56 protein-coding genes (1 of these 56 running past the window's edge) are annotated in these 57,671 nt (G+C 38.9%); 44 read left to right on the top strand and 12 right to left on the bottom strand.

The features are described 5' to 3' along the window. Positions 1–429, top strand: partial view of an NAD-dependent epimerase/dehydratase family protein gene (locus tag EVJ47_00280; protein RZD14760.1) — the 3' end only. 600 nt of this gene lie to the left of the window's left edge; only the last 429 of its 1,029 coding nucleotides appear in the window; its start codon lies beyond the left edge, outside the window; its stop codon occupies positions 427–429. Between the two features lie 123 nt (positions 430–552). Continuing rightward, positions 553–1,506, top strand: a complete 954-nt coding sequence (locus tag EVJ47_00275; protein RZD15522.1) for an alcohol dehydrogenase — start codon at positions 553–555, stop codon at positions 1,504–1,506. 33 nt (positions 1,507–1,539) lie between these two features. Here the strand turns inward: EVJ47_00275 and glgP are convergent, their stop codons facing one another. The 3 genes from glgP to EVJ47_00260 form a co-directional block, all read right to left on the bottom strand. After that, entirely contained in the window at positions 1,540–3,264 is a 1,725-nt protein-coding gene (gene glgP, locus EVJ47_00270) for an alpha-glucan family phosphorylase (protein RZD14759.1), read from the bottom strand. 276 nt (positions 3,265–3,540) lie between these two features. Continuing rightward, complete coding sequence (locus EVJ47_00265) at positions 3,541–5,133, bottom strand: DHA2 family efflux MFS transporter permease subunit (GenBank protein RZD14758.1); 1,593 nt, start codon at positions 5,131–5,133, stop codon at positions 3,541–3,543. A gap of 16 nt (positions 5,134–5,149) precedes the next feature. Continuing rightward, positions 5,150–5,929 (bottom strand): DUF2437 domain-containing protein, encoded by a 780-nt coding sequence (locus tag EVJ47_00260; GenBank protein ID RZD14757.1) that lies wholly within the window; start codon positions 5,927–5,929, stop codon positions 5,150–5,152. 371 nt (positions 5,930–6,300) lie between these two features. Between EVJ47_00260 and EVJ47_00255 the strand changes: the two genes are divergently transcribed. The 30 genes from EVJ47_00255 (at position 6,301) to EVJ47_00110 (ending at position 37,501) form a co-directional block, all read left to right on the top strand. Beyond that, positions 6,301–7,146 (top strand): undecaprenyl-diphosphate phosphatase, encoded by an 846-nt coding sequence (locus tag EVJ47_00255; protein RZD14756.1) that lies wholly within the window; start codon positions 6,301–6,303, stop codon positions 7,144–7,146. Between the two features lie 149 nt (positions 7,147–7,295). Next, a complete protein-coding gene (locus EVJ47_00250) occupies positions 7,296–8,222 on the top strand; it encodes a site-specific tyrosine recombinase XerD (GenBank protein ID RZD14755.1) in 927 nt (308 codons plus the stop codon). Between the two features lie 39 nt (positions 8,223–8,261). Beyond that, positions 8,262–8,819 carry an ATP-dependent protease subunit HslV gene (hslV, locus tag EVJ47_00245; protein RZD14754.1) on the top strand — a complete coding sequence of 186 codons (558 nt, stop codon included), beginning with the start codon at positions 8,262–8,264 and terminating at the stop codon, positions 8,817–8,819. 6 nt (positions 8,820–8,825) lie between these two features. Beyond that, positions 8,826–10,232 carry an ATP-dependent protease ATPase subunit HslU gene (hslU, locus tag EVJ47_00240; GenBank protein RZD14753.1) on the top strand — a complete coding sequence of 469 codons (1,407 nt, stop codon included), beginning with the start codon at positions 8,826–8,828 and terminating at the stop codon, positions 10,230–10,232. Further along, positions 10,232–11,080 carry an acetylglutamate kinase gene (gene argB, locus EVJ47_00235; protein ID RZD14752.1) on the top strand — a complete coding sequence of 283 codons (849 nt, stop codon included), beginning with the start codon at positions 10,232–10,234 and terminating at the stop codon, positions 11,078–11,080. Before hslU ends, argB begins: the two co-directional genes overlap by 1 nt. A 175-nt stretch (positions 11,081–11,255) precedes the next feature. Beyond that, the gene (locus EVJ47_00230; protein ID RZD14751.1) at positions 11,256–12,458 is read left to right on the top strand and encodes an aspartate aminotransferase family protein; all 1,203 of its coding nucleotides are present in this window, start codon (positions 11,256–11,258) and stop codon (positions 12,456–12,458) included. A 4-nt stretch (positions 12,459–12,462) separates the two neighbouring features. Beyond that, positions 12,463–13,422, top strand: a complete 960-nt coding sequence (gene argF, locus EVJ47_00225; GenBank protein RZD14750.1) for an ornithine carbamoyltransferase — start codon at positions 12,463–12,465, stop codon at positions 13,420–13,422. A 31-nt stretch (positions 13,423–13,453) separates the two neighbouring features. Further along, positions 13,454–14,644 carry an argininosuccinate synthase gene (locus tag EVJ47_00220; protein ID RZD15521.1) on the top strand — a complete coding sequence of 397 codons (1,191 nt, stop codon included), beginning with the start codon at positions 13,454–13,456 and terminating at the stop codon, positions 14,642–14,644. Between the two features lie 261 nt (positions 14,645–14,905). Further along, positions 14,906–16,372 (top strand): argininosuccinate lyase, encoded by a 1,467-nt coding sequence (gene argH / locus EVJ47_00215; GenBank protein RZD14749.1) that lies wholly within the window; start codon positions 14,906–14,908, stop codon positions 16,370–16,372. Further along, positions 16,320–16,826: a hypothetical protein gene (locus tag EVJ47_00210; GenBank protein ID RZD14748.1), complete on the top strand. Its 507-nt coding sequence runs from the start codon at positions 16,320–16,322 to the stop codon at positions 16,824–16,826. Before argH ends, EVJ47_00210 begins: the two co-directional genes overlap by 53 nt. A gap of 144 nt (positions 16,827–16,970) precedes the next feature. After that, the gene (locus tag EVJ47_00205; protein RZD14747.1) at positions 16,971–18,014 is read left to right on the top strand and encodes a hypothetical protein; all 1,044 of its coding nucleotides are present in this window, start codon (positions 16,971–16,973) and stop codon (positions 18,012–18,014) included. A 7-nt stretch (positions 18,015–18,021) separates the two neighbouring features. Beyond that, a complete protein-coding gene (locus EVJ47_00200) occupies positions 18,022–19,104 on the top strand; it encodes an NAD(P)/FAD-dependent oxidoreductase (GenBank protein ID RZD14746.1) in 1,083 nt (360 codons plus the stop codon). 156 nt (positions 19,105–19,260) lie between these two features. After that, positions 19,261–19,773: a hypothetical protein gene (locus EVJ47_00195; protein RZD14745.1), complete on the top strand. Its 513-nt coding sequence runs from the start codon at positions 19,261–19,263 to the stop codon at positions 19,771–19,773. After that, positions 19,766–21,121, top strand: a complete 1,356-nt coding sequence (gene radA, locus EVJ47_00190) for a DNA repair protein RadA (GenBank protein RZD14744.1) — start codon at positions 19,766–19,768, stop codon at positions 21,119–21,121. Before EVJ47_00195 ends, radA begins: the two co-directional genes overlap by 8 nt. 119 nt (positions 21,122–21,240) lie before the next feature. After that, the gene (locus EVJ47_00185) at positions 21,241–22,167 is read left to right on the top strand and encodes a polyprenyl synthetase family protein (GenBank protein ID RZD15520.1); all 927 of its coding nucleotides are present in this window, start codon (positions 21,241–21,243) and stop codon (positions 22,165–22,167) included. A 121-nt stretch (positions 22,168–22,288) separates the two neighbouring features. Beyond that, positions 22,289–23,539 (top strand): diaminopimelate decarboxylase, encoded by a 1,251-nt coding sequence (gene lysA / locus EVJ47_00180; protein RZD14743.1) that lies wholly within the window; start codon positions 22,289–22,291, stop codon positions 23,537–23,539. Between the two features lie 45 nt (positions 23,540–23,584). After that, positions 23,585–24,460, top strand: coding sequence for a 4-hydroxy-tetrahydrodipicolinate synthase (locus tag EVJ47_00175; protein ID RZD14742.1), 876 nt, complete (start codon positions 23,585–23,587; stop codon positions 24,458–24,460). Between the two features lie 33 nt (positions 24,461–24,493). Continuing rightward, entirely contained in the window at positions 24,494–25,339 is an 846-nt protein-coding gene (locus tag EVJ47_00170) for a 4-hydroxy-tetrahydrodipicolinate reductase (GenBank protein ID RZD14741.1), read from the top strand. Then, positions 25,332–27,125, top strand: coding sequence for a CTP synthase (locus tag EVJ47_00165; GenBank protein RZD14740.1), 1,794 nt, complete (start codon positions 25,332–25,334; stop codon positions 27,123–27,125). Before EVJ47_00170 ends, EVJ47_00165 begins: the two co-directional genes overlap by 8 nt. A gap of 12 nt (positions 27,126–27,137) precedes the next feature. Further along, positions 27,138–27,977, top strand: a complete 840-nt coding sequence (locus tag EVJ47_00160; protein ID RZD14739.1) for a 3-deoxy-8-phosphooctulonate synthase — start codon at positions 27,138–27,140, stop codon at positions 27,975–27,977. Positions 27,978–28,251: 274 nt separating this feature from the next. Further along, complete coding sequence (locus tag EVJ47_00155; GenBank protein RZD14738.1) at positions 28,252–29,235, top strand: KpsF/GutQ family sugar-phosphate isomerase; 984 nt, start codon at positions 28,252–28,254, stop codon at positions 29,233–29,235. A gap of 21 nt (positions 29,236–29,256) precedes the next feature. Beyond that, positions 29,257–29,781, top strand: a complete 525-nt coding sequence (locus EVJ47_00150) for an HAD-IIIA family hydrolase (protein RZD14737.1) — start codon at positions 29,257–29,259, stop codon at positions 29,779–29,781. Next, positions 29,771–30,352: an LPS export ABC transporter periplasmic protein LptC gene (gene lptC / locus EVJ47_00145; GenBank protein RZD14736.1), complete on the top strand. Its 582-nt coding sequence runs from the start codon at positions 29,771–29,773 to the stop codon at positions 30,350–30,352. Before EVJ47_00150 ends, lptC begins: the two co-directional genes overlap by 11 nt. Continuing rightward, complete coding sequence (locus EVJ47_00140; protein RZD14735.1) at positions 30,352–30,951, top strand: hypothetical protein; 600 nt, start codon at positions 30,352–30,354, stop codon at positions 30,949–30,951. The genes lptC and EVJ47_00140 overlap by 1 nt, the downstream gene beginning before the upstream one ends. A gap of 16 nt (positions 30,952–30,967) precedes the next feature. Then, a complete protein-coding gene (lptB, locus tag EVJ47_00135) occupies positions 30,968–31,690 on the top strand; it encodes an LPS export ABC transporter ATP-binding protein (GenBank protein RZD14734.1) in 723 nt (240 codons plus the stop codon). A gap of 59 nt (positions 31,691–31,749) precedes the next feature. Then, positions 31,750–33,426: an RNA polymerase sigma-54 factor gene (rpoN, locus tag EVJ47_00130; GenBank protein ID RZD14733.1), complete on the top strand. Its 1,677-nt coding sequence runs from the start codon at positions 31,750–31,752 to the stop codon at positions 33,424–33,426. 22 nt (positions 33,427–33,448) lie between these two features. After that, entirely contained in the window at positions 33,449–33,982 is a 534-nt protein-coding gene (gene raiA, locus EVJ47_00125; protein RZD14732.1) for a ribosome-associated translation inhibitor RaiA, read from the top strand. A 4-nt stretch (positions 33,983–33,986) separates the two neighbouring features. Then, on the top strand, positions 33,987–34,904 hold the full coding sequence (rapZ, locus tag EVJ47_00120) for an RNase adapter RapZ (protein RZD14731.1): 918 nt from the start codon (positions 33,987–33,989) through the stop codon (positions 34,902–34,904). A 120-nt stretch (positions 34,905–35,024) separates the two neighbouring features. Further along, positions 35,025–36,218 carry a methionine adenosyltransferase gene (locus tag EVJ47_00115; protein ID RZD14730.1) on the top strand — a complete coding sequence of 398 codons (1,194 nt, stop codon included), beginning with the start codon at positions 35,025–35,027 and terminating at the stop codon, positions 36,216–36,218. A gap of 29 nt (positions 36,219–36,247) precedes the next feature. Beyond that, entirely contained in the window at positions 36,248–37,501 is a 1,254-nt protein-coding gene (locus tag EVJ47_00110; protein ID RZD14729.1) for an adenosylhomocysteinase, read from the top strand. 101 nt (positions 37,502–37,602) lie between these two features. Here EVJ47_00110 and EVJ47_00105 read toward each other — a convergent pair whose 3' ends face one another. The 4 genes from EVJ47_00105 to EVJ47_00090 all read right to left on the bottom strand — a co-directional run bounded on the left by EVJ47_00105 (position 37,603) and on the right by EVJ47_00090 (position 41,293). Continuing rightward, complete coding sequence (locus EVJ47_00105) at positions 37,603–38,391, bottom strand: type III pantothenate kinase (protein ID RZD14728.1); 789 nt, start codon at positions 38,389–38,391, stop codon at positions 37,603–37,605. A 9-nt stretch (positions 38,392–38,400) separates the two neighbouring features. Further along, the gene (locus tag EVJ47_00100; protein RZD14727.1) at positions 38,401–39,228 is read right to left on the bottom strand and encodes a biotin--[acetyl-CoA-carboxylase] ligase; all 828 of its coding nucleotides are present in this window, start codon (positions 39,226–39,228) and stop codon (positions 38,401–38,403) included. A 130-nt stretch (positions 39,229–39,358) separates the two neighbouring features. Next, positions 39,359–40,210 (bottom strand): carboxylating nicotinate-nucleotide diphosphorylase, encoded by an 852-nt coding sequence (gene nadC, locus EVJ47_00095; protein ID RZD14726.1) that lies wholly within the window; start codon positions 40,208–40,210, stop codon positions 39,359–39,361. Between the two features lie 24 nt (positions 40,211–40,234). Continuing rightward, positions 40,235–41,293: a hypothetical protein gene (locus EVJ47_00090; protein RZD14725.1), complete on the bottom strand. Its 1,059-nt coding sequence runs from the start codon at positions 41,291–41,293 to the stop codon at positions 40,235–40,237. 224 nt (positions 41,294–41,517) lie between these two features. Here EVJ47_00090 and EVJ47_00085 point away from each other — a divergent pair, with 224 nt between their 5' ends. Both EVJ47_00085 and EVJ47_00080 read left to right on the top strand, forming a co-directional pair. Next, positions 41,518–42,606, top strand: coding sequence for a YjgP/YjgQ family permease (locus EVJ47_00085; protein ID RZD14724.1), 1,089 nt, complete (start codon positions 41,518–41,520; stop codon positions 42,604–42,606). A gap of 86 nt (positions 42,607–42,692) precedes the next feature. After that, positions 42,693–43,796: a YjgP/YjgQ family permease gene (locus EVJ47_00080; protein ID RZD14723.1), complete on the top strand. Its 1,104-nt coding sequence runs from the start codon at positions 42,693–42,695 to the stop codon at positions 43,794–43,796. A gap of 223 nt (positions 43,797–44,019) precedes the next feature. On the opposite strand, the gene EVJ47_00075 is transcribed toward EVJ47_00080, so the two are convergent. Next, positions 44,020–44,778, bottom strand: coding sequence for an MBL fold metallo-hydrolase (locus EVJ47_00075; protein ID RZD14722.1), 759 nt, complete (start codon positions 44,776–44,778; stop codon positions 44,020–44,022). A gap of 36 nt (positions 44,779–44,814) precedes the next feature. Between EVJ47_00075 and EVJ47_00070 the strand changes: the two genes are divergently transcribed. From EVJ47_00070 to EVJ47_00040, 7 genes are all read left to right on the top strand, one after another. Continuing rightward, the gene (locus EVJ47_00070; protein ID RZD14721.1) at positions 44,815–45,423 is read left to right on the top strand and encodes a DUF4390 domain-containing protein; all 609 of its coding nucleotides are present in this window, start codon (positions 44,815–44,817) and stop codon (positions 45,421–45,423) included. Positions 45,424–45,447: 24 nt separating this feature from the next. Beyond that, on the top strand, positions 45,448–47,364 hold the full coding sequence (locus EVJ47_00065; protein RZD14720.1) for a HAMP domain-containing protein: 1,917 nt from the start codon (positions 45,448–45,450) through the stop codon (positions 47,362–47,364). After that, a complete protein-coding gene (locus EVJ47_00060) occupies positions 47,361–48,755 on the top strand; it encodes a sigma-54-dependent Fis family transcriptional regulator (GenBank protein RZD14719.1) in 1,395 nt (464 codons plus the stop codon). Before EVJ47_00065 ends, EVJ47_00060 begins: the two co-directional genes overlap by 4 nt. 421 nt (positions 48,756–49,176) lie before the next feature. Next, entirely contained in the window at positions 49,177–50,460 is a 1,284-nt protein-coding gene (locus EVJ47_00055; protein RZD14718.1) for a hypothetical protein, read from the top strand. A 17-nt stretch (positions 50,461–50,477) separates the two neighbouring features. After that, positions 50,478–50,816 (top strand): P-II family nitrogen regulator, encoded by a 339-nt coding sequence (locus EVJ47_00050; GenBank protein ID RZD14717.1) that lies wholly within the window; start codon positions 50,478–50,480, stop codon positions 50,814–50,816. A gap of 142 nt (positions 50,817–50,958) precedes the next feature. Further along, entirely contained in the window at positions 50,959–52,332 is a 1,374-nt protein-coding gene (locus EVJ47_00045) for an ammonium transporter (GenBank protein ID RZD14716.1), read from the top strand. A 134-nt stretch (positions 52,333–52,466) separates the two neighbouring features. Beyond that, the gene (locus EVJ47_00040; protein RZD14715.1) at positions 52,467–53,567 is read left to right on the top strand and encodes a PAS domain-containing protein; all 1,101 of its coding nucleotides are present in this window, start codon (positions 52,467–52,469) and stop codon (positions 53,565–53,567) included. On the opposite strand, the gene EVJ47_00035 is transcribed toward EVJ47_00040, so the two are convergent. Beyond that, positions 53,564–54,046 carry a hypothetical protein gene (locus EVJ47_00035; protein ID RZD14714.1) on the bottom strand — a complete coding sequence of 161 codons (483 nt, stop codon included), beginning with the start codon at positions 54,044–54,046 and terminating at the stop codon, positions 53,564–53,566. The genes EVJ47_00040 and EVJ47_00035 overlap by 4 nt on opposite strands. Before the next feature lie 86 nt (positions 54,047–54,132). On the opposite strand from EVJ47_00035, the gene EVJ47_00030 reads away from it, so the two are divergent. From EVJ47_00030 to EVJ47_00020, 3 genes are all read left to right on the top strand, one after another. Further along, positions 54,133–54,462: a DUF721 domain-containing protein gene (locus tag EVJ47_00030; GenBank protein ID RZD14713.1), complete on the top strand. Its 330-nt coding sequence runs from the start codon at positions 54,133–54,135 to the stop codon at positions 54,460–54,462. A gap of 400 nt (positions 54,463–54,862) precedes the next feature. Then, positions 54,863–55,285 carry a hypothetical protein gene (locus EVJ47_00025; GenBank protein RZD14712.1) on the top strand — a complete coding sequence of 141 codons (423 nt, stop codon included), beginning with the start codon at positions 54,863–54,865 and terminating at the stop codon, positions 55,283–55,285. 92 nt (positions 55,286–55,377) lie between these two features. Continuing rightward, entirely contained in the window at positions 55,378–55,509 is a 132-nt protein-coding gene (locus EVJ47_00020) for a prepilin-type N-terminal cleavage/methylation domain-containing protein (GenBank protein RZD14711.1), read from the top strand. Between the two features lie 33 nt (positions 55,510–55,542). Here the strand turns inward: EVJ47_00020 and EVJ47_00015 are convergent, their stop codons facing one another. The 3 genes from EVJ47_00015 to EVJ47_00005 are packed head-to-tail and all read right to left on the bottom strand — an operon-like array spanning position 55,543 to position 57,309. Continuing rightward, positions 55,543–56,604, bottom strand: coding sequence for a site-specific integrase (locus EVJ47_00015; GenBank protein RZD14710.1), 1,062 nt, complete (start codon positions 56,602–56,604; stop codon positions 55,543–55,545). A 2-nt stretch (positions 56,605–56,606) separates the two neighbouring features. Continuing rightward, positions 56,607–56,834 carry a DNA-binding protein gene (locus EVJ47_00010; GenBank protein ID RZD14709.1) on the bottom strand — a complete coding sequence of 76 codons (228 nt, stop codon included), beginning with the start codon at positions 56,832–56,834 and terminating at the stop codon, positions 56,607–56,609. Positions 56,835–56,868: 34 nt separating this feature from the next. Continuing rightward, positions 56,869–57,309, bottom strand: coding sequence for a hypothetical protein (locus tag EVJ47_00005; GenBank protein ID RZD14708.1), 441 nt, complete (start codon positions 57,307–57,309; stop codon positions 56,869–56,871). Between the last annotated feature and the right edge of the window lie 362 nt (positions 57,310–57,671).

The following is a 57,671-nucleotide window of genomic DNA, read 5'->3' as shown; positions in this document are numbered from 1 at the left end:
CCTTATTCCCCTTATGCAGCTGTTATCCCTATATGGGTAAAAAAGATTTTGAGCAATGAAAGGTTTATTATTAATGGGGACGGAACGACTACAAGAGATTTTTGCTATGTTGACGATATTGTCGATATAAATCTTCTGGCAGTAATGTACGGGGGAGAGAAAAAGCCGGGTGTTTATAACGCCGGAATCGGAAAATCGGTTAGTTTAAATGAACTGGTTCAGATGCTTAAGGAATTTTTCGGCAACGACATACAATATGAGCACGGACCTTTCAGGGGCGGGGATATAAAGTATTCGGAAGCCGATATAACAAGAGCCGAAAGAGAGCTGGGATTTAATCCGAAGTTTTCGTTAAGGGAAGGATTGGAACAAACATTAGAATATTACAGGGGTTTGTTTACGCTCGGAAATGCGGGCGGGAATTATTAAAATATTTATCAAATTTATTAATGCGGAGGCATTGCCATTATGAGATGCGCTCTTTATTACAGCAATAAAGACATAAGAATAATCGAAAAAGATATTCCAAAGATAAACGGCGATGAAATTCTTATGAAGGTTATGGCAAGCGGAATTTGCGGAAGCGATGTAATAGAATGGTATAGGAGGGATAAGGTGCCTCTTGTTTTAGGGCATGAGGTTACAGGTGTAATTGCGGAGGTTGGGAAAAATGTTAACGGATATAAGGTTGGGGACAGAATTTGCGCCGCCCACCATGTTCCGTGCAATACCTGCAAATATTGCCTGAGCGGACACCATACCGTTTGCGATACCCTGAGGTCGACTAACTTTGACCCGGGCGGGTTTTCCGAGTTTTTAAGGCTTCCCGGAATAAATGTCAAAAACGGTATATATATTCTGCCGGATTCCGTTAGTTTCGAAGAGGGAACATTTATCGAGCCGCTTGCCTGCGTTGTCAGGGGCCAAAGGCTCGCGGGCGTGAAACCCGCGGATACTGCTCTCGTCATCGGAAGCGGGCTTGCGGGGCTTCTTCATATCAACCTTTTAAGGACGACCGGCGCGACAAGGATCATAGCAACGGATATAAATGACAAAAGGCTTGAATATGCTAAAAAATTTGGGGCGGATTATGTTTTTAACGCCGGCGATAAAAACATAGATTTACCTGAAGCGGTTAAAAAAATAAATGACGGATTTTTGGCGGATATAGTGATTTTATCGACGGGGGCTATCAGCGCCGCCTTGCAGGGACTTAAATCCATCAGGAGAGGCGGAACCGTTTTATTTTTTGGAGCGGCGGACGAAGGGGCAAAGCTCCCCCTGCCTATAAACGAAATATTCTGGAGAACCGAGGTTGCGCTTTTGAGCTCCTATGCCGGTTCGATGCTTGACCACAGGACGGCGCTTGAGCTTATAAGGTCTAAAAGGATTAATGTTAAGGATATGATAACCGGCAGGCTTCCTTTAAAAGATATTGCTAAAGGATTCGAGCTTACGGCTAAAGCTCAGGATTCCTTAAAAATTATAATAAATCCAAACGGATAGGCGAGCAGGTGGATAGGCAATTCAGGGTTAGAATTACATATCGCAAACGCCTGTCTTTTCATGCTCTAAATAGCACATGATTATACCGGTCAGATACAAATCCGTAACATATTCCGAAACCATTCTATGAGTATTAAAATATGGAGCTATGGTGGAAACCGCCATCTTCATTATTTTAAGATAGTCCGAAAAATTTTTATAATATAAATCCAGTATGTTAAATTCGAGTTTTCCGTAAATATCGTTTAAATCCTGTATATCATCGGAGTAACTGAGGTCCGTCCACGCCGGCCTGGGTCCTATCCCCCATCCGTTTATTCCTTCCATGCAGGCTTCAAGCCACCATCCGTCAAGAACGCTAAAATTTGGAACGCCGTTAAGCGATGCTTTCATGCCGCTTGTGCCTGATGCTTCTAACGGCCTTACCGGATTGTTAAGCCATAAATCAACTCCGGCTAATATTATGTTAGCTTTATGAATATTGTAATTTTCCAAAAACGCAATTTTAATCTTTTTTGTTTTCGAGGCGATATACTGGGATGCGTTATGAATCGATTTTATCATGGCTAAACCGTCCGGGTCGGCGGGGTGGGCTTTTCCCGCAAAGATAATCTGGATATTTCCTTTTCTTTCCGCTATTTCGATTAATTTATTGGGATTCGAAAGTATTAGATTGTTTCGTTTATAATGGGTTATTCTTTTTGCCATTGCTATCGTAAAATCTTCGGGAATAAACGAAGCGTCGCTTTCGGAGTTCACCATTTCTACAAGAGCCTCCTTGGATAATATATGCGCCTGAGCGAACTCGTTATCGGGTATGCAGGCGACATCCCTCAGTAAATCGGGATCATCCTCCCAACCCTTAATATATTTTGTATATAGCATTTTGTGATGAGCGGAAGCCCATTTTATATGGTGAATGCCGTTGGTGACATATTTAAGCCTGTATCCTTCGAATATCTGTTCCGAAACGAACTTATGCTTTCTTGAGACGGCTACGACATTTTTTGCATTTTTGATGGCAAGCCACGAAAGGTTCAGTTCATCGTTATCCTCAAGTTTTTCTTGATATATATCGTAAAGCACCTGTTTGTCGCAATATCTGCCGAGCATGCCCGCTACATCTTTCATTGCGAATTTATCGAAAGCGGCAGGGATAGGGGTATGGGTCGTAAAAACCACCCTTGATTTTACCCTGTTTAAATCGTTCATATCTTTCATAAGGCTTGCGATTAAAAAGGCTGAATGGCTTTCATTTATATGGTATAAAAACGGTTTGTATTTTATCGCCTTTAACATTTCGTATCCGCCTACGCCTAAAATTATTTCCTGCTTAAGGCGGGTTAAACCCCCTTCGATATACAGCCTGTCGCATATCTTCCTTGTTTCGGGGTCGTTTTCGGGAACATCGGGGGTTAAAAAATAAGCGTCGATTTCGTTATCCCCCTTTGTCGATTCTATGGTGTATTTATAAGCGGCAATCGTAATATCTTTGTCGCCGAGAGGTATTTTAATTTTTATATTTGTGAACTGCATATACTTTTCGACATCCCACTCCTGAACGGAATCAAGCTGCGTCCCGTCGCTTGCCAGCTTTTGTCTGGTGAAGCCGTTTTTCCATAGAAGAGTTATGCAAACGGCAGGAACTTCAAGGTCGGCAAAACTTTGCAATGTATCTCCTGCAAGAATTCCAAGTCCTCCGCTGTATGTCGGAATTCTGCTATCGACGGCGCATTCCATAACGAAATAGGCTATCATAAGTTAATGCCCTCCTAATAAATAGTCAATTAAATAGTCAATCGGGTAAATTGCGCGAATTTGATTATTTTACTACGGCTGTAAAATGAAATCAAGGAACCCGCTCATCCCAAATTTGCCGATAGAAAATTTCTTTTCTGGATTCCTGCCTACGCAGGAATGACTAAAATATAATTTAAATATTCACACAACTGGTGTCATTCCTGCGTAGGCAGGAATCCAGAATTTTATAATATGCCGAAACAGTTTTAAATATTTCTATCGGCAATTTTGGGCTCATTTTTTAATATTTTTTACGAATAAGGCGGCTATTCCCCCAAAAATACAGAGATAACCTAATATAAAAAATACATCTCCGTAAGCGCCGATTAAAGAAAATTCGTTAAGCAAAAAATCAAAGACTTTAGCGGCATTAGATGGATAGAGGGTTGCTTTGACAAAGGAGTTGCCGTTTTTTATTAAGTCTTCCCGCAAGAAATTTATTACATTTTTAAATTCATAAAAATTATAGTTAATATCCCCTGCATACTGGTTTAAATGATAAACTTGCCTAATCGCAAGTTCATTTCCCGACCAGGCTATTCCAAAAGATGCCCCTATCTGAAATAGAACATTATAGAGCGCCGATGCATCGGGTATCTGTTCAAATTTAGCCGAGTTAATAACGGTCATCATAACGGGAGCGTTTATAAGCCCTACGCCCATTCCCCTTAAAAATTGGTTATACACGATAAACGGGATAGATGTTTGAAGGGACATGCTTCCCAACGAAAAATTTGCTATGGCAAATATCAGCATGCCTGCTACAAGCAGGTATTTCGGGCCGTATTTATCGGAAATTTTGCCTGCAACGGGGGAAATAACCGCAACCGCCGCGGCAAACGGCGCCATTAAATATCCCGCATGCATTGCATTATAACTCAGTATGTCTTCGATAAATATCGGCAGCAGGAATAATGAGCTGAAAATAGCCCCCGCCCTTATCATGCTCACTAAGTTTCCCGTTAAGAAATTTCTATTTTTAAACAGCGAATAATCCATTAAGTGCCTTTTAGAAAAGATTTCCACGATAAGAAAGAGTATGAAAGAAGCGGCGCAGATCAGCTCGTTTAACCTGATTGCGTATGAATTCCACTCTAATGTCTGCCCTTCGTTCAGAACATACAGCAATGTTCCGAGGCATACCGCGATTAAAATAAAACCCGCAAAGTCGAATTTTTTTGCAAACGGCTTTAACGGAATATCGTTTTCTAATAAAATAAAAGTGCCTAAAAGCAGAATTATACCTATAGGGACATTAAAATAAAATATCATTCGCCAATCGACATAATCGACAAAATATCCTCCGATTATAGGACCTAAAGCCGGGGCTACCATTATCCCGATGGTCCAGACGCCCATTGCGGTTCCCCTTTCCTGCGCTTTAAAGTATTTTGCGATAAGGTTAACGGATATAGGGATAAGTCCCGCCCCTCCGACAGCCTGAATAATTCTAAAGATAATCATTATTCTATAAGACGGGGCAAATCCGCAGAAGGCGGAACCTATCAGAAAGAATATAATCGAAATTACAAACGGTATTTTTAGGCCGTATTTTTTACTTACAAAACTTGTAAGAAGTATGATAATCGAATATGTAATAGTATAGGCAATAATAACCCAGTCTATCGTTATAACATTCACCCCGAAGTGAGACATCATCTTGGGAAGCGCTACTATAACGATATTTATATCCAGTATTGCCATAAAAGAAGCGGTAACGGATATGGCAAGGATGAGCCATTTGTACAGCCTGTGTTCGGAAATTTTTGGCTGGCTCACGGGCGTTTTCGCAGGACTTTCGGGGTTGCCGGAATTTTTGTTTTCCATTATTTTCACCCCTTTTTTATTCGACGAAGTTTTTTAATTTCCCGATATTTTCAATTTCGATTTCAAATACATCCCCGCGGTTTAAACTGCCGACTCCCGAAGGGGTGCCCGTCGAAATAATATCGCCGGGGAAAAGCGTCATAATGCCGGAAATAAATTCGACTAACTCGCAGGGATTAAAAATAAGGTTGGAAGTGTTCGACGACTGTTTTAATTCGCCGTTAAGATATCCCTTGATTTGAAGACCTGACGGGTTTTCTATTTCGGTTTCTATAAAAGGGCCTACCGGAGCGAAGGTGTCAAACCCCTTTGCCCTTGTATATTGAATATCTTTGATTTGCAAATCCCTTGCGGTCACATCGTTTAAACAAGTATAACCGAATATATAACCCTCTGCATCGCTTTTTTTCACATTTTTTGCCGTTTTGCCTATAACGATTGCCAGTTCGGATTCATAATCCACTCTTTTAGAAGCCGCAGGTCTTAAAATAGTTCCAAGATGGGCGATAATGCTTGAGGACGGTTTAATAAAAAGCAAAGGTTCTTCGGGCAATTTTTTTTGCATTTCCAGGGCGTGGTCTTTATAATTCAGCCCTACGGCAACAATTTTGGTCGGGACGCTGGGAGGCAAAAATTCGAGTTCCGAAAGCTCATACTGCCTTCCGGTATAATTAAAATTAGTAAAATCGAAATCTTCTTCTATAGTATTAATAAAAGTGTTCCCGGCATCGGTAGATAATGTTCCGTAATATGTTCTCATTTCCCCGGTCTTATGCCTGAATCTTCCAAATTTCATTTAGGCCTCTTTTTATTGTGCAGCAGGTATACATTGGAATATAATAACAAATTTATTGAATCGGTTCAACAAATTTAGCTGCCCGCAGGAGATTGTAACAAAAACTTAACAAAACCTTAACACTATTGTAACATTTCTCGTGTTATTATAAATTCATACTGTAAGCAAAGAATCACCCTCCATTGTAGGTTTAATACCCTGCGGCCGCTATAAATATCGGCCAAAGGGTATTTTCTTATTGTCGGGAACGATGCCATTTACAAATTATTCCACAAATTATTCCAATGTTGACTTTTTGGCCTAACCGTATTAAATTAAATCAAATTAAATTAATAAAAAAATAAAATACATGTTTTAATAAGGGGTGCTTTATGATTCATCTTTCCTTGCTCCATGCTTTAATTTTAGCCGTTCTTCAGGGCATTACGGAGCTGTTTCCCGTTTCAAGCCTTGCCCACGGGGTTATAATTCCAAAACTTTTGGGATGGCATATAAACAGGCAGTCGGAGGGTTTTTTGCCGTTTCTTGTCGTGCTTCATCTGGGTACCGCGTTTGCCCTGCTCATATATTTTTATAAAGATTGGATTAATTTATTTAAAGGATTTTTTACCGGCTTAAAAAACAAAAATCTTAATATAAACGAAGGCTCTAAAACCCTTTATCTTCTCGCTCTTGCCACTATTCCTGCCGGACTTATGGGACTGCTGTTTGTTCATAAACTAAAAAGGCTTTTCGGTTTTACGGATATAGCGGCTGTTTTTCTTATGGTAAACGGCGTAATACTTTATCTGGGCGAAAAGAAACGGAGGAAGCAGGGCATCGCTAAAATATCCGATATGACTATTGCCGCCGCCCTCATTATCGGCGCGTTTCAGTCGTTTGCTCTAATACCCGGCATATCCCGTTCCGCGATTACTATGGTTGCCGCGCTTTATTTAGGTTTTAAACACGAATACGCCGCCAGATTTTCATTCCTTCTGGCAACGCCCATAATTCTTGCCGCAGGACTTCTGGAGGTTCCAAAGATGATTAAACTGCATATGCTTCATTTTACCGCAGTATCCTTGGCGAGCGGCGCGGTTGCCGGAGTTGCGGCATATTTGAGCGTATATGCCCTTATGAAATATTTTCATAAATACGAGGTAAACGCCCTTTACCCGTTTGCCTTTTATTGCATAATATTCGGCGCCTTTGTTCTAACTTACAGATTTATTTGAGCCGGCTTTTTTGTCTGCCCATTCTATCAAGGGGGTTAAATTTGTATTTAATTTCCATTCCGATTTATGATATAATCTAAATTTTAAATTATTTTATTTATTCACTTGATAGGCAATTTACAATAAATGTAAATTAATGTGAATGTTAAATGGAAGATTTTTTAAAAGAATTTTCGGAAAATATTGAGCTCGAGAAAAATTACTCTTTAAATACGGTTTCGGCTTACAGGACGGATGTTAAACTTTTTATCGACTATCTAAAAAAAGACATATCCGTCTGCTCGCTGGAAGAGGTAACCGAAATAGAAATAAAGGGTTATTTAAGCAAGATTTACGAAACCGTTAAAAAGACGAGTCTGGCAAGAAAGGTCGAGTCGATAAAATCATTTTTTGGCTTTTTGGAAAAAAAACATTTAATCAGCCATAACCCTGCTTTTTTACTGGAACTTCCAAAAGTAGAAAAAAAATTGCCGTTCTTTTTAACATCGAAGGAGGCAGATTTTTTATTAAATAACTATTTCGATGCGGCGTTAAAATGGCATAAAAGGAGGTCAAATAAGCATTTCGAAATAATAAGGAATGACTTAATTTTGGAATTTTTATACGGGAGCGGTCTGCGGGTCAGCGAGTTAATTGCCGTGAAAAAGACGGATCTGGAATTAAGCGGAGGCTATGTTAGAATTTTAGGAAAGGGGTCAAAACAGAGAATTGTTCCGCTTACGCAAATAACCGTTAAAAAGATTAAAACATGGTTTGATTATTTGGACAGGATTCGCTTAACGCCTCAAGCGGGCTATTTGATTATTAATAAGAAGGGTTCGCATCTTACAAGAAGGACTATCCACAGGGTGGTAAAAGAGTCTATGGCGATTACGGGGCAGTTTAAAAATATTTCACCACATAGTTTGCGGCATTCTTTTGCCACAAATCTTTTGGATAACGGCGCCGATTTAAGGTCTATTCAGGATATGCTCGGACATTCAAACTTATCTACAACCGAAAAATATACGCATTTAAGCCTTAAGAAACTTCTGGATGTTTATAATAAGTCCCATCCGCTTTCGGGGCATAAATAACCTTATTATAATTTAAATTTAAACGGGAGAAATAAATTAATGGATAATAATAACGCTAATGAGGCGGTAAAACTTATCGGAACCACAATAATCGGGGTCAGGCGAAACGGCCGTGTCGCCGTTGCGGGGGACGGGCAGGTTACGCTTGGAAATACTATTATGAAACACAAGGCGAGAAAGGTCAGGCGGCTGTATAACGATAAGGTAATAGCGGGATTTGCGGGGGCAACCGCCGATGCCTTTACGCTTTTCGAAAAAATGGAAGAGAAACTTTCAAAATATAACGGGAGCGTAAAAAGGGCAAGCGTAGAACTCGCAAAAGACTGGCGGACGGATAAAATACTCAGGCGGCTTGAGGCCATGCTTATCGTGGTCGATAAGACGGACTCTTTTATAATATCGGGAGCAGGCGATGTTATAGAACCTGACGAGGATATTTTATCCATCGGTTCGGGCGCCCCTTATGCGCTTGCCTGCGCGCTCGGTTTAATGGAAAAAACGGATTTAAGCGCAAAAGAAATTGCCGAATACGCAATGAAGACGGCTTCCCGCATCTGCATTTACACGAATGATAACATTATTTTAGAGGAGATATAAAACAGCATGGCTAATAATAAGAACAATAAGAATAATAAGAATAATAAGAAAATAGACTTTTTAACGCCGAAAGAAATCGTAAAAGAACTCGATAAATATGTCATAGGGCAGGACAGGGCAAAAAAATCGGTAGCCATAGCCTTAAGGACCCGTTTTAGAAGAAACAATGTGCCGCCTTCAATCATAGACGATATTGTTCCTAAAAATATCCTTTTAATCGGGCCGACTGGGGTCGGCAAAACCGAGATTGCCCGGCGTATCGCAAAATTATCCGATTCCCCTTTCATAAAGGTCGAAGCATCAAAATTTACGGAGGTCGGTTATATGGGAAGGGATGTAGAATCCATGATCAGGGATATTGTCGAAACGGCTTACATAAGCGAAAGGGCAAAAGAAACCGATTATGTTATCGAAAAGGCAAAGCAAAATGCCGAGGAACTTCTTTTGGACTTATTAGTTTCCCCGCCCCCGAGAATGCCAAAAAAAAACGGCGCAAACAATGAAGCTAACGGTAAAAGCAGTTATATAAATACAAGGGAAAAATTCAGGATTATGTTTAAAGAAGGCAAACTAAACGATAGGTTTGTGGAAATGGAGGTTAAGTCGTTAAACAGGTCTCCCGTCCCCGTCATAGAAATATTTTCTCAATCTGGGATGGACGATATCGGACAGGATTTTAAAGACATGTTTTCCAATATGTTTCCCAAACAAAAAAAATTGGAAAAGATAAGGGTCCCCGAGGCTTACGATATACTAGTCCGCGAAGAGAGCGAAAGGCTTGTCGATACGGATAAGGTTATCAAGAGCGCTATTCAAAGCGTGGAAAATTCCGGTTTGATATTTATCGATGAAATAGATAAAATTGCTTCCAGAGAAAAATCTTACGGCCCCGATGTATCGAGGGAAGGCGTTCAAAGGGATTTGCTTCCCATAATAGAAGGCTCTAATGTCATGACAAAATACGGGGTAGTTAAAACAGACCATATTTTATTTATCGCGGCGGGGGCATTTCATGTGTCTAAGCCGTCTGATTTAATTCCTGAGCTTCAGGGAAGATTTCCGATAAGGGTCGAGATGGACTCGCTGTCTAAAAAGGATTTCATAAGAATATTGAAAGAGCCTAAAGGCGCTTTAATAAAACAGTACTTTGAACTGCTTAAAACCGAAAATGTGGTATTGGATTTTACGGATGACGGGATAGAAAGAATTGCCGAAATCGCCGAGGAGGTCAACCTGAAAACCGAGAATATCGGCGCAAGGCGGCTTCATACGATTTTAGAAAAGGTTATGGAGGGCATATCCTTCGATGCCCCGTTCAAAGCTTCTAAAAAGGTCGTTATAGATAAGGCTTATGTCGATGACAGATTAATAGACATAGTTAAAGACGAAGACCTTTCAAGGTATATACTGTAATGGAAGAATATATAAAAAAAGCGGGGGTTTTACTCGAGGCGTTGCCGTATATTCAACAATTTGCTTCAAAAACCTTCGTAATAAAATTTGGCGGCTCTATTGCTTTGGATAACGATTTAAAGGAAGGTTTCATTAAAGACATTATACTTTTAAAACTCATCGGCATTAATATAATAATAGTCCACGGCGGCGGAAAAGACATCGATATTCTTTTAAAGAAGCTCGGCATGAAAATTAATTTTCACGACGGATATCGTTTGACCGATGAAAGCACAATGGAAGTCGTCGAAATGGTTTTGTCGGGTAAAATCAACAAAAACCTTGTTGCTTTAATAAATAAATTTGGGGGGAAGGCCTGTGGTTTATCGGGGAAAGACGGCAATCTTATCGTGGCGGAAAAAATAAAAACGGGTAAAATAGACCTCGGGAATGTCGGGGTCGTAAAGAGGATTAACAAAGAGGTCTTATTGACGCTCGATGCGGCCTTTATTCCGGTGATTGCTCCGGTCAGCATGGATGAAACGGGAAATACCCTTAATATCAACGCGGATTTAGCGGCTGGAGCGATTGCAGCCGAACTTGCCGCCGAAAAACTTATTATTTTGTCTGATCAGGACGGCCTTTTAGATTCAAAAAACGAATTAATATCTTCGGCAAAAGAAAACGAGATAAAAAAGATGATAAAAGAAGGGATTATCCACGGCGGAATGATACCGAAAGCTAATTCTTGCATAAGCGCTTTAAATTTGGGCGTTAAGAAGGTGCATATAATAAATGGAAGCATCCCCCATGCAGTTTTATTAGAAATATTTACAAAAAAGGGCATAGGAACCCAGATAACGCATTAATGACAAATTAAGGACGGATGCGAAGGAAATTTATAATTTATATATCATGGATTCCCGCTTTCGCGGGAATGACAACTTACTAAGGGCGCGAAGCGACAAATCCCATACAATGTCATTCCCGCGAAAGCGGGAATCCATAAAATAAATTTATACCGCATTATTAAAGGTAAAATAAATGACCATAAAAGAGCTTACGAATAAGTATATAATGAATACATACGGCAGGTTTGACCTTGCTTTAGTAAAAGGCGACGGGGTAACCCTTTTTGATGAAAACGGCAAAAGTTATATCGATTTTGCATCGGGAATAGCCGTAAATAACCTTGGGTATAATAATAAAGCTATAAATTCGTCGATAATAGAACAGCTGGGGAAGTTAATTCATGTATCCAACTATTTTTACACAGAACCGCAGGCTTTGCTTGCGGAAAAACTCTGTAAAAATTCGTTTGCCGATAAAGTTTTTTTCTGCAATAGCGGGGCGGAAAGCATCGAGGGCGCCATTAAGCTTGCAAGAATTTTTGCGAAGAAATTTTCAAAAAGGGGATATAAGATAATAACCATGCAAAATTCCTTTCACGGGAGGACTTTCGGGGCGCTTTCGGCAACAGGACAGGAAAAGTATCATAACGGATTCGAACCGCTTTTAGGCGGCTTCACTTATGTAAAATTTAACGATTTAACGGATATCGAAAGCCTGGTTGGAAACCCGGAATATTGCGCCGTTATCGTGGAACCCGTGCAGGGAGAGGGCGGGGTTAATATAGCGGATAGAGGCTACTTAAAGAAGCTGAGAGATTTAACCCTTAAAAACGACATTCTTTTAATTTTCGACGAGGTTCAGGTCGGGCTTGGAAGAACAGGAAAACTTTTTGCCTATATGAATTTTGATGTGGAACCGGATATTATGACCCTTGCAAAACCGCTGGCCGGCGGGCTTCCTATCGGCGCAGTGCTGGCAAAAGACGAAGCGGCAAGGGCTTTCGAACCGGGCAATCACGCGTCGACATTCGGGGGCGGACCGCTTGTTTTATCGGCGGCCAACGCTTTTTTTGACGAAATAACGAAAGACGGATTTTTGGACGATGTTTTTAAAAAAGGGGATTATATCGGCATCAAATTAAACGATTTGAAAGATAAATTTCCAAAATTAATCAAAGAAGTCAGGACTATCGGGCTTATAAGCGCCATTGAGTTTTATGATTTAAAGGCAAAAGATATCGCAATCAAATTAATCGAAAAAGGATTTTTAACCACAGCCGTTCAGGACAGGGTTCTCAGGCTCACTCCGCCGTTAATTATCAAAAAAGACGAAATCGATTTGTTTATGGGAAAGGCGGCAGAAGTCCTTAATGACTGTAAAACAATTACAAAATAAAATTATGAATTCCGTACGAAATTTTTTGTCCGTTTATGATTTAACCGCGGGTGAAATGTATGATATTCTTTCGAGGGCCGCTCTTTTAAAAGCGGATAGAACCCTTGGCGGCGGTTATCTTAAAGGCAAAAAAATAGGGCTTATATTCGAAAAGTCTTCCACAAGAACGAGGGTATCTTTTGAGGTTGGAGTGGCGGAGCTGGGCGGGTATCCGATTTTTATGTCGCCCAGAGACATGCAGTTGGGCAGGGGCGAGCCTATAAAAGATACGGCGCGCGTCTTAAGCAGGTATATAGACGGAGCTGTTATAAGAACATTCGAGCAGGCAAGAATAGAGGAATTTGCCGTGTATTTCAAAAAGCCCGTGATTAACGGTCTTACCGATTTATATCACCCCGCCCAGATTTTAGCCGATATATTCACCGTTTATGAGGCGAAAAGCAAAATGCGGAATAATACGAAGAAAGCGGCGGATGCCGTTGCGGGAGATGCCGGAGACATTATTAAAAATCTTAAAATAGCGTACTTCGGCGATGCAAACAATATGGCAAATTCGTGGATCAGCCTTCAGGCCGTTATGGGTTTCGAGCTTGTTTTGGCAATGCCTGACGGATTTAAGGCGGATGAAAGGGTTGCAAGAGAATCCGGAAAAAGGGGCGGAAGGTTTTCCGTTTCACATGATAAAATCAGCGCGGCTGAGGATGCCGATGTTATTACTACCGATGTTTTTATCAGTATGGGACAGGAAGATAACAAAGAAAAAATCGATAAGCTTAAGCCGTTCATTATCGATGACGGGGTTATCGGGAGCGCTAAAAAGGATGTTATATTTCTTCATTGCCTGCCTGTCCATAGAAACGAAGAGGTTACCGAAGCCGTATTCGAAAGGTTTTCGCCGTATGTATTCGAAGAGGCGGAAAACAGGCTTCATGTGCAAAAGGCAATAATGGAGATGCTTTTTTAAATTTAACGGGAGAAAAATATTTATTATGGCTATGGCAAAAGATAAGATTGTTTTGGCTTACTCGGGAGGACTCGATACCTCGGTTATACTTAAATGGCTTATCAATACTTATAAAGCCGATGTTATCGCCTATTGCTGCGATGTGGGACAAAAAGAAGACCTGAATGCCGTAAAAGAAAAGGCTTTGAAGACCGGCGCCGCCGGAGCGATAGTTGAAGATATGAAAGAGGAATTTGCAGGGAACTACATTTTTCCGGCGCTAAGAGGCAACGCTCTTTATGAGGGCGCGTACCTGCTGGGAACCGCCATTGCAAGACCGCTGATAGCAAAGAGGCAGATAGAAATTGCCTCTGAAGCCGGCGCAAACTATGTGGCTCACGGGGCCACGGGAAAGGGAAACGACCAGGTCAGATTCGAGCTTGCCTATAGCGCAATCAATCCGGGCATTAAGGTAATTGCCCCGTGGAGGACATGGGAAATATCGTCAAGGGCGGAACTTGTCAGATATGCGGAAGATAACGGTATTGCGGTTCCCGTTACAAAAGAAAAACCTTATTCGAGCGATAAAAATCTTTTTCATATAAGTTATGAAGGGGGCATACTCGAAGATTTGGAAAACGCCCCCGATGAATCTATGTTTGAAATTACAGTTTCTCCTCAAAAGGCTCAGGATGTTCCCGAAGCGGTGGATATTGCCTATGAGGATGGCAATCCCGTATCGTTAAACGGAAAAGATTTAACGCCGGCAGGGATTATCGAAGGGCTGAATTTAATCGCCGGCAGAAATGGCATAGGAAGAGCGGATATTGTCGAGACGAGGATTACGGGTATGAAGTCGAGGGGCGTTTATGAAACGCCTGCCGGAACCGTCTTGAGTTTTGCCCACAGGCTTTTAGAATCTATTACTTTAACGGGCGAGGAGATCGAACTTAAAGACAGCCTTGTTCCCAAATACTCAAAGTTAATATACGAAGGCAGCTGGTTCAGCCCCGAATTTAACGCCGTTCAGGCGTTGATAGACCGCACCCAGAAATCGGTTTCCGGGCATATCGGGATAGAATTATACAAAGGAAATATGAAGGTTTTATACAGAAAATCGGGTAAAAGCCTCTATTCAAAAAATATCGTTACATTCGAAGACGACAAAGGTGCGTATTCGCAAAGCGATGCGACGGGGTTTATTAATTTGAAATCATTGCGGTATAAACTCAGGTCAAGATAAGTGGAAAAGGGGACAGATTTAAATCTGTCCCCAAAACTGGATTACCGCTTTCGCGGTAATGACAATATGGTAATTTAACTTTAAACTGGATTACCGCTTTCGCGGTAATGACAATATGGTAATTTAACTTTAAACTGGATTACCGCTTTCGCGGTAATGACACCCTTTGGGTTAAAACCTCAATCCCCATATAGTCATTCCCGCGTAGGCGGGAATCCAGAAAATAAATTTATAATGCAGTATTAATGTTAATAAAAAAATATGGTTTCAAAGAAAAAACAGGCGCGGGTAAAACGGGTAAAAGAAAAAGAAAGCGCCGCCGCCGATAATTTTATCAGAGGGCGCTTTAAGGATGATATTTCGGGGATTACGGCAGATTTTACCTCTTCATTGGACATCGATAAAAGGCTTGCAGATTTTGACATAGCAGGAAGCATTGCCCATCTTTACGCATTAAGAAAGGCGGGAGTCGTGAGCGAAAAAGAAAAGAAAGAGATAGAAAAATCCCTGTTAAAAATAAAAGAAGACATTAAAACCGGCGCTTTTAAATTTGACAAAAGATACGAAGATATACATATGAACATAGAAAAACGATTAACCCTGCTTGCTCCCGTTTCGGGAGCCAAACTCCATACCGCAAGGTCAAGAAACGATCAGGTTTCGATTGATTTCAGGCTGTATGTAAAAAATGAAATTAAAAAAGTTGCCCTGCTATCGTTAGATTTAAGATTGGAACTTGTAAATATTGCCAAGAATCATATAGATACTATTCTTCCCGGATATACGCATCTTCAGCATGCCCAGCCCGTGTCGTTAGCCCATCATATTCTGGCTTACTATGAGATGTTTGCTAAAGATTTCGAGAGATTAATAAATTGTTATGCCGCGGCAGATGTTCTTACGCTCGGCAGCGGCGCCCTTGCAGGCGTCGATTTTGAAATAGACAGACAGTTAGAGGCAAAGATGCTAGGGTTTGCAAAGATTTCAAGAAACAGCATGGACAGCGTTTCTGACAGGGATTTTGCCCTTGAGTTTAATTTTGCCCTTTCAATGATTATGATGCATCTTTCGAGGTTTTGCGAAGAGTTGATAATATGGAACAGCGAAGAATTTGGATTTATAGAGTTAAAGGACGAATTTACGACAGGTTCAAGCATTATGCCCCAGAAGAAAAATCCCGATGTTCTGGAACTTATAAGAGGAAAGACCGGGGGCGTCATATCGAACCTTTTATCCCTGTTTATAATGATGAAGGCTTTGCCGTTAACATACAACAGGGATATGCAGGAGGATAAAAAGCCCGTTATGGAAAGCGCGGATACCGTTTATAATTCCATTTTAATTTTTAAGGAGATTATAAAAACGGTTAAATTTAATGCAAAAAATATGCGCTCAAAGTTGGACGATGATTTTATTTATGCTACCGATATTGCGACATACCTTGTAAAAAAGGGCATCCCTTTTAGAAAATCCCATGAAATAGTCGGGCGGATAGTAAATTATGCCAAAGAAAATAAAAAAACATTATCAAAACTCAAGGTCGAGGAATACAAGAAAATATGCGGCGGCATTGAGAATGATATATTTGAGGTATTTAATCCGTTAGCCTCCGTCAATTTAAAAAAATCTTACGGCGGAACTGCTTTAAACAGGGTTAAATCTATTATAAACGATTATGAAGAAGAAATCGAAAGAAATAAAAAATCACTGGAGAGGCTTGAGCAGTAAAATAATTTTATTCATCCCTTTATTAATTCTAATCTTTGCCGCTTTCTCCCTTTCCCTTTTTTTATCCGGATGCGCCAAAACTGCCTATCCTAATCCCCCGATTATAACGCCTCCCCCGCTTCCGAAAGTTTTATCGGCAGGGAAGCTCAAAAACAGCATTAGTATTATATATGAATACAGCCATAGTTTAAACGGGATAAAGGGATTTTTAATTTATGAAAAATGGTATAAAAACAAAAAGAAGGTAAAGTTTTCATGTAATTCGTCCACGCTTATCGCTTTTCAAAATTTGCTTTTTGCAAAAAAATTTAGCTTGCAATATAATAAGTTTTTTTATAATGTAAATAAAAAAGATTTGAAAACCGGCTATTATATTTTTTGCGTCCGCAGCGAAGATAATTTTGGAATAAAGTCGGGATTTTCAAATTATATAGCCGTTCATATAGTAATATAAAAATGGTAAATTGTTCCAATCCGCTTCAGCGATATTATTGTCCAAGAGTTTATCAAAGCATGTCTTCGATACGGATAGAAATGATGCAGGATAAAGTATTAATTAATTCTAATTTCAGATAGTAATCGTTTTGGAGGCGCTTATATGGCTTTATTCAAAGAAAAACTTAATAAAATATTCTTTTTATTAAGCATAATCATAATTGTAATACTTGCCGTTTTGCTGTTTCAAAAAAGGTTCGGGCTTTATTTTAAAAAGGTTCCCTATTCTATAAAATTGGTTCGCGTTATAGGGGGGAAGTCCAACCTTAAGGGTCCTGCCGGTGTTTTTTTCGGAGCTAAGAATAACCTGTATGTCGTCGATTCAGGCAATTCAAGAATAATAAAATTTAATCTGGGCGGAAATTATCTGCGCCAATGGGGCATCGAGGGTAAGACGACGGGCGAGTTTATGGTTCCTTTATACGGATGCTCTTACGGGAATCCCGAAAGAATTTTTATAGTCGATTCGGGAAATTCAAGAATTCAGATTTTTAAGCCGAATGGAAGTTTTATTTCGGAATTCGGAAAAACCTCAAATTCCAAAAGATTATTAATAGAACCGACATTTTTGGGTTTTGCGTATAATAGAATTTATGTCGCAAACTCCGGGGCTAACGATATACTTATTTATTTAAAAAACGGTCAGTTTTACGAAAGGAAAAAAAATCTAAAATTAACTAATGCCGGCGGTTCGGCAAAAACCGGAAAGCAAAACAGCGGGAAAGGCAAAATAAACCTTGGCAATGTAGCATTTAAAAAACCTGTAAGCATGGCTTTTTCCCGGAAATATATTTATGTATCGGATTACAGCCTGTCTAAAATACTTGTTTTTAACAGGCAGTTTGATTATATAGGCTCAATCGGCACGCCGGGGGATAACGGTTACAAGCTTTATCATCCCGTGGGCATTGTTTATAAAAACGGGTATCTTTATGTAGCAAATTACGGAAGAAGCATCATAACGGTTTTTAAGTTAGTTAACGGCTATAATGTCGTAAAATCTTACAATTTCGGCACCCCCGGGGCGGGGAGCAGGAACTTTAACCACGAATCGAATATTTCCATATCTAAAAACGGCAAGTATATGGCGGTAGCCGACACCAACAACGATAACATATTAATATATCGGATATTCGGGGCAGATTGATTCATATATGCGAACGGCGGCCGCGATAATAGGCGCGGGTCCAGCGGGGGCCTCGTGCGCGTATTCCCTGTCCCTTAAGGGGATAGAAAATGTTTTAATCGATAAAAGAAAAATCATCGGTTTCCCCGTTCAATGCGCGGAGCTTGTCAGCCGCAATATAAATCAATTCGTTAATTTAGCCGAAATTCCTTCCGCTGTAAACCAAAAAGTTAGCTTTATGGACATCGATACGGGCAAAAATATTTACAGGTCCGAAGGGAAGGGCTATATATTAAATCGGGAAGTTTTTGACGGCTATATTGTCAAATCGGCGGTCAAGGCGGGAACTAACTTAGTTAAACAGACAAACATCCTGAAAATTAACGCTGATGAAAATAAGATAACCGGCTTGCGCATCGCGGATAATAAGCCTATAGAAATTAATTACGATTATTTGATTATAGCAGCCGGTCCCAAAAATAGCTTTGATTTACGCGGTAATTTTAAACAGAGGCTTAAAAATAAGTCTTATATTTTCGCGACGCAGGTAAGGGCGGATATTTTAAAAGAGGAAGGACTTGATTCTACTATTTGTTATTTCAGGTCATATATACCTTACGGTTACGGCTGGGTTTTTCCGAAAGGCAGATTTGCAAATGTCGGCATAGGTATCGAAAAGCCAAGGGTCGATATGCCCCTTTCAAGTTCTCTTAATAATTTTCTTAACGAAATAAGAAATAAAGGACTTATCGGTTCCAATATTTATGGAAAAACATCCGGTCTTGTTCCCGTATCCGGCTTAAATGATTTATATTCCGGCAATATCGCGTTGTGCGGCGATGCCGCAGGCTTGACGCATCCAATTACCGGAGCGGGTATCGTAAGCGCAGTAATTTCAGGGAATTTATTGGGGGGTTATGTAGCGGAAAGTTTAAAAACATCAAAAAATTTATTAGAGGAATACAAGGAAGAGATAGAATCCATTTTTAAAACCCCCCTGTCAACCGCTTCAAAAAAGCGGTCGGAATTTTATCCCCGAATGACAGACGCGGATAATATAGACAAATTAATTAAGCGCCTGTGGCCTTCGTTCGAGGAGTATTACGAATAAAAACCCGCGATTTTTATTAAAAACTTGTTTTATGCTTATTAATAGGATAAAATAGACTAATGAATTCCTTGAGATACACCGGGTATTTCTTAATATCCGTCCGCAAATAATTTTAAAAGTTAAATTAAAAAGTAAAAAGGAAAGGTACCGTTTATAATGACGATGCAGCTCAGGGATTGGGTGAATACTTCGGACAGGCAGCATAAAAAAGCATTGAAAATCGGCATATTTTCCGACAAGGATAGCTTTTTCTTTAAAGAAAAGGTCGGGATTTACCTCGATACAAAATGGACAAGCCTTTACGACTTAGGGCCTTCAAGGATAGAACAGCATAAAGACATATTCAGGATGGCTTTTAAACTGGGGGAAGCGATAAAAACGGGGAAGCTGGAGTTTGGAATTGCCTTGCTTAAAAACAATCATGCCGCCGTTACGGTTTTGCTGAATAAATTCAAAAATGTAAGAGCCGTCTTTGCCGTAGATGACGAAACTATCGTCAACTCGAGAAAAGAATTTAACGCTAATGTGATAGTGGTCAAAAATAATGATGTTACCATAGACACAAAAAACTGCGAAAGAGAGATTAATATTTTTCTTTCAACCGATTTTACAGAACAGAATCAAACCGTGCTGGATTTTATTGCTAACGCAGAAAACATAAATGTATAAGTGTAAGAATTGCGGCGCCGCTTCTATAAAATGGGTCGGAAAATGCCCCGAGTGCCAGAGCTATAACACGATGGAGATCGCCCTCCCCGAGGCAAAATCAACCAAAACCGTCAGGTTATACGATAAGCCCCCGGAAAATTCTCCCGTAACTCCGATAGAGGCAGAAAGTTCAAAGGCTTTATCCCGAATTAAAACAGGAATAAACGAGTTCGATGTTTCCGTCGGCTCAGGTTTGGTTAACGGTCAAAGCGTACTGATAGGCGGCGATCCAGGAATAGGCAAATCCACCCTTATGCTTCAGATTTCAAACAGGCTTGCTTCTCCCGGTTCAGGTTTAAAGATATTATATATTTCCACCGAAGAATCATTAAACCAGCTTCTTTTGAGGGCAAAAAGGCTCGGGCTTACTTCGGGCAATCTGTTTTTATTATCCCTTAACGATATAAACGAGATATTATATACCGTTAATAACGGGGATTACGATTTTATAATTATAGATTCCATTCAAAGGGTTACGATGCCGGACTCCGAAACCGCCTACGGAAGCCCTAATTCTTTAAGAGAAATCGCCCACGAGATAACATCCGCTTGTCTTAAAAAAAATTGCGGGGTATTTTTTGTGGGACATGTTACCAAAGAGGGTAATTTTGCCGGACCAAAAACTCTGGAACATATAGTAGATACCGTTTTATACTTTGATTCGAGCAAAAAGGATTCTTACCGCATATTAAGGTGTTATAAGAATAGATTTGGTTCCACCGATGAAATCGGCGTTTACGAAATGTCCGAAAACGGCCTGGCAGGAGTAAAAAATCCATCGGCATATTTTATAGAGGAAAGGCAGGCCGGTTCCCCGGGTTCCGTCGTAACGGCATGTATGGAGGGGACGCGGTCTTTGCTTGTGGAGGTTCAGGCCCTTGTCGTTCAATCGTATATGCCTGTTCCAAAAAGGGTCTGTCTGGGAATAGACGGCGGAAGGGTTTCTATTATAGCGGCGGTTTTAGAAAAAAAAGAAGGAATTAAGCTTTCATCCAAAGAAATTTATGTTAAAATATTTGGAGGGATAACTATTCAAGAGCCGGGGATAGATTTGCCGATCGCGGTTTCCGTTATTTCAAGCTACTTAGAAAAGCCTATACCCCCTGATTTTATAGCATTTGGAGAGATCGGTCTTACCGGCGAGGTCAGGGGGGTTATGAATCCGTCTGCCCGCGTTAAAGAGGCCGTTAATTTAGGTTTTTCTAATATCATACTTCCCGAATCCAATTTAAAAGATATAAAAGGTATTAAGGGAATAAATTTTCACCCTGTTTCGAAACTAAAAAAAATCATTGAATATTTAAGTTAACTGACATAAAATAATACAATTTAGGTAATAAAAAAATAAAGGGCATAATTAATTAAAAACTTTAACAGAGATTTAAATTGCAGAATATTTCCTTTGATTATATAGAAGATGAACTAAAAATGGTCGAAAGCCAGTTCGAAACTCATCTTGCTACCGAAACGCCGCTGATTCAAAGGGTTGCAAAATATGTGATTTCAAGCGGCGGAAAGAGGATACGCCCTATACTCCTCCTTGTATCTTCAAAAATTTGCGGATATAAAGGCGATGACCATATTCCTTTAGCCGCAGTTATCGAATTTATCCATACGGCTACGCTTCTTCACGACGATGTTGTCGATAACGCCCCGTTAAGACGGGGAAAGTCATCCGCAAATACGGTTTTTGGAAATGAAGCTTCGGTGCTTGTAGGCGATTATTTATTCGCAAAGTCTTTTAAGGTACTTTCAAGCTTAGATAATATGGATGTTATAAAGGCTTATTCTATTGCCGTTACGCTTATGGCCGAGGGCGAAGTGAAAGAGCTTGTTAAAACCGCCGATATTAAAACGACGGAGGATGATTATCTCGATATAATTATAAAGAAAACAGCCGTGCTTTTTGCCTGCGCATCGCAAATAGGCGCAATAATTTCCCTGAAAACCGATGAATACGGTCAAAATCTTTACGATTACGGTTTAAACATCGGCATTGCGTTCCAGCTTATGGACGATGCCCTTGATTATACTTCAAACGAAGAATTCGGCAAGTTTATAGGCAATGATTTAAAGGAGGGCAAGCTCACCCTTCCGCTCATCCATACCATGGAAAGATGCCTTAATAGCGAGAAAGATATCGTTTCCGAAATTATTTATAAGAAAAAACTTACGAACGCAGACCTTCAAGCTGTTTTAAAACTTGTAAAAAGCTATGACTCGATAGATTACACTATATCAAAAGCAAAGGCGGCCGTTTTGAAAGCAAAAGAAAATTTAAATGTTTTTCCAGATTCGGAACACAAAAGAAATTTAACGGATATAGCAAATTACATAATAGAAAGGAAATTATAACTTATGTGTCATTCCCGCGCAGGCGGGAATCCAGATAAAGAATAGAAAGGAAATTATAACTTATGTGTCATTCCCGCGCAGGCGGGAATCCAGATAAAGAATAGAAAGGAAATTATAACTTATGAACGATTTTATCTTTAAAGAAAACGAATTATACTGCGAAGATGTTCCCGTCAAGCATATTTCGGCCGAGGTCGGGACCCCTTTTTATTTATATTCGCTTGCAACATTAAAAAGGCACATAAGCGCCTTTGACGAAAGTTCAAAAGTATTAAATTCTATTGTTTGTTATAGCGTAAAGGCAAATTCGAACATTGCTATTCTTAATTTTTTATTTAAAATGGGTTGGGGAGCGGATATTGTTTCTGGTGGAGAGCTTTTCAGGGCAATTCAAGCAGGGGTCGATAAACAAAAAGTGGTATATTCGGGCGTCGGTAAAACGGAAAGCGAGATTGAATTTGCTCTTAAGTCGGATATATTAATGTTTAATGTCGAATCCTTGCCCGAATTATTTTTGATAGATAAAATTGCGGGGGATTTGGGCAAAAAAGCGCGGATTTCTTTTAGAATTAATCCTAATGTCGATCCAAAAACCCATCCCTATATTTCTACGGGGCTTAAAAAAAATAAGTTTGGAATAAGCATAAAACATGCCGTTTCCATCTATGAACAATCTAAAGAATTAAAAAATGTGGATGTGGTCGGACTTGATTGTCATATCGGGTCGCAATTAACGGAAATTTCCCCGTTTAATGACGCCGTGCTAATAATTAAGAATTTACTTTTACAGCTTACCGCAATCGGCTTTGACATAAAATATTTAGATTTAGGCGGCGGACTCGGCATTACATATGAAAATGAAATGCCCCCGCATCCTTCTACCTATATGAATTCCATAAAAAATATTTTGGGAGATTATAAAGGAAAGGTTATATTTGAGCCAGGAAGAGTGGTTGCGGGAAATAGCGGCATATTTGTTACAAAAGTTATATATAATAAAGACACGGGCAGTAAAAATTTTGTTATAGTTGATGGCGGCATGAATGATTTGATAAGACCCGCATTGTATGAGGCATATCACGAGATTGTTCCTGTAGTTAAAAGAAGCGGGGCAAGGATAAGAGCCGATGTAGTCGGTCCTATTTGCGAGTCTGCCGATTTTCTCGGCAAAGACAGGCTTCTAAGCCATGTTCAGGAAGGAGATTTGCTTGCGGTGTACAGCGCGGGCGCTTACGGATTTTCGATGTCTTCCAATTATAATTCAAGACCCAGAGTACCCGAGATTCTGGTAGATAAAGATAAATATTGCATTATAAGAAAAAGGGAAACATACGACGATTTAATTGCAGGGGAATTTATACCTGAATGGTGAAAAAGGTGTTATATAATTTTATAATTAATTATTACGGGAGTTTGTATGTTTAAGGGTGTGTTTACGGCCATTGTTACGCCTTTTAACGGCGGCAATATCGATGAAAAAGCTCTTGAAAAATTGATAGAATTTCAGATAGAAAACGGAGTTTCAGGCATTGTTGCATGTGGAAGCACGGGCGAATCCGCGACCCTTTCTTTCGAGGAGCATATCGCCGTTATAAGATTGACATCGGAAATTGTCAACAAAAGGGTTAAGGTTATTGCAGGAACAGGTTCCAATAACACTGCCGAAGCAATCCATCTTGCTAAAGAAGCCGAAAAGTTTAAAATAGACGGGCATTTGCAAATTACCCCGTACTATAACAAGCCTACGCAGGACGGATTATATTTTCATTTTAGAGCCGTAGCGCAAAACTGTTCGCTGCCGGTAATCCTTTACAATGTTCCATCAAGGACTGCGGTTAATTTGCTTCCCGAAACCGTGATAAGGCTTTTTGAGATAGATAACATAAAAGGCATTAAAGAGGCAAGCGGTTCTTTAGACCAGGTTGCAGCTATTTTAAGAAAGGCTCCAGAGGATTTTTGCGTATTGTCGGGAGATGATGCCCTTACATTGCCGGTAATCGCCGTCGGGGGACACGGGGTTATTTCCACGGTTTCAAATGTTGCGCCGAAGGATATGGCTTCTATGACCGAATACGCTTTAAAAGGGGATTATAAACCTGCAAGGAAAATTAACTTTAAACTCCTCCCGTTAATTCACGCCATGTTTATCGAAACAAATCCGATTCCCGTTAAAAAGGCTTTAAATATTATGGGCTTTATCGAAAACGAAATAAGGCTTCCTTTATCGGAAGCCTCAGGGTCCGCCATAGAAAAGATTAGGGTTGCTTTAAAAGAATATGGTATATTAAGATAAGGATTAAGGAAAAATAACAGGTTTTTAAAAAAAATGGAAAAAATAGGCATAATAGTATGCGGGAGCAACGGCAGAATGGGCCGCTCCATAACCCTTCTCTTAAATGATTACAGCCGGTTAGTATTTATAGGAGGGGTCGATTCGGGTTATTCGGGTGAAGAGGTTACATCCCTCGCTTTTTCAGACATGGAAGATTTAGAGTTTAAGAGGACTTCCGCGGGAAAGTTCCCTACCTTAAAGGAAGCCCTTCATCTTACGGCAAAGATTAAAAACAAGGTTATAATCGATTTTACATCCAAAAGCGCGTCGCTTGTCCATGCCGAGGAAGCTATGCTTTATAATACTCCGATAGTTATAGGCTCGACCGGTTTTTCGGATGAAGACGCCAATATAATAAAGGGGTACGGCAGGCATATTCCCGTGGTTTTATCGGGAAATATGAGCCTCGGCATCAATGTTTTGCTTAATATAGTCTATGACGCATCAAAATATTTGGGCGAAGGTTACGATTGCGAGATAGTAGAAACGCATCATAGGAAGAAAAAGGATGCCCCGAGCGGAACGGCCAAAATGCTTGCCGAATCCGTTGCCAAACAAAGAAATATCGATTTAAACGAAAGGGGCGTGTACGGCAGGTGCGGCGATGTGGGAGAAAGGGAGAAAGACGAAATCGGCATTTTATCGGTCAGGGCTGGGGATATAATCGGGGAACATAAGGTTATATTTGCCGGGAACGAAGAGGTTATAGAGATTACGCATAAGGCTGTTTCAAGGGATAATTTTGCGAGAGGGGCGATAAAAGCGGCCGTTTGGCTTAGCGAAAAAAATAAGGGATTTTATGATATGAGAGATGTGCTGGGGCTGAATAAACATGAATAAAACAAAGTATATTTTTATCACGGGCGGCGTTGTTTCAAGTTTGGGAAAGGGCATTGCCGCCGCATCCATAGGCGCGCTTCTCGAAGCAAGGGGACTTAATATTACCATGCAGAAACTTGACCCTTATATCAATGTTGACCCCGGAACCATGAATCCTTTTCAGCACGGAGAGGTTTTTGTGACGGATGACGGCGCCGAAACTGACCTTGATTTAGGGCATTACGAAAGATTTACATCGCTTTCGCTCACAAAAAAGAATAATTTAACAAGCGGCCAAGTTTACGATGCGGTAATAAACAATGAAAGAAAAGGGATATATCTGGGCAAAACGGTTCAGGTGATACCCCATATAACCGACGAAATAAAAAAGAAAATAATAGAGGTTTCCGAAAACAAAGATGTGGCCATTATAGAAATCGGCGGAACCGTCGGCGACATCGAAAGCCTTCCATTTTTGGAGGCTATCAGGCAGTTTAAGCTTGACAGGGGGAAAGACAATGTTTTGTACATTCATTTAACGCTTGTGCCGTATATTAAAACGGCCGATGAGCTGAAAACAAAGCCGACCCAGCATTCCGTGAAAGAACTCAGGGCTATCGGCATAGAGCCTTCCATTATAATTTGCAGGGCGGACAGGGTTCTTCCTCAGGATATCAGGGCAAAAATCGCCCTGTTTTGCAATGTAGAAGAAGGCGCCGTTATTACTGCAAAAGATGAAGAAAGTATTTATAATGTTCCGTTATCGCTCCATAACGAAGGATTGGATTCTAAAATAATAGAATATCTTAATATTTGGGCTAAATCTCCGGACTTAACCGAATGGAATAAAATATCGAAGATATTAAAGAATTTGAAAAGTTCCGTTACTATCGGAGTAGTCGGAAAATATGTAAATTTAAAAGAGTCTTATAAAAGCTTAAATGAAAGCCTTATACACGGGGGGCTGGCAAATAATGTCAATGTCGATATAAAATATATTAATTCCGAAGATTTTGAAGCGGACGATTACGGAGAAAAACTCAAAGAACTTGCAGATTGTTCGGGCATACTGGTTCCGGGCGGCTTCGGTTCCCGCGGAATCAATGGAATGATAAGGGTAATTAATTATGCCAGGATTAATAAAATTCCTTATTTCGGAATATGTCTGGGTATGCAGCTTTTGACCGTTGAATATGCCAGGAATGTTTTAATGCTTGACGATGCAAATTCCGTCGAATTTAACGATGCCGCCCGAAACCCGGTAATCCACCTTATGGAAGGGCAAAAGAGCCTCGGTAAAATGGGCGGGACTATGAGGCTCGGGGCATATCCATGCATAATATCCAAAAATACCCTTGCTTATCATATTTATATTAAAAATAATAAAAAACAGATGTTAAACCAAAAGAACTATGCTAAATTATATCAGAACGGCAGCCTTTTAATCAGCGAAAGACACAGGCACAGGTTTGAATTTAATAACGATTACAGGGAAATATTCAAATCTTCGGGTTTTATTTTCTCGGGCGTTTCACCCGACGATAGGCTTGTGGAAATTTGCGAGTTAAAAGACCACCCGTGGTTTATCGGATGCCAGTTCCATCCCGAATTTAAATCATCGCCGTTATCGCCGCACCCCTTATTTAAAGACTTTGTTTTAGCTTCCGTTAAATATTTAAACCTGCACGGCAAGTTAAAGGCGCAGTCTAAAATAGAAAAAGTTTCCGCCATTAAAAAAGGCAAAATACGCAAATCCGGGTCTAAATCCAGAGTTATTCCGGCGGCTAAAAAAGGGGCAAAGGTTTAATCTCCGAAATATATGGAAAATTTAAATGTCTTCACTAAAGATGATTTAAAGTCGCTGTTGGACTTTAAATTCGATAATGTTTATCCCTTTATTATCGCGGGACCGTGCGTTATCGAGGATTTTAAAACCCTTGACGGGATTGCTTCCGTTTTGAAGGATTATTCGGAAGAACTTAAATTTAATTTGATATTTAAGGCATCTTACGATAAAGCTAACAGGACATCGGTTCATTCTTTCCGCGGCCCCGGCATAGATAAGGGGCTTGAAATGCTTTTAGAGATTAAAAGGATATACGATATACCCGTATTGAGCGATGTTCACAGCGTCAGCGACATCGAAAAAGCTAAAGATGTTCTCGATGTAATTCAGATACCCGCTTTTTTGTCAAGACAAACGGATATTTTGCTCGAGGCGGCAAAAACGGGCAAGATAGTAAATGTTAAGAAGGGGCAGTTTTTGGCTCCGGGGGATACAAAACATATTGTCGAAAAGATTAGGTCTGCCGGAAACGATAAAATTATTTTAACGGAAAGAGGCGTCAGTTTCGGCTATAATAATCTTGTCGTAGATTTCAGGGCATTGCAGATAATGAAAGAATTTGGAGCGCTTGTCGTTTTCGACGCGACTCACAGCGTGCAGCTTCCCGGCGGTTCCGGTTCCAGCTCTTCCGGCGAAAGAAAATATGTTATGCCGCTTGCGAGGGCGGCTTCCGCGGTGGGGGTTGACGGTATTTTTTTTGAGGTTCACCCGGACCCGCCGCGGGCTTTAAGCGATTCGGCAAATTCCGTGTATCTATCGTCTTTTAAAAATGATTTAAAAAATGTTCTCGAAATATCTAAATACGGCATATAATATAATAATAATTAAAAATATTAAAGGGGTCTATTAACCCAAATCCCGATTTAGAAACTACTTTAGGTATTCCAAAGCGAAGCAATACTGGATTCCTGCCTGCGCAGGAATGACACCCGACGGGTGAAACGCTGAATCCTCTCAAAGTCATTCCCGCGTGGGCGGGAAAGTTTCTTTGAAACTTCACGAGTGCCGTAAGGCACGAGAGCGAAGCGATAATCCAGAAAATAAATTTCTAAATCCCGATTTGGGTTAATAGACAAAGCAGGAAAAAATGGAAGAGTTAAATATTCTGGAAGCGGCCCGCGATGTTTTAAAGATAGAGGCCGACTCGATAACGGCGCTGATAGACAGGCTTGACGATAATTTTGCGGAGATGGTCGATTTGCTCATTGGCATTAAGGGGAAGGTAATTCTCACAGGCATAGGCAAATCGGGGATTATAGCCAGAAAAATATCTTCGACTCTGGCAAGCACGGGCACCCCGTCCTTTTTTATGCACCCAGCGGAGGCTTCCCACGGCGATTTAGGAATGATTGGCAGGGATGACGCCATTATCGTATTATCCAACAGCGGCAACACGAAAGAAATTATATCCATACTTCCAAGCATAAAACTTATAGGAGCCAAGATTATCGGGTTTTCTGGAAACAAAAACTCTCAGCTTTATGAGCTGTCGGACTATTTTTTTGATGTTTCCGTAGAAAAAGAGGCTTGCCCGTTCAATATTGCCCCGACCGCAAGCACAACGGCTCAGCTTGCCATAGGCGACGCCCTTGCAGTCTCATTGTTAAAAAGGAGAAATTTTCTCGAAGAGGATTTTGCGAGGCTTCACCCCGGAGGTTCGATAGGAAAGAAATTTTTAAAAGTTTCGGACATAATGCATAAGGAAAAGGAAATTCCGGTTATAAAAGAATCGGCTTTGTTAAACGAAGCGATTATAGAAATGAACTCAAAAAGGCTGGGGTTAACAGGGGTTGTCGATGAAAATTATTGCCTTTGCGGAATTATAGTGGACGGGGATTTAAGAAGAGCCCTGCTCGCTTCCGCGGAAAATATATTTAATAAACCCGTTAAGGATATTATGACGGCAAATCCTAAGACGGTGGTCGGAGACACTCTTGCGGTCAGCGCTTTAAAGAAAATGGAGGATTTAAAGATTACATCGCTTTTTGTCGTAGAATCTTTAGATAATCCTAAGCCCGTAGGGGTTATACATATACACGATATAGTAAAGGCCGGCGTATCCGGTTATTAACTGCGGCAAAACGGCGGGGGTATGAATTTAGATTTCAGCGAGATTAAAATTCTTGTTTTCGATGTGGACGGCGTATTGACGGACGGAAAGATACACATATCGGAGTCCGGGGTTGAAACCAAAACATTTTTTGCCCATGACGGAGCGGGAATAAGGCTTGCAAAAAAAATGGGGCTTAAAGTGGGCTTTATCTCAGCGAGGACAAGCAATGCCGCCGTTATCAGGGTGAAAGAACTGGGCGTAGATTTCTATATAGAAGGATGCAAGGATAAGTTAAACTCTTTAAAAAAGGTTCTAAAAGACTATAATCTTGATTTTAAAAATTTGTTTTATATGGGCGACGATATAGTCGATATTGAACTTTTAAATATAGCGGGCATTTCGGCATCGGTTCCGGATGCCCCTAAATATGTGCGGGATTATGCCGATTTTGTTACGGAAAAAAGCGGCGGTTGCGGCGCGGTAAGAGAAGTTTGCGACATTATTCTTGAAAAAAAAGGGCTTTTATTTAATTTTTTAAACGATTTAAATAAAAATGGGTCTTAAGGCAATTAATCAGCAAATTTTAAAAAAAATAGCCCTTGTTCTCGGCGTCATGTTTCTTTTAGTGCTTGCTTTTTTTTTAATTCTTCACTATATAAATATTAAAAAAGGATTGTTAAATTTAAGTATATCTAAAGGATATATAACTTTAAAGACGGTAGATTATAAATTTTTTAAAAATGGTACGCTCGCTTACGAAATATTTTCGAAAAGTTTAAATTATTATTCCCCGAAAAAGAATATAATTAAACTGGAAGACGTAAAAGCCTACATTTACGGAAAAAATAAAAAGCCCGCGTATATTATAACGGGAAGACACGGGCGTTTAAACGCCGTTTCCAAAAATGTTACCGTTTCGGGCGGCGTCATAATAAAAGATATTAAGGGGTCGTCCATGAAAACAAAGTTAATATACTATGTTGCAAAGGATGATAAAATTGTCGCCCCGGGTTATATGAGGATTAAAGGTAAAAATTACGACATTTCGGGGAGCGGATTAATTTTTTATATTAAAAAAAGGATTTTTATTTTAAACAAAGATGTTCATTTCATATCCGGCGGGGGAAGAATGTAATGCGAATAAATCCAATAAATACAGATAATAAAAGGCGGCATCTGTTCTTTTTCATCATACCGATTTTAATGTACTGTGTTTTTGCTGCTCCTAAAAACGGATTTGGATTAAAATCCGAGGCGGCCGCCGCTTTAAATAAACCGGCTGAACCCTCCAAAATCAATATAACGGCGGATTCCCTCGTGGTTAATAATAAAAGCAAGACGGCGGTATTCTCCGGTCATGTTATAGCTATTAAAGGCAATCTTAAAATTTTATCCGCTATATTGCATGTTTTATATACGAAAAAAAATAAAATAAAGACGCTTATTGCAACCGGAAATGTCCATATTATCAAAGGAAAAGACAATATTACGGGGGGAAATGCCGTTTATTACGAAAAATCGGGGATTGCGATAATTACACAAAATCCCGTAGCATACGAAGGCAAAAATAAAATAGTCGGGGAGAAAATAACTATTAACTTTAAAACGGGTATTTCGACGGTTTTCGGCGGACATACGAAAAGGGTTAATGCCACGGTGTATTCCAATAAATCTTTAACGATTCAACCTTCAAAGAACTTAAAAAAAGCAAAAAATAAAAACAATAATAAATAATAATAATTAACGGCTAATGATTAGAACGGTCAATTTAGTAAAAAGATTTAAAAAAAGGGCTGTGGTAAACGATATCAGTTTAGAAATTAAAACAGGGGAAATCACAGGTCTTTTGGGTCCGAACGGCGCGGGCAAAACTACCACATTCAATATGATTTCCGGGATGCTGAGGCCAAACAGCGGTTCCATATTTTTAGACGATGCCGATATTACCAGGATGCCGATGTATAAGAGAGCCAGATTAGGTATAGGATATTTGCCTCAGGAAACATCCGTTTTTAGAAAACTTACGACCGAACAAAACTTATTAGCCATTTTTGAATTATTAAAAATATCCGATAAGGAAAAAGAAAAAAGGCTCAACGAATTAATAGAAAAATTCGGTCTTGAAAGGGTCAGGAAGTCTTCGGTTATGAGTTTATCGGGCGGCGAAAGAAGAAGGGTAGAAGTTGCCCGCTCGCTGATTTCTTCCCCCAAATTTATTCTCTTAGATGAACCGTTTTCCGGAATAGATCCCATTGCGGTTGAGGATATGCAGGATATACTTACCAATTTAAAAAACGAATCCATAGGCATATTGATAACGGACCATAATGTCAGGGAAGCCCTTAGAATATGCAATAGCGCCTACATAATTAACGACGGCAAAATTATAGAAAACGGTAAACCTTCGCATATTATCTCGAGCAGCGTTGTAAAGAGATTTTTCCTCGGAGAGAAATTTAATATAGGCATCTGAATAATACTTCAATTAATATTGCATCCCAATCCGTATTACCTGTTTTATAATTATCCATAATGATATATAATATATATAAAAGATGGATTTATAGTCTGTCAATCCGCAGACCTTTACGGCGGGCAATAAGGCGTTTTAATTTTTATATTAATTTTAAGGACGATTTAAGTTTAGATATGGGCAATATCGAATTAAGGCAAAATTTGAAATTAACGCAGCAATTAGTTATGACTCCGCGTCTTCAGCTTGCGATAAAAATGCTGGCGTTAAACAATATCGAGCTTTCGGATATGATAAAGCAGGAAATATCCGAAAATCCTATTATCGATATCGATTCCGCCGTTTTTACGGGAGAAGCCAAAAAAGAGGCCCTGCTCGAAAATGTTAAGAATCAGGTAAAAGATGAAGGCAACAAATCTAATGGCGATGCCGCTTTAGACGATGCGCCGTCAAACGATGCATCGTTTGACGGCGCATCCTTTCGGCAAGACTCATATGCGGCCAAAGAGCTGGCGGATTATTTAGTGAATTATAATGAACAGTTTCTTGATTTATCTAAAGATAACGGCGGCGGCTATAAGTACGGCGACAAGAACTATATAATCGAAAATAGTTTTTATAGCGTGAACACATTATATGAATCCATAATGGAGCAGGTAAGAACGGGCAATTTTTCTTCTCAAGAGGTTAAAATTTCCGAGTATATTGCGGGCAACTTAGATTCAAACGGCTTTCTGGCTATTTCAAGGCAGGAGCTTGCCGATTATGCATCCCGCAATATATTTAAAAAAAAAGATGGCGGGGATGCGGACATAAATAAATTTATAGATTCTGTCTTAACTAAGATAGGCAGGCTTGAGCCCGTGGGTTTAGCGGCTTTTGATACCGTATCGAGTTTATTGATTCAGGCAGATTACCATTTTAAAGACGATTATTTGCTTAAAATTATAATCAAAAATTATTTAAAGGATGTTGCAAATAAAAATTATCAAAAGATTTCTAAAGAAACGGGAAAGAATACGCAATGCGTATTGGACTGCGTTGAAAGGCTTAAAAGGCTTAATCCGAGACCTGCGGCTAATTTCGGTCAGGCAGAAACAAGATTTATAGTGCCCGACCTGTATTTAAAAAAAATTAAAGGAAAATATGTTGTTTTTATGGACGACGATTATATTCCGCAGATTAAAATCAATTCTTACTACAAAAAGGTGCTTAGCGGAGAAATAGTAGTGAGTCCCGATATGAAAAATTATGTCGAAGACAGGTTTAAATCGGCTTCATGGTTAGTTAAAAGCATCAACACCCGAAAGGAAACGATTCTAAAAATAGCGGAATTAATAGTCAACAAGCAGGCCGATTATTTTGATAACGGGATGGGAAATTTGAAACATTTAATATTAAAAGATATTGCCGCCGAGTTGAATATTCACGAATCAACGGTTTCAAGGGCAACTTCCAACAAATATTTAAGCACGCATTTGGGTGTTTTTGAACTTAAGAGTTTTTTCTCCAGCGCTTCTTACGGGGATTCATCATCGGAAAATGTAATGGCAAGGATAAAAAAGATTATAGCCCGGGAAAATGATATCGGGAGGGTTTATCATGATAATGAAATAACTGATTTGCTGAAAGGGGACGGAATCGTTATCGCCCGCAGGACAATAGCCAAGTATAGGGAAATTATGAATATCCCCCCATCGAGCCAGAGAAATAAGTTAATTAAAAGCGTGAAATAAATATAATAAATTAATCAAGGAGATGACGCAAATGAACATAGCCGTTACATTTAAACATATCGGTTCGAGCGATGCCATAAGGCAGTATGCAGAGTCAAAGGTCTTAAAACTGGAAAAGTATTTGAATAATATCATGGAGGCGCATATAACCCTTAGCATGGAACGCGTCGAACATAAGGAGTCGGGTATCGCGCAGATTAAATTAACTGCGAAGAATCTGACTATTAATGCCGAAGAAAAATCATCCGATATTTACAGCGCCATCGATTTACTGATGGAAAAGGTCGAGGCCCAGATTAAAAAACACAAAGAAAAAAACAGAAGAAAAGATTATGAAGATAAGGCTCTTACCGGCGCAGAGGAGGAGGAAAATATTCCAAATATAGAAATAAGGCAGGATTATGAAAAATATCCCCTCGGCATCGAAGAGGCGGTGCAAAAACTTAAAAAAAGAAACGAAGATTTTATAATTTTTAAAGATAAAGTGTCTTCAAAAATATCTTTTATTTTTAAAGGCGAAGACGGAAATTTTTCCCTGATTGCGCCGGATTTATAATAATATGGAAGAGAATAAAAGAGAGTTGCAAAGCAACTTGATTAGTATAGCGGACGGCGAAGCGGCCAAGCCGAATATTATTTTAATCAGCGGAATTTCTGGTTCGGGAAAATCATCCGCATTAAAAATACTTGAGGATAAAGGCTTTTTTTGCGTCGATAATATGCCGATGATGCTGCTTCCAAAATTTTTTGAATTAGGATTATCGGCAAAATTAAAAAACATACTTTTTATTGTCGATATAAGGGAAAAGAGTTTCTTAAACGAATTCGAAGATTATGTTAAATTTTTAAGATTACAATCCTCGTTTTTTAAATACATATTTCTTGAAGCAAGAGACGAAGCCGTTATAAAAAGATATTCCGAAACAAGGAGAAAGCATCCGCTGCCCGCGGACGATATTACTATTGCGGTCAGAGAAGAAAGGCAGCTTCTTAAAAATATTAAACTCCACGCCGATGTGGTTTTGGATACCACCGATGTCAATATTCACGAATTAGACGGCATTTTATTGCCCCATATAGGGGACATAATATATAACCCGACATTTTCGGTAAAAATACTGTCTTTTGGCTTTAAATACGGCTTGCCGCTGGAAGCGGACACAATTTTTGATGCAAGATTTCTTCCAAACCCATTTTTTGTTCCGCTATTAAAAGACCTTACAGGCTTTAACAGGGAAGTCAGGGAATATATGCTGTCCTTTAATGAGTCAAATGATTTTATAGAACATATAGTAGGTTTTTTAAAATTCAGTCTTCCTCTTTACAGGAAAGAAAGCAAATCCTATTTCACGGTCGGGATAGGTTGTACCGGCGGAGTTCATAGGTCAGTATTTATTGCCGAGGAGCTTAAAAATAAGCTGGGCAATGTAAACGACGAATACGGCATATCTTACTACCATAGAGATGTTAATAAATAAGGCAAAACTTTTAAATTGACACCGCCCGTAAGGTTATTATATTATAATCCTATATTTTTTGAAAAAAGTTAAAAAATGTTTTTCAAAGAGATTTTTAATTTTTAAAGAAAGGTGAGTAAAATGAATTTTAAAAATGGAAGTTTTATTTTTACATCCGAATCTGTGACCGAAGGCCACCCGGATAAAATTTGCGATAAAATATCCGATTCTATACTTGATGCTTTTATAGCACAGGATAAGCGTTCAAAAGTAGCATTGGAAACGATGGTCACGACAGGCCTTGTCATAATAGCGGGCGAGGTTACTTCTAACGGCGTCGTAAACTATCAGGATTTAATAAGAAGCGTAATAAAAGAAATAGGATATGACGATTCTTCTATGGGGTTTGATTATAAAAGCTGCGGGATAATTACGACCGTGGGCAAACAATCTTCCGATATAAGAATGGGCGTGGAAAGAGATAAGGAAGAGGACCAGGGGGCAGGGGATCAGGGGCTTATGTTTGGTTATGCCACATCGGAAACCCCTGATTTTATGCCCGCTCCGATTTATTATGCGCATAAACTTTCTAAAAGGCTTGCCGATGTCAGAAAAAGCAAGGTTTTGGATTTTATAAGACCCGACGGAAAAACCCAGGTGTCCGTTAAATACGAAAATAACGAAGTTTCTAAAATTACCTCCGTCGTCCTTTCGACTCAGCACGCCGAGTCGGTTTCTCAGGAAAGGCTTAAAGATGCCGTTACCGAAGAGGTAATTAAAAAAGTGCTGCCGGCCGAACTTCTGGATAATAATACAAAATTTTTTATAAATCCCACCGGCCGTTTTGTTATCGGCGGTCCGCACGGCGATACGGGGCTTACGGGAAGGAAAATCATAGTCGATACTTACGGCGGAATGGGAAGGCACGGCGGCGGGGCTTTTTCGGGAAAAGACCCATCCAAGGTTGATAGAAGCGGGTCATACATGGCAAGGTTTATCGCCAAAAATGTCGTTGCAAGCGGACTCGCCGAAAAGTGCGAGGTTCAGGTTGCCTATGCGATAGGCGTAGCCGAACCGATTTCGATTATGGCAAATACTTTCGGCACGGGAATATACAGCGATGAAGTTATCTCGAATGCCGTATGCAATGTGTTTGACTTAAGACCTTATAATTTGGTAAAAACGCTTGACCTTTTAAGGCCTATTTTTGCTAAAACCTCTAATTATGGTCATTTTGGCAGACCCGACGATGATTTTACTTGGGAAAAACTTGTTAAAATTCACGAACTTAAGGAAGCGGCTCATAATTTAAGCAGGACTAAATCGTTTGTTTAATTATTTTAATTATATTAATACGCGGGGGTATAATGGCGGATATAAAGGATATTAAGCTTGCAAAACAGGGTAAAGAGAGAATTTTATGGGCCGGGCAGGATATGCCGGTTTTGTCGCTGATAAAAGAACAGTTTGCCGAAAAAAAGCCGTTCAAGGGTTTAAATATGGGGTTATGCCTTCATGTTACGGCAGAAACGGCTAATCTTGCCAGAACATTGCAGGCCGGCGGAGCCGAAGTTTACCTGTGTGCTTCCAACCCTCTTTCGACTCAGGACGATGTCGCTGCCTCGTTAGTTAAAGATTTCGGCATAGATGTTTATGCCATTAAAGGAGAAGACTCAAAAACTTACTATGAACACATAGACAGTGTTTTAGGCGCCAAACCGAATGTTACCCTCGATGACGGAGCAGACCTTATATCCGTTATACATAAGAAATATAAAAAATTAATTAAAAATATAAAAGCCTCCATGGAAGAAACGACCACGGGGGTAATAAGGCTTCGCTCTATGGAAGCGGCGGGGGAACTTAAAATACCGGTTATAGCGGTAAACGATGCCGATGCCAAACATCTTTTCGACAACAGGTACGGGACGGGGCAGTCAACCATAGACGGCATTATCAGGGCGACGGATATGCTGCTTGCGGGCAAGAACTTTGTGGTAATGGGTTATGGCTGGTGCGGAAAAGGGCTTGCGTCAAGGGCAAGAGGTATCGGCTCCAATGTTATTGTTACGGAGATTGACCCCGTTAAGGCTTTAGAAGCCATAATGGACGGATTCAGGGTAATGAAAGGAACGGATGCCGCCAAGGTCGGGGATATTTTTTGCACCGTCACGGGCGATATAAATGTTATAAACGCCGAACACTTTGAAAATATGAAAGACGGCGCCATTGTGTCAAATTCCGGTCATTTCGATGTCGAAATCAATATAAATAAGCTTAAAAAAATGGCAAAGTCGGTAAAAAAGGTAAAGGATTTTGTCGAGGAATACAGGCTTAAAGACGGCAAAAGGATATATTTATTGGCCGAAGGCAGGCTTATCAACCTTGCAAGCGCCCACGGGCATCCGGCAAGCGTTATGGATATGAGTTTTTCCGTTCAGGCTCTTTCGGCGGAGTTTGCCGTTTTGGGAAAAAATATGTCCCCGAGGGTTTATAATGTTCCTAAGGAAATAGATGAAAGGATCGCGTCCTTAAAATTAAAATCGATGGGCATCGAGATAGACACCCTTACGGACGAACAGATTAATTACTTGAAGTCATGGCAGGAAGGGACATGAGAATAAAATAAAAAATAAAGGAAAATAAAGGTGTCAGATTTATTTATTTTAAAATGCTTTAATCCAGAAAATAATTTTCTATCGGCAGTTTTGGGTTATTATTAATTATTGTTTAAATCGTATAAATATTTTATGCCCTTGAGCGTCCAGTATTCGTCGAGGATTTTTTTCGCTTTTATGCAGGTGTCGTCAAAAATTAAACCTGAATATCCCCCCGTAAAAATAACATTTAAGTTATTGATGTCGCAGTTATAATAATCGCAAATATTTTCGATAAATCCCTCAATCAGGAATATAGTTCCGTAATATACCCCCGACATTATAGACATTTCGGTATTTGTCCCTACCGGACTTTGCGGCTTTACCGTATTTTTTGTAATATTTATAAGAGGAAGTTTTTCGGTTGACCTGTGAAGGCAGGCGGCAAGCGAAGATATTCCTGGGAAAATAATTCCGCCCAAAAAATCCCCCTTTTCATTTACTGCATCGATAGTTAAGGCAGTTCCTGAATCTACGACGATTTGAAATTTTTGGCTCGTAAAATGGGCATAACTTATGTCGGCAATCCTATCGGAACCTAATCGTTCGGGGTTTTCCGCGCAAATACGGATATTTAATTTTATTTTCGATGAAATAAATAAAGGGTCTATTTTAAATTTTTTGAAAAAATCTTTATAAACCAGGTCAACACTTGGAACGACCGAAGAGATGGAAACCCCCTCTATATCTTTTAAATCGAATAAATCAAAATTTTTAGAAAAATTTTGATTTAAATCTTTAGCGCAAGCCATGGAGGATGTATTTACCCTGAATGTTTTAACTATATTGCCTTCCGTATCGAATATTCCAAAAACGGAAGATAAATTACCGATGTCGCATGCTAATAACATAGAAAGAGCTTAAAGATATATTTCGCCCGAAACAACCTTCTCGAGTTCATTTTCGCCCGTCTTTAAAAGAAGAGCGCCTTTTGAATCTATTCCGACAACCTGTCCTTTAACCCTCTTGTCTTTAATATTTATCTCGATTTCTTTGCCTATCATGTTAAAGTATTTTTGGTAATATTGAAGAACGGACGACAAGCCTGTGGATAAAAACATTTCATAATATTTATCGAATTTGTTAAGGATAGAAGTAATAAGTTTGTTTCTATTTAGAAGGCCCGTAAATCCGTCTGTTTTTTTTGATTCTATTAAAAGGGATGTGGCAATATTTTTTATGCCGTCTTCTATATCATTTTCTTCGGCATTCACATTTATTCCGATGCCGACTATAATATGCTCTATTATCATATTTTGCGTGCTCATCTCGGTTAATATTCCGGAAACCTTTTTTGAGTCTATAAGGATGTCGTTAGGCCATTTAATTTGAGGCTTTAAAGAGGCAACCTCCGCAATTGCGTCTGCAACCGAAACGGCGGCCAAAATAGTCATTCCTTGAGCAACTTCAGGGCTGAATTTAGGTTTTAATATTATGGACATATATATATTGCAGCCGCACGGGGATGTCCAGATTTTTCCGTTTCTCCCCCTTCCCTTTTCTTGATAATCCGATATTACGACGCTGCCGTTTTTTACCCCTTTAGCCGAAAGTTCCCTTGCCAATGTGTTGGTAGAATCCACTTTTTCTTCATAATATATGTTCTTGCCGATAAAAGAACCCTTCAGATTTTTTTTAATTTCAAAAATGTCGATATAATTCATATCTTTCAAATCAGTTTCATCCATTTTTTTATAACCCCTAAAACTTTTAGAAATTTATTTATAATTAATAAAAATTAATAAAAAAAGCACAACCAACCGTTATAACCGTCAACCCCGTAGGTTATATTTTACACTATTTTAATTTAAAATTTAACTAAATAATAAAATTCAAGGAGAAATCTGCAGGCACTATCGAATTGGTCAGCGAACCCATAGAGATATAATCTACTCCGGAATCTTGCGCTATTTTTCTTAATTTGCTTACGGTTATATTGCCCGAAGCTTCCGTTAAGGACTTGCCGTTTATAAGATTAACGGCGCTTTTCATGGTAAAGACATCCATATTGTCAAGCATAATTATATCGGCTCCGCCTTCGAGGCATTCTTTTACCTCGTCTAAAGTAGATGCTTCCACTTCTATTTTAAAATTAAATCCCGAACGGTAATCCCTTACCATCTTTAAGGCATTTTTTATGCCGCCGGCTAATTTAATATGGTTGTCCTTTATTAATATCCCCGATGACAGGTCGAACCTGTGATTTTCAGCCCCCCCTGTCTTAACGGCATATTTTTGGAGCAGCCTTAACCCGGGGATTGTTTTTCTTGTGTCCAAAACTTTTGTTTTAAGCCCTTCGAGCTCTTTCCCCGCTAAGTTTGCGATTGTTGCAATTCCCGATAAGTGCTGAATAAAATTGAGGGCAGTCCTTTCCGCATAAAGTATAACGCTCGCTTTTGCTTTTAAAAATATTATCTCTTGAGATTTCGAAACATAATCGCCCTCTTGAACCAAAAAATTTATTTCATAATTATTTTTGGAGACTATGTCGAAAACCATCGAGAATATTTGCAGGCCGCAAACAATGCCGTTCGATTTTGAGGTAACGGTGCAGCTGATTTCGGGATCGTTTTTTAGGGTAACGGCATCCGTCGTAATATCTCCGCCCTTTATATCTTCGCTTAAAGCGCCATATATGAGAGGTTTTACCTGGGATTCGAATAAACGCATATTTTTGGCTTATATGGCGCGTTATTAATTGCTTAACGCCGTCTGCTTAATTTTTTCTATCTCTTCCTTGACAAGCCTTTCGATAATTTCGGGCAGTATGTTCTTTATATTGTCAATTACTTGAGGCTTAATTTCTTCCAGTGTTTTTTGTATCGAATTTTTTAATAATGCGTCCAATTTTAACAGGCTCTGCTCGTCTAAAATTTCCAATTTTAACCCCCCTTCGGTTGTAATTTTATTTTCAGTTATAATATTTTCTTCCAGATTTATAATGTTTTTATTTAATTCCCGAACAGGCTCCTCTACCGTTTTATTAAGTTTTTCAGGCTCTTCGAATACCCCGCCTTCGGCAGGCAAAGCAGGTTCTTGGGCTTCAAGGCTTTCTTCCGGCATTTTAACGCCGGTCCCCGGCTCATCCTTTTTGTTAAGTTTCTGAAATTCTTCAAAGATGGCGTCGTCTTTAAAAAGATTTTCAAAAGCCTGGCTTAATTCTGCGGAATCGATGTTGACCACATTGTTTGAATATATGCCGAAAGAATCGTTTTCACCCGCTTTTTCTACGTCTTCGGTTTCGGCAGGAGTTGCGGGTACGGGAGCTGCAGGAGCCGGTTCCGCTTTTGCCGGAGATTCAGGCGCTTTTTTATCCGCTTCTTTAGTTTCGAATGACGAAATATCGTATATTTTTTCCCCCGTTTTTTCGGGGATGTCTATAATGCCCAGTATTCTTTTTATTTTTGAAAGAAAAACCTCTTTTTCAAACGGCCTGTATATAAATCCGTTAACCCCGTCCTTGATAAGAAGCTCCCTTTCGTTGTCCGACAAATCGGAAGGAACTAAAAGAATAAGAGGAATCCGGGAGAGATCGGCGTTATTTTTAATTTCGGAAACATTTCCCTTAACTTCGGTATTGACCGAATTATAACTTAATATAATAATATCAGGATGAAAATCTTTAGCTATTTTAAATAAAGACGACGGTTCGCTAAGCGGATTTAAATTGAAGTCAGAGTTATTTATGAATATGGTTGAAACAGCCTTTTGCATCGAATCGCTATCATCGATAAAAATTACATTATATGCCATTATGACCTCCCATATATTAATGCCGCCTGCATTTTCCTTTGCGGGCTAAGGAAATTAATGCTTTAAAATATACGCGGTTTTTGTTATACTGATAACGGTTATTTTTTTAATGTTTTAAGATTAATTTTAATATTATTAAATAATATAGTCAATAATTTATTATTTTAGCATAAATTAATTTTAATATTTTTTATAGAAACGGGGGATTTTTTTATTAATAAGTTATGTCAACAATAGACAGATACATATTTAAACAATTTATCCCTCCTTTTATATTCGGACTTTTAATATTTACCTTCAGTATTACGATAAACCGGATTTTATTGCTTACCCAGATGGTGCTTAATAAGGGGGTCAGCATAACCGCCGTACTAAAGCTTGCCAGTTTAACGATACCCGATTTCATGATAATAACCCTTCCGGTATCTTTTTTGCTTGCGGTATTGACGGTTTTCGGGAAAATGACGCAGGATAACGAAATTATGGCATTAAAGGTTTCCGGCGTCTCGATTTTTAAACTGACGAAGCCGGTCCTTCTTTTTGCCTTGATACCGCTTGCAGTTTCAATTTTATTTTCTTTTTATATGGCTCCGAGATTTAACTTTTTTTTCAGGGTGCTTGCGGTAAAAGAATTTAAAAAAGCGGCGCTTTCGGCATTAAAAAAAAATGCTTTTACGGATAAATTCGGAAAATTAAAAATTTTTGTCAGGGATGTCAACACGAACAAATCTACCTTAAAGGGTATTTTTATACTGAACAGGGTGCATAATACGCCCGAAACCCTGATTGCCAAAAGCGGCGCTATCGTTTATAACCAAAAACAAAATACCCTGTATTTTTATTTAAAAAACGGCATAATTCAAAATCAAGACCCGAATTCTAAAAATTTTTGGATATTGCATTTTAACACATATAAGATAAATATAAAATTAAAAGGGCTGTCGTTTCCGGGTAAAAACGGTTCCGTTCATTTTATGACATTTCCCCAACTCGCAAGAAGGTATTTATCGGAAAAGGATAGCAAGATAAAGAATATTTATCTCATATACTTATACAAAAAGATTGCCATTCCCCTTGCCACAATACTGTTTGTATTTATCGGCATGTCCCTCGGGATGTTTCTTGAGAAAAGAAGTCTGTTTCTGGCAATTTCCTATACGATAATAATTGTGACGGCTTATTATATTTTATTCACATCGGGGTTTTATCTGTCGCTAAGAAATCAAATAAATCCGGTTATAGGCGTTTGGGGGGCGGATTTGTTTCTTTTTGTTTCAGGCTTTATATTGTATTTAAGGACACTTTTAAGATAATGCGATAAAATAATATGAAAATAAAAATAAATTGTCATTCCCGCGTAGGCGGGAATCCAGCTTTTAAGATAATGAGATGAAATAATATGAAAATAAAAATATTGCAAAGATATTTATTGGCCGAATTTTTAAAATATTTGGCTGTCGCCCTTTTAAGCTTAGCCGCTTTTTATATCGTGGTGGATTTTATTTCTAATATAGGCGCATTCACAAAGCATTCTCCAGACGCCGGTTATGTGATTCTATATTTTTTATATAAACTTCCGGAAATAATTTACAGGGTGCTTCCGTTATCCGCCCTCTTATCGACCCTGCTTACCATAACATTTTTGAATAAAAACAATGAAATAATGCCTGTAAAGTCTTCGGGTTTAAGTATGTTTAAGTTCTTTATGCCGTTAATTTTGACCGGAATTATAATATCGATGTCTTCTTTTTTTCTTTCGAATTTTATTGCCGTTAAGACCAATATACTGAGAAGGTTCGTAATGCAAAGATATATCAACAAAAATTCGTCCTATGATATAGATTCCGTATATAAATACAGGACAAAGGACATTATGATTCATTACAAAAAATACATTATTACGGCAAAATCTCTGGATCCGTCAAAGAAGGTAATTAAGGGCGTCAATATTTACGTATTCGATGGCGATTTTGTCTTAAATAAAAGATATATAGCGGAAGAGGGGTATTTTAAACATAATAATCTCGAGTTAATTAACGGGCGGTTAGACAAATTCGAATTTAAAAATAAATCCGAATTTTCGGAAAAATTTTTTAAAAATGTGGAAATGCCTATTAATTTAAACTTAAATTTTTTTAAATCTTACACCCTGAAACCGGAATTTCTTTCTATAACCAGCCTGTCAAAAATGCTTACGGTCGCAAAAAAAACGGAATCGGGCGTCAGTTATATTCTTACCGGTTTTTATTCCAAATTATCCTACCCGGTAATAAACCTGATTCTTATACTTATCGGCATTTCCGTTGGATTATTGCTGGAAAAGAAAGGCGGCACGCCTATTGCGATAGGAATAAGCATCGTATTTGCCTTTACATGGTGGATTGTTAATTCCATTGCCCTGTCGCTCGGGGAGTCCTCCCAGCTGAATCCGCTTTTAGCCGCGTTTATGGCGGATATTATATTTTTATTATTTGCCGTATATCTTATGGCAGATATAGATTAACTAAGGCGGCAAATGCGGTTATCTTTCCCCAATTGTCCAACCCGCTTCAGCGGGAAAGTCCTTGAAGGACTTCATATACGCGCTCACGCGTGCTTATCTTCGCATGCCGAAGATGCGTAAGCGCGTGACGCAGTGCGAAAGCGAAGCGTTAATCCAGATTTACTTAACATTGGAATATATAAAAATTTTCTAAATCTGGGTTTGGGCAGTTAGGGCGCGGTATTTATACCTCGAAGGTTAATCCGTCATAGGCGGGTATAAAATTCCCATTTGCGCCGTATTTTTTAATTTCTTCGTAGTCGATATTGTGTCCCATATGGGTAAAGTAAGTTCTGACGGGATTTATTCTTCTGGAAACGGTTATCGCTTCATCAATGCTTAAATGCGTCGGGTGCGGTTTATATCTCAGGGCGTCAATCATCAATACCTTTAAGCCGCTTAATAATTTAAAAGATGTTTCCGGTATTTTTGAAACATCGGTAATATATGCAAAATCGTTTATTCTATATCCGTTTATTATGTCTTCGCCGTGGTAAACGGGAACAGCCGTTATGCTTAACCCGTTAATTTCAATCCTGCCTTTTAATATATTCGGCGTAAGGTTAGGCTTGCTTGAAAGCGTTTTCTCTTTAAATATATAATCGAATTTATTTTCGATGAAATGTATCGCTGTTTCGGAGGCATATATGGGTATCGGGGCATTTTTAATGTAGTTAAACATCCTTAAATCGTCTATTCCGAAAAGATGGTCCGCGTGGGTGTGGGTATATAGGACGGCATCGATGTTTTTTACATTTTCCTTTAGCGCTTGGGTTCGTAAATCGGGAGGCGTGTCGATTAAAATATTCAGGTTATTTTCCGACACGAGAATCGACGGCCTTAGTCTTTTGTTTCTTGGATTGTCTGATGTGCAAATTTTGCAATTGCATCCGATTAACGGAACCCCCGTTGAAGTGCCGCAGCCTAATACTAATACTTTCATATTTTTTTATGATACAATAAAATCTATCTTAAGTAAATGATTAAGGCAGGATTAAGAATGAAAAAAAAGGAAAAGGCTGTGCCGTTTTTAATTAAGTTTATTATATTTCCGGCGATTTTTGCCGCTGTCTTATTCCCCCCCCTGAAAGCTTTCGGGATGGCGAAAATCTCGGATGTAATAGTAACATCCTATAATAAAAACAGCGTTATTTTATATTTTAAAGTAAGCAACGCTTTTAACGAAGACTTAAAAAAAGCTATTTTAAGCGGGTTTCCCGTCAAATTCCGATTTTATGTTAAGGTGCGGGCGGAACCGGGCGGGAGGGTTTTATACGACCGTGTTTTAGTAAATTCTATAAAATACGATGAGCTGAATAATTATTTCATTATAAGATATAATTACATGGGTAAATTCGGCAAAAGATTAATAGCGAGGTCGTTTAGCGGCGCATTAGCCTATATGTCTAAGGTTCAAAATTTGCGTGTACGGGCCAAAAGAAATTTCAGGCCGGGCCGCAAATACGAGATAATTATAAGAGGAGTTTTAGGCACATTCCATATCCCGTTTCCTCTTAATTATATCCCGTTTTTTACAGGTTATTTCCTGATGACCACAAATACATACAGCCTTAAATTTATTTATTAAACTTATTTTTTAACAATATACAAGATGAAAGATAAAGGCAAATCGATCGAAAAAATCAGGATAAGAAGAGAGATTATATTTATAATCGTAACGGTATTTCTGATAATAATCTCAACCTTTGCGGAAATCAGGATGATTTCTTTTACGAATACATCCTTAACATCCAAGATTATCGTTTACGCTTACATAAATATAACCGTAATCCTGTTTTTATTTATGCTCTTTTTAGTCATAAGGAATGTAATCAAACTCCTTATAGAAAGAAAAATGAAGGTTACGGGGGCAAAATTAAGGACAAAGCTGGTTTCTTTGTTCGTGATAGTCTCTCTTGTTCCATCCGTGTTTATGTTCGTCGTAATAGTCGCAACCGGTTTTGCCGCCAATATTATCAACAAGTGGTATGCCCCAAAAATAGAAAAGGCAATGGATTACTCAATCGACATCGCAAGATTTTACCATAAACATAATGCGGGCGGGCAGGAAAAGATTGTCCGCAAGATATACTGGCTCTCTAATTTTTACAAAGAATATTCGCAGATACGGTTCATGAAAAATCCTATGGAAACGACTTACCTTATATTTTTTTCCATATTTACCCTTATTATTTTATTTATTTCTTTATGGGTGGGATTTTACCTGTCAAAAAAGTTGACAAAGCCGATAATAGACCTGGTGGAGGGAACCAAAAAGGTGGCTGCGGGGAATCTGGATACCTCGGTTCCCGCCGGTTCCGACGATGAAATAGGGATGCTTATAGATTCTTTTAATGTCATGGCTAAGGATTTAAGTAAAAATAAGCAGGTAATAGAAAAGGCTAATCTTGATTTGCGAAAGGTTAACGAAGAAATAGATAGAAGAAGAAAATATATGGAAATAATTCTTAAAAATATTCATGCCGGCGTCATTGCCATAGACAAGACCGGTAAAATTAGAAATATAAATAATGCCGCCGAGAATATGTTCGACTTAAATTCTAAAAAGTCCGTCAACCTTCATTATAAAGATGTTTTCGATAAAACGGCGTTTTCGGATATAAGGGGCATGATAAAAGATTTGGCAGGAGAGGATAAAGAAAGCATAACAAAAGAGGTAAAACTTAATGTTAAAAGCGGCGTGAAGGTTTATATCGTAAATCTGACGGTTATGAAAGACGAATTAAATAATTATATAGGTTTTATCATCGTTTTAAACGATACGACGGATATGATGAAGGCACAGAGGGTTGCGGCATGGGAGGAGGTTGCGAAACGCATGGCGCACGAAATAAAAAATCCCCTGACCCCGATTAAGCTTTCGGCCGAAAGGCTTAAGAGAAAATTTGGCGGAAAGGCAGGCAATGAAGATTTGATTTTTAATGAAATGGTAGATACCATTATTAAAGAGGTCGGCGATTTAAAAAACCTTGTAGATGAATTTTCGCTTTATGCAAGGCTTCCCGAGGCTAATTTTGAATACATAAATGTAAACTACTTGATTAACGATGTCGTACCGCTTTATAAAAATGCCCATAAAGATATAGAATTCATCACGAATCTTGACGGAGATTTGCCGGAAGTCTATATAGACAAACAACAGATGAAGCGGGCATTTATGAATATAATCGATAACGGAGTGTACAGCGTTTTATTAAAACGGCAGGGCAGAAAAGAATCCGCCGGATATAGCGGCAGAATAACGATTTCGACGAAAAAAGATGCGGATAAAAATATCGTCCGCATAGTTTTTGCGGATAACGGAACGGGCATGGAAGGCGAGGTTATGCAAAATATGTACGAGCCTTATTTTTCTACAAAGCAGGGCGGAACAGGTTTAGGACTTGCCATAACTAAAAATATAATGGTCGAGAACAACGCTCAGATAAGAGCGGAAAACAACGAAGACGGCGGGGCAAGTTTTATCATAGAATTAAAGCCTGGCGAGGGGAGGGTGAAAATAAAGTGAAACTTATTTTAATAATAGACGATGAAGAAAGCATAAGAAAGTCTCTGGAAGGTATTTTGACGGACGAGGGATACAAAGTCATATCGGAAGGAAGCGGCGAAGCTGGTTTCAAGGCTTTTAACGAAATCTCTCCAAATGCGGTTTTATTAGACATCTGGCTTCCGGGCAGAGACGGGGTCAGTATTTTGAACGATATGGTTAAAGCAAATAAAAATATCCCCGTTATTATGATTTCAGGCCATTCCGATATCGATACCGCCATAAAAACCATAAAAATGGGAGCGTATGATTTTATAGAAAAACCCTTATCGCTCGACAGGGTTCTTATCGCCGTCGAAAATGCCGTTAAATACAACAGCGTCAGCGAAAAAAAGATAATAATGGCAAACAGCCTTTCGGGCGGTTTTGAACTTATAGGGGAGTCCGATAGCATTAAGTTTTTAAAAGAAAAAATATTGAAGGCGGCACAGGCTGAGGCACCCGTTTTAATTACGGGAGAAAACGGAACAGGAAAAGAGATGGTCGCAAGGGCGCTCCATTTAAGCAGTTCAAGGAAAGAAGAGCCTTTCATTGCAATTAATTGCGCCGCCATACCCGAAGAACTCATAGAAAGCGAGATTTTTGGATACGAAAAGGGAGCTTTTACAGGCGCTAATAGTAAAAAAAGGGGGAAATTCGAACTTGCCGACGGCGGAACATTATTTCTCGATGAAATAGGGGATATGAGTTTAAGGATGCAGTCAAAAGTTTTAAGGGTTTTACAGGATAAGAAATTTCAAAGGGTCGGCGGCGAAACGGAGGTCGAGACAGATACGAGGGTTATAGCCGCGACAAATAAAGACCTCGAAAAGGAGATGGCGGCGGGCAGGTTCAGAAGCGATTTATTTTACAGGCTGAATGTTATCCCGTTTTTTATTCCGCCCTTAAGGGATAGAAGGGAAGATATTCCTTTATTGATTAATTATTTCATTAAAAGTTTCGGAAAGGCGCAGATGTTGGAAATAGACGAACGCGCGATGAATGTGTTGAAAAATTATGATTGGCCGGGCAATGTCAGGGAATTAAAAAATATTATCGAAAGGTTTTCCATTTTTAATTCGCAAAATAAAATAACCGAAGAGGATGTGCTGAACGAATTAAAAATTAAAAATGATGAATACAGCATTAGCATTAATAAAGATAACAATAAAAACGATATTGAAAAATATGCCGGCAGAGATATAAATTCCTTCAAGGAAGCAAAAGAGGCATTTGAAAAACGCTATTTAACGAGCAAGCTTAAAGAAAACGATAATAATATTACAAAAACAGCTGAAAATATCGGCATGAGCAGGAGAAATCTGCAAAAAAGAATGGCGCGGCTTTTTATCCATTTTTTGCCTAAAAATTAATCAATAAAAAGATGTTTTATTAATATGACTATTTTTATAGCATATTTTAAATTAATCCAGCCTTATTTATCTGCAAAACTGTATTAAATCCAGCTTTTTTAATCTGGCATAAGTTTTGCTTATCATATTGTAACCCTTTAGCTTTACCTCCAATTGTAAATTTTCAGGGTTTTGACCGGCGCCGGTAAATTTGTTTCAAATGAATGTAAAAATGTAAAATTGTTAATTAATCCCAAATCCAGATTTAGGATTTTATACTCTGGATTCCCGCTTTTGCGGGAATGACAATGCAGTGATTTATCATTTCACCCGTTAGGTGTCATTCCCGCGAAAGCGGGAATCCAGTGTTATTTAGCATTAAAACTTATAAATATTTTCTAAATCTGTATTTGGGTCAATCATTAATCGGGAGAATTATTTTATGAGAATTAAGTTAAAATTAGCAACATTCTTTAGTTTTTTGCTTTTCAGCATCTTTTTAACGGCTGCAACCGTCAAAAATTCTTACGCGGACAGCGCTTCTTCTTATTTTTCGAACATCCAGCTCTTAGGCACCTTAGTATCGTCTTATACATACAACTTTGCGAAATCAACAGGCTATAACGGCAATTACGGCGATAACTGGCAGTCCGACGGTTTCGCGGTCAATAATGCCGATATAACGCTCAGGCGTTCGCCGGGGACTTCTTCCAATCCTTACGGCGTCGGTTTTCATATATCGCTGGATTTTGGGCAGAATATCCAGTTTTATAAGGCTTATTACGGCAACCTGTCCTATTTTACCGAGCCTTTTCAGCAAAGAACGCCTTACGACATAAGGAAAGCATATATTAACATAAACCTGCCTGTAGGAAGCGGGCTCGATATCCATATCGGAAAGGAAAACGAACTTCTGGGCTTCGAGGCGTTTAATCCGATAAGAAACTGGAACGATACATATTCGCTTCTCGATGCCGCAGAGCCGTCAACCTTGACCGGCGTGTTTTTCACCTATAACTTTATCCCTCAGCTGACATCGACTCTTGGAATAGCAAATACGATAAATGCCGTAAGCCCGATAGATAATTTGCCTGTTATAGAGCTGAACGAAAGCTATACCCCTGTCAGCCCGCTAACATTTAACGGAGGGTTTATCTACGGAGCAAACAGTTATTTTATAGCAAATAATACTTTGTATCAGGATAACTTGAATAAATCGGTTTACAGTTATATAGATGCGCAATACAGCCCAACCAACGACTGGTCTTTTGTTTTGGATTATGAGCTGGGTTTAGGAGGCGGAATAAGTAATTCGGTATTCGCAGATAACGGAATAGGAATACCGCCGGCTAATGTTGTCTATCCTGCTTTGGTTCAAACCTCGAACTCGACTTATGATAAATCGAGATTTTCCGGAATTGCGGGCTACATTCATCACCAGCAGACTTACGGCTTTGGACAGGTGGCGGAAACCTTAAGAGAAGTAGCCGCATATGACCAGAACGGTTTATGGGAGATGACGAGCACCCCCGGAACGGGCTATACATATATCGATTCTACATTGACGCTTGCCTATACGCCGTCTTTTAAAGGGTTTAAAAATATACAGTTCAGGTTTGAGCTTGAGCATCAAGGGGCAAATCACGATGTTTATTTAGATTCAGCGGGCAACCCGACCCATTCGCAGCAAAATACAATGAATTTAATGGTTTTATACAGTTTTTAAAAAAAGGAGGTGAAAAAATGAAAAAGATTGAAGCTATAATTAAACCTTTTAAACTCGACGATGTGAAAGAAGCGCTTAACAAAATAGGAATACACGGAATAACCGTTACGGAGGTTAAGGGCTTTGGAAGGCAGAAAGGTCATACGGAACTGTATAGAGGCGCCGAATATAGGGTTGATTTCGTCCCCAAGGCAAAGCTCGAGATAATATGTTCCGACGAGGTCGCGGGAGATATAATCTCGGCTGTCGAAAAAAGCGCAAAGACGGGCAATATCGGGGACGGAAAGATATTCGTATCGCCGGTAGAAGAGGTTGTAAGGATAAGAACCGGAGAAAAAGGGGAGTTGGCTATTTAGTTTGCGGTTGGTTTGCAGGAAAAATAAACTGTCGTTCCTGCGAAAGCGGGAAAGTTTAGGAGAAACTTCACGAGGCTGAAAGCCGAGAGCGAAGCGATAATCCAGATAAATTATAAATTTGAAGGAGGAAAAAGGAAAAATTATGAATCTGAATCTGCTTAAATATTTTAAAAATTTTAAAATACCGTTAAGTCCGTTAACATTCGCATGGTCGTTAATAGGCGGTCTGTCTTTAGTTTTATTTTCATGGGTAAGCCCTGTTTTTGCCGCCGCTTCCAAGGTTCCGGCATTCAGCGCGGGCAATACCGCATGGGTTCTGGCTTCAACGGCTCTCGTATTGATTATGACGCCGGGGCTTGGCTTTTATTACGGCGGTATGGTCAGGAGAAAAAATGTTTTAAATACTATATCGCTCAGTTTTATTACAATTTGTACGGTTAGCGTTATCTGGATTTTATGGGGTTATTCTTTGGCTTTCGGACCGGATGCTTTTGGCGGGATTATCGGAAATTTTAAGTATATCGGTTTATTTGCAATGAAGGAAGTACAGCATTCAAGATATGACGGTACGATACCTTCATATATTTATGTTATGTTTCAATTGATGTTCGCGATAATAACGGTTGCGTTGGTAAGCGGTTCGCTCGTCGAAAGAATAAAGTTTTCTTCATGGGTTGTTTTTACGATAGTATGGCTTACCGTGGTTTATGCCCCGGTAGCTCAGGCGGTTTGGGGGATAGGAGGAATATTCCAAAAAATGGGCGCCCTCGATTTTGCGGGCGGAACCGTCGTCCATATCGATTCCGGTGTTGCCGGACTTGCAGGCGCGCTTGTTCTGGGAAAAAGAAAAGGATATATGAAGGAAAACATAGTTCAGCCGAACCAGCTGGGTTATACGATATTGGGCGGAGCTCTTTTATGGTTCGGATGGTTCGGTTTTAATGCGGGAAGCGCGCTGGAAGCCAGTCCGCTTGCGACATCCGCATTTTTGGTAACGAATACCGCCACAGCTGCGGCGGCTTTGGGCTGGATGATTGCCGAATGGATAAGAAGCGGAAAACCCACAACCTTGGGCATGGTTTCGGGCGCCGTTGCAGGGCTTGTCGCGATAACCCCCGCATCAGGATTCGTTAATCCGATAGCTTCGATAGTAATCGGCTTTGTTGCAGGCGTTATATGTTATTCGATGGTTGTTTATGTTAAACCTAAACTCGGTTACGACGATGCCCTCGACGCATTTAATGTTCACGCTATAGGCGGGGCATGGGGGGCATTGGCTACGGGCTTGTTTGCGGACCCGCTTATTAACTCTGCTGGAAGAGGGTTGTTTTACGGGAATCCGGGGCAGATGTGGATTCAATTTTTAACCGTCATTACCGTTGCCGCCTATTCGTTTACCATGAGCTACATAATATTTAAAGTGATAGACAAGGTTATGGGCTTAAGAGTGGATAAAGAAACCGAGGCAATGGGTCTCGATATCACGCAGCACGACGAAGCGGGATACAACTTCTAAATTTAGATTTAAATCTTATTGAAAAATGGGACAGATTTAAAATCTGTCCCATTTTTATTTATTATTTTTTGATTGTTTGGGGTAGGGCGCCGGTTCTATTCCGCCGTTTTTTTCTTGCGGTTTTTTTGCCGTCAATGTATCATTTTCTTATGGATATAAACACTTTAATTATTAATAATTTAAACCACTCTTTAATCTTATTCGACGAAAACCTTACCTTAAAGTTTTTAAATTTGCCGGCGCAGGAACTTACGGGATATTCCGATAGATTTATAAACAATATAAGCCTGAGCGATTTTTTTTATAATAACAGGTATATAGACGAGCGTGCCTCCGAGGTTATAGAAACGGGAGAGGGTTTTATCGATTTTGAATATAAATTTGAAAATAAGAACCGCAACAGGCGCACGGTTATTTTAGAAATATCTAAAATTGCGGACGAAGATAAGTTTTATGTTATCGTTTCCTTGAAAGATATAACAAGATTTAAGGAAATGGACAATAACATCAAAAACGAAGAAAGGCTTAACGATTTATCGAGATTCATAGCGGAGATGTCGCATGAGATAAGAAATCCGCTTGGCGGCGTCAAGGCAGCTGCTTCTTACCTGAAAAGAAAATTTGATCAGGCATCGTTTGATTTGCAGGCGAACATCAAGGATTTAAATAATTTTTTGGAAATAATAATAAAAGAAGTCGGCAGAATAAACAACCTTATCGAAGACCTTCTGTCTTTATCGAAAAAACATAAGACAAGTAGCGAAAAGGTTAATATCAATAAGATTGTCAATGAAATAATACTGCTGGAGCAGGAAGCGTTGACAAATAAAAATGTGGAAATCATTAAAGAATTCGACCCGAGCCTTCCAAAAATTTATGCGTCCGAAAACGCTTTAAAGCAGGTTTTTTTGAATACTTTAAAAAATGGAATAGAGGCGGTAAAACCGGAAACTAAGGGTATAATAAAAATTATTACAAAGCTGGATTATACGAGAAACAGTCCAAAATTCTTAAAAATAGAATTTACGGATAATGGCTGCGGGATAAGCAAAAAGGATATTAAAAATCTATTCGTTCCGTTTTTTACGACAAAAGAAAAGGGGAGCGGACTCGGTCTTGCCATCAGCCAGAAGATAATTTACGAACATAACGGATTTATTAATATAGACTCCGTTAAAAATCACGGAACAACCGTAACCGTCTATCTTCCGATCGAGAAAAGAAAATATTCCTAAAACAGCTTCGGCAAAAAAGCGGGCAGATTTACGATGTTATAATATTCAAGAGTATAAGCGCCAGCTGCTATTAACAACAGAATTAATATTAGCAGTATTACGATTTTAAGGGGATTTATTTTTTTATTGTCTGAAGTATTTTTAGGTTTTTCATTTTTATTGCTTTCGTTTTCTTTATTTTCCTGATTTAGCGAGCCGTCTATTTCTTGTATAACCCTTTTCATAAAGTCGCTGACCTCGATGATGTCTTTATCGCCTTCAAGGTTTTTTTTCGTTTCCGACGCAGGTTCATTTTCGGGCTGAGAAACCTTTTCATGTTTATAGTCCTGTTCAGGCTCGTCTTTAATTGCCCCCTGTTCTCTATCGATAACAAAAACATTCGCGCATGACCTGCATCTTACCTTTACATTACCTTTGGGCATTAAAGATTCATCGATATCGTACGATGTTCCGCAATAAGGGCAATAAATACGCATCATAATTATATACCTTTACCTTTTAATAAATTTGGAGATATATTAATATTATTGAAAATTTTTATATTATAAGCAATAATAATATAATTATGAACGCAAATCAACAATTAAATTTAAAAGATATTCTTTTAAAAGCGCTAAGAAGCAAACTCAATTTTTCCGACTACATTGCCTTAATGTTATATGAAAATTGGGGAACTATCTGCGGCGCCGAAATAGGGAAAAAAACCAAACCAAAGGCGTTTAATAAAGATATTCTGACGGTTAGCGTCGATAACCCTGTTCTTTTGTTTGAACTCGGGTTTAATAAAGAAGACTTGATAAGCAAAGTCAACGACTATCTTTTTTCTTTGGAAAAGAAAAAAATATTTGCGGAAAAGCGCATAACCGTCAGAGATATCAGGTTTATCAATAACTGATATTTGCTCCTCGCTTAAGCCGCCTCAGGGCTGATATTTTTATTTTTTTTACAAATTAACAAATTTTGTAATTGAATATGACAATTTTTGTCATGGGCAAAATATCATATAAGTTATTAAATTAATTATTAAAATTTATTTATTATTTTTATCCTCCGAAATTTCCCAATTTTCATTGACAATATTTGTCATTTTATAATATGATTAACTTTAAATTTATATTTTAATATAAATTAAAGTTTTAATATTAATGTATTGATTTTAAAGGCATCCAACCGTAAGACCGGTTTTAGTTTGTTTAATTATCGGTATTGGCACAATTATTGCTTTATCATCAAGTATAAATGTAATAATAAAATTGTGCCGGTTATTAAACAAAACTATAAAATCGGGTGCGTTTATGGACAACCTTTATTACAGCGATTTCTTTAATAAGAGGTTTTATAGCTGGCTGAGCGAAGCAGAGGGCGGAGACCTTATCTCTTATATTAATTCGAAAGGGGTGGATGAGCTTGCGGGAGATATAAAAGCATCCGCAGGTTTCGAGGCGGTTTCGTCCTTCGTTAAAAAGTATGCGGAACAGGCAGAAACGAGTAAAGACGCCGGTTTAAGCAATATTTCCGTATCGCTTTTCGGTTCGCTTTGCGGGTTAGAAGGCGCGGACACGGGGGCGCTGGAAAAGATAACGGATGCCGCGGTATCCGCCTTTCAGTCAGGGAGTGAACGCATGCCGTTCACGGGCGGGACGGCAAGAGAGGTGGTTAAAGTTCTTTTAGTGCTTGGCTTAGGCAGCCTGATTTTAAATATGGAAGCGATGCAATAAGGATGTAATAAGGTTTTTAAATTCAAAAAAAACCAAATTAAATGTAATTATGTAATTAAAAGAAAACTAAAAACCAACAAGGAGGTTTTAAAATGAACATTAACAGACTTAAAGGCAAAAAAGGTTTCACCCTTATCGAGCTTTTAATCGTCATCGCCATTATAGGTATCTTGGCGGCGATAGCGATTCCTACGTATTTAAGCTACGTCAATAGGGCAGCCTAATTTCCTTCCGTTTTAATAAATAAAATCAGCAACTTATAAATCTTCAACTTTTCCCTTTTCCTCAAACTGTGACAAAAATGTGACATTTTCAAAAATATCTACGGCTTTTCTCAGGTGCGCAGGCGACAGATGAGCATATCTTTGCGTCATCTTAATGCTCGTATGCCCGAGCAGTTCCGAAACCGAGCTAATATCGACTCCCGCCATAACGAGTATCGAAGCAAACGTATGCCTCAAATCGTGGAACCTGAAATTCTTTATGCCGGACTTTTTTAACGCGCTTTGAAACCCTTCCGTAACGTTCTTGTAAGGCTTTTGTTTATTATTATAAAATACGTAAGGAACGCGCAGATGCCTCGGCAAAGAGCTAAATAGTTTAACCGTTAAATTATTCATCGGTATTTCCCGCCTTTCGCCGTTTTTTGTCCTGTCGAGTAAAATTAATCTGTTTTTTAAATCCACCCTGTCCCATGTCAAGTGCAGGATTTCCGATTTACGCATACCGGTATTTAAAGCCACTAAAACTATCGGTTTTAAATGCGGCGGACAGTTTGAGATTAAGACTTCTATTTCTTCTTTGGTCAGATACCTTAGGATTTTATTTGTGCCGGTTAGGTTTTTAACCCTTCTTACCCTTTGCAAAGCGCTTTCGTCGATCATTTCCCAGTCTAACGCTTTCGTAAACATATGCTTAAATACCGAAAACGTTTTATTTATATAGGATTTTTGATACCCCTTTGCGATTAATTCGCTTTGCAGCTTTTCTATATCGTATATTTTAATATCGTCTAAATATTTAAACCTGTTCATAAAAAAGCAATTTATAGCGGATTTTTTATTGCCGTACGATACCTGTTTTCCGTAAACCCACGCCAAATATTTTTCCGCAAGCTCCGCAAAGGTGAATCTGTTTTCCTTTGCCTCAGGTTCGGCATTTTTAATCGTTTTTCCGTTTACGATTTCAGAGTACCTGTTTGCGTAAACCGCTTCGGCTTGTTTTTTGTTTTTGGACTTCGTGGACTCCCTGTATCTTTTACCGTTTGCGATTATATCCATCCAGTAAAATTCCGACCCTTTTCGTCTGAAGATGCCCATGTTTAATTACACCTCCTTTTCATGGGCACTCCGCCTTTAAGGTTATTATACCCAACAATTGATTTTTTTTCATTAGAATTTACCCATTCGGTTATTTTTTCTTCGTCGAACCTTAAGCTTCCGTTAAGTTTAAAGCAGGGGATAGACCCGTATTCAGCCCACTGGTAAAGCGTCTTCGGGCTTACGCATAACAAATCCGCAACATCTTTAACCGTTAAGAGTTTTTTCATTTATTTATTTTAGGCTCCCTTAAATCCATAAAATTTATTTGTTAATCTTTTTGTAAATTCTATTTAGATAAGTAAAATTTACTTCAATATGATATTTTTCCTTTATGTATTCCGCTAGTTCCCTAAAACTCAGCCCCTTTTTTTCTTTAATTTTATATATTTTGGGCATTAACCTAATGAGCCTATTTTCCTTCAATGCCGGTTTTCTTTTGTTTTTAAGTTTTTTAATCCTTTTTTGAAAAATACCGATAGCTTTGTAGTCGCTGTTAGTTAGGATTCGCCCAGTCGTCCGCTTAGATTGCGCTTCAAGTTCGAGCAGGTTTATAATTTTAGCTAAAGCGGCATTAAGTTTATCGTTAAAATTATCTATATCGATGTTTAAGAGATTTGCCGTTAAGTTAAATGTTTCCTGAAGTATTCTGAATTTGTCTTTGCGGCGATTTAATAAAATTTGCAATTTTTCCGTATCAATCATTTTGAGTAAACCCCCTCTATAATTTCATTTCTGTTGTGTCCGAGTTGCAAGCTTGTTAAATGAACGGCTTCGACATGCGAAAACCCTTTCATTTCAAATTCTTTTATGCAATTTATTGCATAGTTATGCCTTAATGCGTGAATTGACCCGGTATCCCCTAATACCTTGCGGATTTCATAATTTATCTTACTCCCAGTAACGGCATCGCCGAATTTTTCTATATTATTTTCTTTTAAAAATATTTTAATATCGGTAATTAAAGACTTGTCAGCGATTTCGGATATTGTCCTATCCTTGCCGCCCTTTCCGCCGTAAACGTTGATATTATTGTTAGTAATGCTATCTGGCTTTAAACCTAATTT

Source organism: Candidatus Acidulodesulfobacterium ferriphilum (assembly GCA_004195035.1).
GTDB lineage: Bacteria > SZUA-79 > SZUA-79 > Acidulodesulfobacterales > Acidulodesulfobacteraceae > Acidulodesulfobacterium > Acidulodesulfobacterium ferriphilum.
This window is presented reverse-complemented; position numbering and strand designations above follow the sequence as displayed.

Coding starts and splice junctions, on each gene's coding strand:
- argB (RZD14752.1), top strand. CDS start 10,232: ATGGAAGAATATATAAAAAAAGCGGGGGTTTTACTCGAGGCGTTGCCG.
- rpoN (RZD14733.1), top strand. CDS start 31,750: ATGATATATAATATATATAAAAGATGGATTTATAGTCTGTCAATCCGC.
- EVJ47_00185 (RZD15520.1), top strand. CDS start 21,241: ATGGTCGAAAGCCAGTTCGAAACTCATCTTGCTACCGAAACGCCGCTG.
- EVJ47_00165 (RZD14740.1), top strand. CDS start 25,332: ATGAATAAAACAAAGTATATTTTTATCACGGGCGGCGTTGTTTCAAGT.
- EVJ47_00220 (RZD15521.1), top strand. CDS start 13,454: ATGGCAAAAGATAAGATTGTTTTGGCTTACTCGGGAGGACTCGATACC.
- EVJ47_00025 (RZD14712.1), top strand. CDS start 54,863: ATGGACAACCTTTATTACAGCGATTTCTTTAATAAGAGGTTTTATAGC.
- EVJ47_00265 (RZD14758.1), bottom strand. CDS start 5,133: ATGGAAAACAAAAATTCCGGCAACCCCGAAAGTCCTGCGAAAACGCCC.
- EVJ47_00080 (RZD14723.1), top strand. CDS start 42,693: ATGAAAATAAAAATATTGCAAAGATATTTATTGGCCGAATTTTTAAAA.
- EVJ47_00255 (RZD14756.1), top strand. CDS start 6,301: ATGATTCATCTTTCCTTGCTCCATGCTTTAATTTTAGCCGTTCTTCAG.
- nadC (RZD14726.1), bottom strand. CDS start 40,210: ATGCGTTTATTCGAATCCCAGGTAAAACCTCTCATATATGGCGCTTTA.
- EVJ47_00205 (RZD14747.1), top strand. CDS start 16,971: ATGGCTTTATTCAAAGAAAAACTTAATAAAATATTCTTTTTATTAAGC.
- glgP (RZD14759.1), bottom strand. CDS start 3,264: ATGATAGCCTATTTCGTTATGGAATGCGCCGTCGATAGCAGAATTCCG.
- EVJ47_00005 (RZD14708.1), bottom strand. CDS start 57,309: ATGATTGATACGGAAAAATTGCAAATTTTATTAAATCGCCGCAAAGAC.
- EVJ47_00040 (RZD14715.1), top strand. CDS start 52,467: ATGTATCATTTTCTTATGGATATAAACACTTTAATTATTAATAATTTA.
- EVJ47_00155 (RZD14738.1), top strand. CDS start 28,252: ATGGAAGAGTTAAATATTCTGGAAGCGGCCCGCGATGTTTTAAAGATA.
- EVJ47_00260 (RZD14757.1), bottom strand. CDS start 5,929: ATGAAATTTGGAAGATTCAGGCATAAGACCGGGGAAATGAGAACATAT.
- EVJ47_00275 (RZD15522.1), top strand. CDS start 553: ATGAAGGTTATGGCAAGCGGAATTTGCGGAAGCGATGTAATAGAATGG.
- EVJ47_00230 (RZD14751.1), top strand. CDS start 11,256: ATGACCATAAAAGAGCTTACGAATAAGTATATAATGAATACATACGGC.
- EVJ47_00020 (RZD14711.1), top strand. CDS start 55,378: ATGAACATTAACAGACTTAAAGGCAAAAAAGGTTTCACCCTTATCGAG.
- EVJ47_00065 (RZD14720.1), top strand. CDS start 45,448: ATGAAAGATAAAGGCAAATCGATCGAAAAAATCAGGATAAGAAGAGAG.
- raiA (RZD14732.1), top strand. CDS start 33,449: ATGACGCAAATGAACATAGCCGTTACATTTAAACATATCGGTTCGAGC.
- EVJ47_00035 (RZD14714.1), bottom strand. CDS start 54,046: ATGATGCGTATTTATTGCCCTTATTGCGGAACATCGTACGATATCGAT.
- lptB (RZD14734.1), top strand. CDS start 30,968: ATGATTAGAACGGTCAATTTAGTAAAAAGATTTAAAAAAAGGGCTGTG.
- EVJ47_00210 (RZD14748.1), top strand. CDS start 16,320: ATGAAGAAGAAATCGAAAGAAATAAAAAATCACTGGAGAGGCTTGAGC.
- rapZ (RZD14731.1), top strand. CDS start 33,987: ATGGAAGAGAATAAAAGAGAGTTGCAAAGCAACTTGATTAGTATAGCG.
- EVJ47_00175 (RZD14742.1), top strand. CDS start 23,585: ATGTTTAAGGGTGTGTTTACGGCCATTGTTACGCCTTTTAACGGCGGC.
- argH (RZD14749.1), top strand. CDS start 14,906: ATGGTTTCAAAGAAAAAACAGGCGCGGGTAAAACGGGTAAAAGAAAAA.
- lysA (RZD14743.1), top strand. CDS start 22,289: ATGAACGATTTTATCTTTAAAGAAAACGAATTATACTGCGAAGATGTT.
- EVJ47_00015 (RZD14710.1), bottom strand. CDS start 56,604: ATGGGCATCTTCAGACGAAAAGGGTCGGAATTTTACTGGATGGATATA.
- EVJ47_00055 (RZD14718.1), top strand. CDS start 49,177: ATGAGAATTAAGTTAAAATTAGCAACATTCTTTAGTTTTTTGCTTTTC.
- EVJ47_00170 (RZD14741.1), top strand. CDS start 24,494: ATGGAAAAAATAGGCATAATAGTATGCGGGAGCAACGGCAGAATGGGC.
- EVJ47_00105 (RZD14728.1), bottom strand. CDS start 38,391: ATGTTATTAGCATGCGACATCGGTAATTTATCTTCCGTTTTTGGAATA.
- EVJ47_00090 (RZD14725.1), bottom strand. CDS start 41,293: ATGGCATATAATGTAATTTTTATCGATGATAGCGATTCGATGCAAAAG.
- EVJ47_00100 (RZD14727.1), bottom strand. CDS start 39,228: ATGGATGAAACTGATTTGAAAGATATGAATTATATCGACATTTTTGAA.
- EVJ47_00050 (RZD14717.1), top strand. CDS start 50,478: ATGAAAAAGATTGAAGCTATAATTAAACCTTTTAAACTCGACGATGTG.
- EVJ47_00045 (RZD14716.1), top strand. CDS start 50,959: ATGAATCTGAATCTGCTTAAATATTTTAAAAATTTTAAAATACCGTTA.
- EVJ47_00195 (RZD14745.1), top strand. CDS start 19,261: ATGACGATGCAGCTCAGGGATTGGGTGAATACTTCGGACAGGCAGCAT.
- EVJ47_00075 (RZD14722.1), bottom strand. CDS start 44,778: ATGAAAGTATTAGTATTAGGCTGCGGCACTTCAACGGGGGTTCCGTTA.
- hslV (RZD14754.1), top strand. CDS start 8,262: ATGGATAATAATAACGCTAATGAGGCGGTAAAACTTATCGGAACCACA.
- EVJ47_00140 (RZD14735.1), top strand. CDS start 30,352: ATGCGAATAAATCCAATAAATACAGATAATAAAAGGCGGCATCTGTTC.
- EVJ47_00115 (RZD14730.1), top strand. CDS start 35,025: ATGAATTTTAAAAATGGAAGTTTTATTTTTACATCCGAATCTGTGACC.
- radA (RZD14744.1), top strand. CDS start 19,766: ATGTATAAGTGTAAGAATTGCGGCGCCGCTTCTATAAAATGGGTCGGA.
- hslU (RZD14753.1), top strand. CDS start 8,826: ATGGCTAATAATAAGAACAATAAGAATAATAAGAATAATAAGAAAATA.
- EVJ47_00250 (RZD14755.1), top strand. CDS start 7,296: ATGGAAGATTTTTTAAAAGAATTTTCGGAAAATATTGAGCTCGAGAAA.
- EVJ47_00010 (RZD14709.1), bottom strand. CDS start 56,834: ATGAAAAAACTCTTAACGGTTAAAGATGTTGCGGATTTGTTATGCGTA.
- lptC (RZD14736.1), top strand. CDS start 29,771: ATGGGTCTTAAGGCAATTAATCAGCAAATTTTAAAAAAAATAGCCCTT.
- EVJ47_00150 (RZD14737.1), top strand. CDS start 29,257: ATGAATTTAGATTTCAGCGAGATTAAAATTCTTGTTTTCGATGTGGAC.
- argF (RZD14750.1), top strand. CDS start 12,463: ATGAATTCCGTACGAAATTTTTTGTCCGTTTATGATTTAACCGCGGGT.
- EVJ47_00030 (RZD14713.1), top strand. CDS start 54,133: ATGAACGCAAATCAACAATTAAATTTAAAAGATATTCTTTTAAAAGCG.
- EVJ47_00070 (RZD14721.1), top strand. CDS start 44,815: ATGATTAAGGCAGGATTAAGAATGAAAAAAAAGGAAAAGGCTGTGCCG.
- EVJ47_00085 (RZD14724.1), top strand. CDS start 41,518: ATGTCAACAATAGACAGATACATATTTAAACAATTTATCCCTCCTTTT.
- EVJ47_00200 (RZD14746.1), top strand. CDS start 18,022: ATGCGAACGGCGGCCGCGATAATAGGCGCGGGTCCAGCGGGGGCCTCG.
- EVJ47_00160 (RZD14739.1), top strand. CDS start 27,138: ATGGAAAATTTAAATGTCTTCACTAAAGATGATTTAAAGTCGCTGTTG.